The following is a 57,671-nucleotide window of genomic DNA, read 5'->3' as shown; positions in this document are numbered from 1 at the left end:
GGTGACGATGATGTCGCCATCTTCGATGTGGTACACGGCGCGCATGCGCACCGAACCCTTGCCGGTTTCGTACATTTTCAGCAGATCGGCGCGAGGCGTGATGATTTCCGCTTCGGTCGGGTAATCCGGGCCCTGGATGTGCTCGCAGAGCTGCTCGACAGTGGCTTTGGGTTCATCGAGCAAGCGCACGCAGGCTGTCGCGACTTCGCGCAGGTTGTGCGGCGGTACGTCGGTGGCCATGCCCACGGCGATGCCGGTGGTGCCGTTGAGCAAGATGTTCGGCAAGCGTGCCGGCAACACCAGCGGCTCGTCGAGTGTACCGTCGAAGTTCGGCCCCCAGTCCGCCGTGCCCTGGCCCAGCTCGCTGAGCAGGACTTCGGAATAACGCGACAGCCGCGCCTCGGTGTAACGCATGGCGGCGAAGGACTTGGGATCATCCGGCGCACCCCAGTTACCCTGGCCGTCGACCAGCGTGTAGCGGTAGCTGAACGGCTGAGCCATCAGGACCATGGCTTCGTAGCAGGCCGAATCGCCGTGCGGGTGGAATTTACCGAGCACGTCACCGACGGTACGCGCCGATTTCTTGTGCTTGGAATCGGCGTCCAGCCCCAACTCGCTCATCGCATAGATGATGCGCCGCTGTACCGGTTTCAGGCCGTCGCCGATATGCGGCAAGGCACGGTCCATGATCACGTACATGGAGTAGTTGAGGTAGGCATTTTCGGTGAAGTCAGCCAGTGACCGGCGTTCTACACCGTCCAGGCTGAGATCAAGGGAGTCGCTCATGCGGGCCTCATCGGTTCGTTGTCTGGCGCAGCAGCATGGTGCCACCGCGCTGGGTAAATTCAAGTTTGTTCAGCGCGCTCATACCGAGCAGCACTTGCTTGCCATCCAGGCCTGGCACGACGATGGCGCGCACATCACGCAGCACAATGTCGCCCAGTTGCAGCCGGTCGACGCGGGTTCGATAACCCTCGGTACGCCCGTTGGCGGTGCTCAGGGTCACCCCGAAGCCTTGTTCCAGTTTCAACTGTCCGGCCATTTGCGCCGGGATCGCCACATCGGTTGCCCCGGTATCAAGCATGAAATCCACCGGCTGGCCGTTGATCTGGCCGCTGGCGACGAAGTGCCCCTGGGTGTTGCTGGCCAGTTTCACCTCAATAAAACCTTCGCCCTGCTCCGAGGTGACGACCACATTGGGATTTTGCTGCCGATCCTCCCACTGGCCGAAAAACCGCGTCGCCAGGAACAGCGCCGCGCACCAGGCCAGCACCATAAACACCCGGCCGGCGCGCTTTCCCGGCGTTTGCTGGCTCACGGCTTGGCACTCCAGCCACCCTCAGGCGCGGCGAAACGCCAGACAACGGGGCGAACCTCGCCATCGGCGCGGGCATCGTTGTTGTTGTCAGTGCCGACCCAGGCGCCCTCGGCGTCGACGATCAGCGCTTCGGTCAGACCAAACGGATTTTGATAGCGGCGGTGTTCCTGCAAGGCTTCATCGGCAAACGACCAGCAGCGCTCGACCTTGGCCGTCACCGGGTCGCGGCGGCAGATCTGGTAAGCGTTGCGTTCCAGGGTAAACAGCTTGCCGTTGAACAGCGACAGATCGGCAAAGTCCCGAGTGACGGCTTTGGCCCGTGGAAACGGTGCCGGCTGCATTTCTTTCCCCGCCTCGCTCAGCAGCACGCAACCGCCGTCGCAATCCCACACCGTCTGTTTGCGCTTGATCAGCAACAAGCCACGGCTTTGACGCTCGGCGGCGAGCCACAACTGATCGCCCGCCGGATTGATCGCCAGCCCCTCGAACAGCGCATTGAACTGCAACAGCATGCCACTGGCCCGAGCTTCGCGAACCAGCATCGGCGAGATCTTCAGCCAGGACGACGGCCCAACAGGCGGCACTTGCAGGATCGCGGCATGGGACTCGCTGACGATGTAGCGATTACCGGCGCTGTCGCAAGTGATGCCTTCAAAATCCAGGTCCCCGCCCCGTACAAACGCCGCGCCCCAGGCCCGCGAACGCAAGCCCCAGGGCAAACCGCTGTCCGGCACCGCAGGCACGCCGATGCCCACGGTTTCGGCCTGCCAGACCGTGTCGCGGGTATCGAGGCGGTAGATCTGGTCATCGTCGCGATCGGAGATCGTCCACAGGTCCTTGCCACACTGGGCCAGCCCCGACAGATTGCCGCCGCGCATGCCGTCGACGGGATGCTCAGACAACAGGCGCAACTCCGGTGCCAGTTCGGCAAACGCCGTAACCGAGGTCAGAAGTAACGCACACGCCAGGGCAAAGCCAACCCGCATCAGCCAAGAACCTCGGCGAGGTTGCCTTTGGATTCCAGCCAGGATTTGCGGTCACCGGCGCGTTTTTTCGCCAGCAACATGTCCATCATTTCCGAAGTCGCTTCGAAATCGTCCAGCGTCAACTGCACCAGACGCCGAGTGTTCGGGTCCATGGTGGTTTCGCGCAGCTGCGGCGGGTTCATTTCACCCAGGCCTTTGAATCGGGTGACCTGCGGCTTGCCGCGCTTCTTCTCGGCCACCAGACGATCGAGAATGCCATCGCGTTCGGCTTCGTCGAGGGCGTAGTAAATTTCTTTGCCCAAGTCGATGCGGTACAGCGGCGGCATCGCGACGTAAACGTGACCGGCATCCACCAACGGGCGGAAATGCTGGACGAACAAGGCGCAAAGCAAAGTGGCGATGTGCAGGCCGTCGGAGTCGGCGTCGGCGAGGATGCAGATCTTGCCGTAACGCAGCTGGGCGATGTCCGCCGAGCCTGGATCGACACCGATGGCCACGGCGATGTTGTGCACTTCCTGGCTGGCCAGCACTTCGCTGCCGTCGACTTCCCAGGTGTTCAGAATCTTGCCGCGCAACGGCAGGATCGCTTGAAACTCTTTATCCCGCGCTTGCTTGGCGGAACCGCCGGCGGAATCACCTTCCACCAGGAACAGCTCGGAACGCATCGGGTCCTGCCCGGCGCAGTCGGCCAGCTTGCCCGGCAGTGCCGGCCCCGCGGTGATGCGCTTGCGCTCGACCTTCTTGCTGGCCTTGAGACGTCGGCCGGCGTTGTTGATCGCCAGTTCCGCCAACAGCATGCCGGTTTCCGGGTGGGCGTTGAGCCACAGGCTGAACGCGTCCTTGACCACACCGGAAACGAACGCGGCCGCTTCACGGGATGACAGACGCTCTTTGGTCTGACCGGAGAATTGCGGTTCCTGCATTTTCATCGACAGCACGAAAGCGATGCGTTCCCAGACGTCTTCCGGCGCCAGTTTCACACCGCGCGGCAGCAGGCTGCGGAATTCGCAGAATTCGCGCATCGCATCGAGCAAGCCCTGACGCAGACCGTTGACGTGGGTACCGCCCTGCGCCGTCGGGATCAGGTTGACGTAGCTTTCCTGAACGCTGTCGCCACCTTCCGGCAACCACAGCAGGGCCCAATCGACCGCTTCTTTGTTACCGGCCAGGCTGCCGCAGAACGGCTCGTCCGGCAGGCGTTCGAATCCGTTGACCGCGTCGACCAGGTAGGAACGCAGGCCGTCTTCGTAATGCCATTCGACTTTCTCGCCGGTGGCCTTGTCTTCAAAACTGACCAGCAACCCCGGGCACAGAACGGCCTTGGCCTTGAGCACGTGCTTGAGGCGGCTGATAGAGAATTTCGGCGAATCGAAGTATTTCGGGTCCGGCGCGAAGAACACGCTGGTACCCGTGTTGCGCTTGCCGACGGTACCAATGATTTCCAGCTCGGTTTTCTTGTAACCGTCAGCGAAGGTCATCTGGTATTCGTTGCCGTCACGCTTTACGCGCACCCGGACTTCGTTCGACAAGGCGTTGACCACGGAAATACCCACCCCGTGCAGACCGCCGGAGAACTGGTAGTTCTTGTTGGAGAACTTGCCGCCCGCGTGGAGTTTGGTGAGGATCAGCTCGACGCCCGACACGCCTTCTTCGGCGTGGATATCCACCGGCATGCCGCGGCCGTCATCGCTGACTTCCAGGGAGTGATCGGCGTGCAGGATGACCTGCACCGACGTTGCGTGCCCGGCCAAGGCTTCATCGACGCTGTTATCGATGACTTCCTGGGCGAGGTGGTTCGGCCGACTGGTGTCGGTATACATGCCGGGGCGTTTGCGCACCGGGTCGAGGCCCGAGAGGACTTCGATGGCGTCTGCGTTATAAGAGCTAGCGCTGGGAGTGGCCATGGGGTCTCGTCGTCCGCCTGTAAAAAAACTGTTCTGTGAAAAAGAGGCGACGACTCACAGTGCTGTGAAATCGATCGCCTGATACAAATCTGCGCCGATACCGGCAAAACTCAGCATTGCCGGCAGTTGCGCGGCAAAACCCTGGAAACTATGGTCGCCGCCGGCCTGGATGCGCAAGGCACAGGCGCGGTAATACTGCTGGGCGAGGCGATAGTCCAGCGTTTCGTCGCCGGTCTGCAACCACACCTGATACCGCTGCGGATCCCGGGGCGCCGGCACTTCCAGCTCGGCCAGGGCCGTCACGTGGTCGTGGGTCAATTCCCAGGCCTCATCGGTATACAGGTTTTTCTGCGTCCCCAGGAACCCGTCGAACATCCGATGCGGACTGACGGCAGGGTTGATCAACAGGGCCTTGAGGCCATGGCGTTCAGCCAAGTGAGTCGCATAGTAGCCGCCGAGTGAGCTGCCGACCAGCAGTGGCCGCCCCAGCTGTTCAATCGCCTTGTCCAGCTGACCGATGGCTTCACGCGGATGGTGATGCAAGGCGGGAACGCGCAACTGATCACTCAAACCCAGACGGTCCATCACTTGCATCAACTGCGTGGCCTTTTTTGACGACGGCGCGCTGTTGAAACCGTGGATATAAAGGATCGAACCGGACATTTGAGCTCCCTGTGCGTCGGTAAAGAAGGCGGAGTTTACAGGGAGTCGGGGGGATCGGGATATGCATGGCGGGCATGGGGGTCTGAGTAGACGCATTCGCGAGCAGGCTCACTCCCGCAGTGGAATGATGTGTACCTGCAAGAGATTGGTCGGCTGTCAGGCCGCCATCGCTGGCAGGCCAGCTCCCACAATTGGAATGGGTGTATCAGCAAAATGTTGGTCGGCTGTCAGGCCGCCTTCGCAGCGATGCGACGACCCGACAAGCCAGCTCCCACCGGGTTTGGTGTCCACCTGCAAGAGATTGGTCGGCTGTCAGGCCGCCATCGCTGGCAGGCCAGCTCCCACAATTGGAATGGGTGTATCAGCAAAATGTTGGTCGGCTGTCAGGCCGCCATCGCTGGCAGTCCAGCTCCCACAATTGGATTGGGTGTATCAGCAAAATGCTGGTCGGCTTTCAGGCCGCCATCGCGAGCAGGCTCACTCCTACAAGGGTTCGGTGTACACGCATCGCTCCTCACCACTCATCAGGCCGAGCGTTAGCTCGCCTGCAGCTCTTGATCTTGATCCACCCGCCCCGTCGGGAGGCTGAGTGGAGGTGTTCATCCGGGGAGTGGCGCGCAGCGCCGTTCGACGCAGTCGAACACGCTGCATGTAGGTCGTCGCGAAGCAGACCGGAGGGCAGTGTCCCCGGATGGATACCGAAGCGAAGGTACGCCGAGCCTTAGCGAGGGGCCGGACGCTTGGGGCGAGCGTTTTTTTGCTTACTTTTTTTAGGCGTTTGAAAAAAAAGTGAGTCGCCGTAAGGGCGAAACCGCCAGCAGCCGTTACCGCAGAAATGGATATGTACCCAATCAACCACAACATGGTCGGCCCGAAGGCCGCCAAGTTCGCAACCGTCAGTAACCGTTCGAGCCGTAATCAACCTGAAAATCAAACCCGGTAACCCGCTCAACGCCAGTTTCAATCCGCCCATCCGGCAACAACCGCAACCAGCGATACCCCGGCGCCTGCTCCCCGACCTTGAAATCATCACTCCCAGGCTCGAACTGAATGCACGTCGATGGCGAAGCAATCAGCCGCACCCCATTGCGCTCCTGATCAACCTCCTGATGCACATGCCCCCACAAAATCGCACGCACCTGCGGAAAGCGATCCAGCACAGCAAACAAGGCCTCAGGATTACGCAACCCGATCGGCTCCATCCACGCACAGCCAATCGACACCGGATGATGGTGAAAGCACACCAGATGATGCCGTTCAGGCGCCTCACTCAGCGAACGAGCCAGCAACTGCAACTGCTCATCCTGCAAATACCCCGGCACCGACCCCGGCACCGCCGAATCCAGCAAAGTGACCCGCCAGTTGCCGACATCCACCACCGGCTCGAGCAACGCGCTCTGCACGGCCGCCTCAGCCATGATCTGCGGTTCATCATGATTGCCGGGGATCCAGCGCGCCGGCGCATCGAGCTGTCGGGTCAGGTCGCGAAACAGCTGATAAGACTCCAGCGTCCCGTCCTGAGACAGATCACCACTGGCAACGATCAGATCAATCTGCGGCTGCTGGAGGCGCACCAGCTCAATGACCTTTTGCAGGCTGTCCCGGGTATTCATGCCCAGCAGCGTCCCGTCCGCTTCGGCAAACAGATGACTGTCGGACAGTTGCACCAGCAACGCCGGATCGGCGGTGGTCAATGTGGATACGCTCGGCAAGGCGTTCTCCCAGGCTGAATCACGGGATTAAATGAGTGCCGCAATTATGCTGGGGGACGATCAAAAGGGGAAACCTGTGAACCTGACGCAGTTCACACTCAGCGCACAACGGCGTACTCATGTCCACACGCCAGACAATGACTCAGCCATTCACCCAGGAACATATTCAACTGGGCCTTTTCATCCGGCTGATGCATTGAGGCATTCGGGTAAGGATAGATGCCGCGAAAGCGTCGTGCATGCTCGGCGCTGACGACTTCGGCCATGCACGCGTCGTGATAGACCTGCACTTCCAGTTGTGGCACCGGCAGCCACGGCAGGCTGTGTTCCTGGCGCACTTGCAGGGTCGTGGTGTATGGGCAGACCTGCAGCACTTCGAGGGCCAGCACGCCGAGCATCTGGTCGCCGTGGGTCACGGCAATGCGCCGCGCCTCGGGTTCGTTGCGCATGTCCGGCAGCAGTCGCATGAGGCGCGCGTAGTTGGCCTCGCACGAGGCTTGCAGCCCCACGAGGTCCACCCTGTAACGATCGCGCAGCTTGTTTACGACCATAGCCCCCTCACTTCAGCGCGGTTCAAAGCTAACCATTGCAAGGCAATGATGCTGGCCGCGTTGGCAATTCGTCCGTCGCGGACGGCCTGCAGGGCATCTTCGAACGCCCAGACCGTGACGCGGATATCTTCTGCTTCTTCCTCCAGCCCATGCAGGCCGCCGACTCCGGTGCTGTCGCAACGCCCCAGGTACAAGTGCACAAATTCGTTGCTGCCGCCCGGCGATGGAAAGTATTTGGTCATCGGCCAGAGCGCCCCGAACACAAGCCCAGCTTCCTCCTGCGCCTCGCGGTGAGCAACTTCTTCCGGTACTTCATCCTTGTCGATCAGACCGGCGACCAGCTCGATCAGCCACGGATTGTCGGTCTTGCCCATGGCGCCAACGCGAAACTGCTCGATCAGCACCACTTCATCGCGCTGCGGGTCGTATGGCAACACGCACACCGCATCATGGCGAACAAACACTTCACGATTGATCTCGCGACTCATGCCACCGGCAAACAACTCATGGCGCAAGTGCACACGATCGAGCTTGTAGAAGCCCTCGTAGCACTTTTCGCGCCGAACGATATCAACGGCGGTCGGAATGGCGTTGGCAAAATCAGTCATGACAATCCTCGTTTACTGCAAATCCATGAAGAGGCTCCCAACCTCGACTTCGCGCCATCCTAACGCGCCCGCGCCGTTTGATGCAGCCCCTTTCCCGTCAGCGAGATAGACGGTGAGGGCGAAACCAACTCTAATTAGCTTAGTGGCGAACTGACTGCTTCGTTGAGAGTCGAAGCGGATAACTTTTTGCCTTTCCCTGTTTTATGAAGGACGCCCATGTCGCTTTTTAAAATCGCCTCCATGGCCGCAATCGCCCTGACCCTGGGCGCCTGCCAGAGCTTGTTCCAACCCAACTATCGGGCACCGCTGGAAACCACCCGCGACGCCACCGAAACGCTGAAACCGGGTTGCACGACACCTGACTGCCCGCTGGTGAACATCGATACGCTGCGCTTTCCGGCCGAGCCTCAACTTGATGGCATTGTCGAAAAGCGCCTGCTGCAAATGACCCGCACCTCGCCCGATGCCCCTGCGGCACCGACGCTGACGGCCTATCGCGATGAGTTTTTGCGCACCGCCGGCCCGCGCTACAGCAGCTACCTGCAAGCCAAGGTACGGGAGCAGCATGACGGCTTGGTGATCGTCGAGTTTTCCAGCTACCTGGACACCGGCGGCGCGCATGGCACACCGGGCCGCAGCTTCATCAACTATTCGCGCCAGCAGCATAAAGTGCTGAGCCTGTCGGACATGTTGGTGCCGGGGCAGGAAGAGGCGTTCTGGAAAGCCGCGCAGGTTGCGCACAACAGCTGGCTGATCAGCACCAAGCTCGATCAGGAACCGGAGTTCGTGAAGAGCTGGCCGTTCCAGAAAACCCAGAACGTGGCGCTGACCTACGGCGGGGTGATCCTCAAGTACGAAACCAGCACCATCGCGCCTTACGCGCTGGGTCACGTCGAACTGAAGATCCCCTACCCTCGCCTGAACGGCATTCTCAAGCCCGAGCTGTTTCCCGGCCGTAACTGAAGGCCCGACCGAGCACCAGTTGCAGCAGCCCTGCCAGAATCAACGACGGCAGGGTTGCGCCGATGTCCGGATACAGATTAGCCAGCAAATGATAGGTGCTCACCCCGCCCAACCAGGCGAGCAGCGCCGGCCAGCGCAACGCGGCTGATGCGACTTGAGCACTGCGTTTGCGCAGGATGAAGTGATCCACCAGCACCACGCCGAACAGCGGCGCAAACACCGAGCCGATCAACAGCAGGAAATTCTGGTACTGGGCCAACGGCGCCAGGCACGCGATCAGCGTGCAGATCACGCCGATCGCCAATGCCAGATGTTCGACCTTCAAGCGCAACAGAATCCCGCTGGAAACGGCCGCCGAGTGAATGTCGGCGAAGGCGTTTTCCGACTCGTCCAGCAGAATCAGCAACAGCGGAATCCCCAAGCCAGCACCGGCCAATGCCAGCAGCAAGGCATTCACTTCACCGCTCGGCGCGAACGCCAGGGTGTAGGCGACGCCGAGGCTCATCAACCAGAAGTTACCGATAAAGAAGCCAATCGCTGTACCGCCGAACACGTTTTTCGCACGTTTGCCGAAACGCGAATAGTCGGCAATCAGCGGCAACCACGACAGCGGCATCGCAATGGCAATGTCGAAGCCGACGGCGAACGGCATCGAACCGTCACCGGCCTGTGCCCACAATGCGGCCAGATCGGCTTTGGCGAACAGGTTCCAGGTCAGCCAGATGCACGCGGCCAGCAGCAGCCAGATACCCCACTTGCGCAGGATCTGACGGACGAAAGTCAGCGGACCGCTGACGGCTAGCAAGGTCGCCAAACCACCAAAGAACACGGTCCAGAGCAGCGGATTCGACAGTAGGCTGCCTTCGCTGAACGCCCGCGCGCCGAGCAGGCTGGCGGCGTCGCGCATTACGATGATTTCGAACGAACCCCAACCGATCAGTTGCAGCAGGTTCAGCACCGCCGGCAGGCTCGCGCCATGTTTGCCGAGGCTGAGTTTGAGCGCGGCCATCGACGACAGGCCAGTGTCGCTGCCGATCACGCCGACCGCAGCCAGCAGCAGAACGCCGACCAGCGTGCCGAGGAAGATGGCCAGCAGCGAGCCGGACAGGCCCAGACCTGGTGCGAGCAATGCGCCGGTCTGCAAAACCATCAGGCCGATGCCGAGGGAGAACCACAGGGAAAACAGATCGCGACCGCCGAAGACACGTTTGTCGATTGGCACCGCGATGTCGGGGGAATAAGTGCTGGGTTGAATGCTCAAGGGTGTTATCTCAGAGGGACATTTGTTGTTCTTTTGATCTCAATCGCCAGCAGGCTGGCTCCCACAGGGGACTTGTGAACACCACAAATCCAGTGTGGGAGCCAGCCTGCTGGCGATGGGGCCTGTGCAGGCCCACCTTACTCAGGTCAGATCAAACCTTCTTGTACAGCTGACTGCCTTCCTGCTTGAACCGCTCAGCCTGGTCCGCCAATCCCTGGGCGACTTCGGCGTCGACGGTTTCGATCCGTTGGTTGGCCGCGTATTCGCGGACTTCCTGGGTGATTTTCATCGAGCAGAATTTCGGCCCGCACATGGAGCAGAAATGCGCGACCTTGGCCGAATCCTTCGGCAGGGTCTCATCGTGATACGAACGCGCGGTGTCCGGATCAAGGCCCAGGTTGAACTGGTCTTCCCAACGGAATTCGAAACGCGCCTTGCTCAAGGCATTGTCGCGAATCTGCGCGCCCGGATGCCCTTTGGCCAGATCGGCGGCATGTGCGGCGATCTTGTAGGTGATGATCCCGGTCTTCACGTCATCCTTGTTCGGCAGGCCCAAGTGCTCCTTCGGCGTGACGTAGCAAAGCATCGCGCAACCAAACCAGCCGATCATCGCCGCACCGATACCCGAAGTGATGTGGTCGTAGCCCGGCGCGATGTCAGTGGTCAGTGGTCCGAGGGTGTAGAACGGCGCCTCGTCGCAGCATTCCAGCTGCTTGTCCATGTTCTCTTTGATCAACTGCATCGGCACGTGGCCCGGGCCTTCGATCATGCATTGCACGTCGTGCTTCCAGGCGATCTTGGTCAACTCGCCGAGGGTTTCCAGCTCACCGAATTGTGCGGCGTCGTTGGCGTCGGCAATCGAGCCCGGACGCAGGCCATCGCCCAGCGAGAAGCTGACGTCGTAGGCCTTCATGATTTCGCAGATGTCTTCGAAATGGGTGTAGAGGAAGTTCTCTTTGTGGTGCGCCAGGCACCACTTGGCCATGATCGAACCACCACGGGAAACAATGCCGGTCACTCGTTTGGCGGTCAGCGGCACGTAGCGCAGCAGCACACCAGCGTGGATGGTGAAGTAGTCGACGCCCTGCTCGGCCTGTTCGATCAGCGTGTCGCGGAACAGCTCCCAGGTCAGGTCTTCAGCGGCGCCGCCGACTTTTTCCAGGGCCTGATAAATCGGTACGGTACCGATCGGCACCGGCGAGTTGCGGATGATCCACTCGCGGGTTTCGTGAATGTGCTTGCCGGTGGACAGGTCCATGACCGTGTCCGAGCCCCAGCGAATGCCCCAGGTCAGTTTCGCCACTTCTTCTTCGATGGACGAACCCAGTGCGCTGTTGCCGATGTTGCCGTTGATCTTCACCAGGAAGTTACGGCCGATGATCATCGGTTCCAGTTCGGTGTGGTTGATGTTGGCCGGAATAATCGCGCGACCGCGGGCGATCTCGTCGCGGACAAATTCGGGGGTGATGATTTTCGGCACGCTGGCGCCGAAGCTGTGACCGGCGTGTTGCTGGTCCAGCAAGCCAGCGGCGCGAGCCACTTCAAGCTTCATGTTTTCGCGGATGGCGACGTATTCCATCTCGGCGGTGATGATGCCTTTGCGGGCGTAGTGCATCTGACTGACGTTGGCCCCGGCCTTGGCGCGGCGCGGGTTGTTCACGTGGGCGAAACGCAACTTGGTCAGCTCGGCATCGGCGAGGCGTTCCTGGCCGAAGTTGGAGCTGAGGCCCGGCAGACGCTCGGTGTCGCCACGGGATTCGATCCACGGCGAACGCACATCGCCGAGGCCTTTGCGCACGTCGATGATGACATTGGGGTCGGTGTACGGACCCGAGGTGTCATACACAACCACGGGCGCGTTGATCTCGCCGCCGAAGTCGGTAGGGGTCACATCAAGGCTGATTTCGCGCATCGGCACGAGGATGTCCGGGCGAGAGCCCTGAACATAGATTTTTTGCGAGCGAGTAAAAGGCTGAACTGATTGCTGATCGACCTTGGCCGAGTCACTCAGGTTCGTCGTATTTTTTAGTTTTATCGTCATCACGGGCTCTCCAACACATCCAGGCAGTGGATTTTTGTCGGAGTGAACCTGTAACGAATGGACGCGACCAATCAGCCATAACGAAGCCGTTGGTGCTGTGCTCAGTGCTCGAGGGGTGTTCGATTGTCGAACAACATCCCGGACGAAGCACAAGAGGACTCGCCGGGTGACGAGAAATCTTGTTCCCTACGCAGGCGCTAACCTGATCAGGTTCAACGGGATCCGAAATTATTCGATCTCAGCCTCATAGCAAGGCACCCCGACAAGAACCCGGCCAGTCTAGACACAACCGGCAAAGAACGCCAACACCGCGGTAAACACCATGATGAATGGCGCAATTACAGGATTGTTGCCACCGTTACGCACAACTACACTCGCTACGCCGTGCCGCGCCTTGACGCTGTATGTGCCGCGCCGTAGCCTTGGCGCTCAAATTATCAGCGTAATTTTTTAGGGATCGCCAAATGCTGCGCAAACTCTCACTGGCCCTTGCCGTGTCTTGTGCGTCCAATGGAATGGCATGGGCAGCAGAAGCGCCCTTATCGACCAAGACCGATCTGGTCAGCGTCTACCAGGAAGCGGTGGACAACAACGCCGACCTCGCTGCAGCCATCGCTCAATATGGCGCCCAGAAAGAAGTCGTGCCCCAGGCCCGCGCCGGGCTGTTGCCCAATCTCTCAGGCGGCGCTGAACTGGCCGCTGTGCGCACCGCCATCGACCAGCCATCGGCGACTGCCAACCGTAACGCTCATTCCTATCAAGCGACCCTGGCTCAACCGCTGTTCCGTGCTGATCGCTGGTTCCAGTTCCAGGCCGCCAAAGACGTTAACGAACAGGCTGCGTTGCTGCTCTCGGCAACCCAGCAAAACCTGATCCTGCAAACTGCCGTCAGCTACTTCAATGTCTTGCGAACCCAGGACAACCTGGCGTCAACCAAGGCCGAAGAAGCCGCGTTCAAACGCCAGCTCGATCAGTCCAACGAACGCTTCGACGTCGGTCTCTCGGACAAGACTGACGTGCTGCAATCGCAAGCCAGCTACGACACCGCTCGCGCCAACCGAATCGTCGCGCAGCGCCAGGTGGATGATGCATTCGAAGCCCTGATCACCCTGACCAACCGTCAGTACAACTCGATCTGGGGCATTTCCCATACCTTGCCGATCCTGCCGCCATCACCGAACGACGCCAAGTCCTGGGTCGATACGGCAGCCAAACAGAACCTCAATCTGCTCGCGAGCAACTACGCTGTCAGCGCCGCCGAAGAAACCCTCAAGCAGCGCAAGGCCGGCCACGCGCCCACCGTGGATGCCGTGGCGAAATACGAGAAAGGTGACAACGACGCTCTGGGCTTCAGCAACCCGAACGCCTTCGGCCAGCCATACAGTGGCAACGTCGAGCAAACGACAGTGGGCTTGCAACTGAATATCCCGATCTACAGCGGCGGCCTGATCAACTCCCAGGTGCGCCAGTCGTATGCACAGCTGGATCAGTCCGAGCAGCAGCGTGAATCCCTGCGCCGGCAAGTGGTGGAAAGCACCCGCAACCTGCATCGCGCAGTGAACACCGACGTTGAGCAGGTGCAAGCGCGCAAGCAGTCGATCATCTCCAACCAGAGCGCGGTGGAAGCGACTGAAATCGGCTACCAGGTCGGCACGCGAAATATCGTTGACGTGCTGGATGCCCAGCGTCAGCTGTACACCTCCGTGCGCAACTACAACAACACTCGCTACGACTACATACTCGATAACCTGCGTTTGAAGCAGGCCGCCGGCACGTTGAGCCCGGGGGATTTGCAGGACCTGGCGCGATATCTCAAGGCCGACTACAACCCGGACAAGGACTTCCTGCCTCCAGATCTGGCCAAAGCTGCGGCGGCGCAGTTGAAGGCAAATCCAACGCAGTAAAGGTAAACCTTTGGCGAGGGGGCCCCTCGCCACAATGGATCAGCAACAGATTCAAGACTGTTTGATCAACCGCCCCAACCCATCCAGCAACCGCTGCAACGCGCCCTGATTGCGGCGCATCACTTTCAATCCTGCCTCCGCCATTAGCTGCGCATCGCGCGGCAATTCGAACAGCCGCTGCACCGCCAGCGCCAGGCCTTCGGCATCCTCCACTTCCTGCAACGCCCCGGCGCTGCGCAATTGCGCGGCGATTTCGAGGAAGTTGAACAGGTGCGGGCCGCTCAGCACCGGTTTGGCCAGGGCCGCCGGTTCCAACAGGTTATGCCCGCCGTTCGGCACCAGGCTGCCGCCGACAAACGCGCTGTCCGCCAAGGCATAAAGAAACAGCAACTCGCCCATGGTGTCGCCCAGCAACACCGACGTATTCGCCGCGACCGACTCGCCGGAAGATCGACGAACCGTGGCGAACCCTAGCTGCTGGCACAACGCGAACACCGAGTTGAATCGCTCTGGATGCCGCGGCACCAGAATCAGTAACGCATCGGGATGATGGGCGAGCAATTGGCGATGGGCCGCCAGCACCACTTCATCTTCGCCTTCGTGCGTACTCGCGGCGATCCACACCGGGCGTTCCTGCGCCTGCCACTGCGCGCGCAATTCGGTGGCGCGCAGAAGCAGTTGCGGATCGATGGTCAGGTCAAACTTGATCGAGCCGGTCACTTCGACAGTGTCCGCACGCGCACCCAAGTCACGAAAGCGCTGAGCCTCGGCTTCGGTCTGCACCGCGAACAGGCTCATTTCCGCCAGCATCGGCTGGGTCAGTTTGCGGAAGCGGCCATAACCCTTGGCCGAACGCTCGGACAGTCGCGCATTGGCCAACGCCACCGGAATCCCGCGTTTGGCGCACTGATGGATGTGGTTCGGCCACAGTTCGGTTTCCATGATCACCGCCAGTTTCGGCTGGACCCGATCAAGGAATCGCTTTGCTGCGCACGGCAAGTCGTAAGGCAAATAGCAGTGCTGGATGCGCGGCTCGTTGGCAAACAGGGCATGGATGCGCTCCGAACCGGTCGGGGTCATGCAGGTCACGGTCATCGGCAGCTGTGGATAACGTTGCAGCAAGGCGCGAATCATCGGCGCTGCGGCAATACTCTCGCCCACGGACACCGCGTGCACCCAGATGCCGCCTGGCTTCATCGTCGGCAGACCGAGGGAGAAGCGCTCGCCGATGCGCTTGGCATACGCCGGCGCCTTGCGCGAACGCAGCCACAGCCGAATCGCTACCAATGGCAGCCCCAGGTAAAACAGCGCGGTGTAGAGAGTTCTATTCATGGCGGCGGAGTCTATCGGTTTTTTCGCCGATCGCCTGCAAGTGCACGGCAAAACGTTCAGCCAACCAGCGGGCCGCCGGGCCAAGCGGTTCGTCGCGGCGCCAGACCAGTTCCACAACCAGCGCCGGCGGGGTCCATTCGCTGTCCAGTTCGACCATCAGGCCCTGATACGCCGGGTACTGCACCACATGCCTGGGCAGCCAGGCCCAACCGAGGCCGCGCACCAGCCATTCCGCCATCACGTAGAAACTGTCGGCACGCCAGACCTGCGGGCTGGCCGGTTCGCTGCCGGGGTAGACGCTGGACTGCGTGGACATCAGCAACTGGCGATGCTGCGCCAGTTGCTGACAATCAACCTGCGCCTGTTTCGCCAGTGGATGGCCCACGCCGCAGACGGTGACCATCTCAACGCTGCCGAGCACCCGACGCTCAAGCGCCTCGGGAATCTGATCGTGATAGAACAGCAGCCCCAGATCGGCTCGACGCTCCACCAGTTTGCGCGCCACATCACCTTGGGCGGCGCTGGTCAGTTGCACTTCAAGGCTGGGAAATTGCTCTGCCAGGGCCTCGAAGCTTTCGATGATCGGCTGATAGGGCATCGCCTCATCCTGGGCCACACGCAAACGAGCCTCCTGTCCGCGCATCATCGCCAGCGCCCGACCGTTCAGGCGTTCGCACTGACGCAGGACTTCCCGCGCCTCTTCCAGCAAGGCATTGCCGGCCTCGGTGAGTTTCGGCTGACGGCCGCTGCTGCGGTCGAACAGACTGACGCCGAGGTCCTCCTCCAACAGCGCAATCGAACTGCTGACCGCCGACTGCGCCTTGCGCTGATCCCGCGCTACCGCGGAAAACGAACGCTGCTCCGCTACGCTGACAAACAAGCGCAGCTGTTCCAGATTCCATTGTGTGCTCATGCAACAACCCATCTTCAGAACAGATAGGTAATGACTTTACCGCATCTGGAGAATCTCTAAAATGCCGACCTCAAACCGCAACACTTCACACGAGGACGCACCTATGACCGCTTACTACTACCTGGCCATTGCCATCTGCGCCGAAGTGATCGCGACCGTTTCGATGAAAGCCGTCAAAGGCTTCAGCACCCCGCTGCCGCTGATTCTGGTGATTGTCGGCTACGGCATTGCCTTCTGGATGCTGACCCTCGTAGTGCGCAGCGTTCCGGTGGGCGTGGCCTACGCGGTATGGGCGGGCATGGGGATTGTGATGGTCAGCGTCGCGGCGCTGTTTATCTATGGGCAGAAACTGGATGTGCCTGCGATGCTCGGAATGGCCCTCATCGTGTTGGGCGTCGTCGTCATCCAGCTCTTCTCCAAAACCGCGGGCCACTAACTGGCACCACCAATCCCCTGTGGCGAGGGAGCTTGCTCCCGCTCGGCTGCGAAGCAGTCGTAAATAGCCTGATGCGGTTTATCTGAATAACCGCATCGTTAGATTTTGGGGCCGCTTCGCGACCCAACGGGAGCAAGCTCCCTCGCCACAGGTCCTGCGTATAGCCTCTGTTGATCAGCAGTAAAACCTCCAATCTTCGAGTCTGTATACTGCGCCCTCGTCTTGAACACTGAGGTCGCTGCATGCCATCCGTTATTTCCACCGACGTTCTGATCGTCGGCGCTGGTGTCGCCGGCCTCTGGCTGAATGCGCGCCTGCGCCGCCAGGGTTTTTCGACCGTGCTGGTGGAAAGCGCCAGCCTCGGCGGCGGGCAGAGTGTGAAGTCCCAGGGCATCATCCACGGTGGCGCCAAGTACGCGCTGCATGGCGCCCTGACCGGCGCCTCGGAAGCCATCGCCGACATGCCGCGTCGCTGGCGTGAAGCCTTGGCCGGCGACGGCGAGCTGGATTTGTCCGGTGTGCGCCTGCTGTCCGAAGCCCATTACCTCTGGTCCCCCGGCACCCTCGCCGGCAACCTCACCAGCTTCTTCGCCAGCAAAGCGGTGCGCGGACGTGTCGATCAGGTCAAAGGCGAGCAACTGCCACCGGCCCTGCAAGACAAACGCTTCAAGGGCAAGGTTTACCGATTGGCGGAATTGGTGATCGACGTGCCGAGCCTGATTCAGCGCCTGGCCGATCTGGCCGGTGATGGCCTGCTCGCCGGCCAGAAGATCGAACCGTTGCTGGAGGCTGGCGTTCTGGTGGGTCTGAAGGTCGACGAGCGCGAGATCCGCGCCCAGCGCATCGTACTCAGTGCCGGTGCCGGCACAGCGGCGTTGCTCGAAGCCCTGGGGCTGAGCCAGCCCGCCATGCAGCGCCGACCGTTGCACATGATCATCGCCAAAGGCCCAAGCCTCAAACCGCTGTACGCCCACTGCCTGGGCGGCGGCACCAAACCACGCCTGACCGTGACCACCCACCCTGCCGCCGATGGCCAATGGGTCTGGTACATGGGCGGCGACATTGCTGAAGCCGAAGGGGTCGCCCGCGAACCCGCCGAGCAAATCGCCACCGCGCAGAAAGAACTCGGCCAGTTGCTGCCATGGATCGACCTGAGCACCGCGCAATGGGCCACCTTGCGCGTGGATCGCGCCGAGCCGCTGCAATCGGGACTGACTCGCCCTGACAATGCCTTCCTTGCCGAGGAAGGCCGGCTGCTGGTTGGTTGGCCGACCAAGCTGGCGCTGGCGCCGGACTTCGCCGACCGGGTCATCGCATCTTTGCAGCGCGACGACATCCAGCCAAGCCATCCGGCGCCGCTGCCCGACCTGCCAAAACCACCGATTTGCGTTCCAGCCTGGGAGCAACTGCTGCCATGAGCCAACCGACCCTGCACGACCTGCTTCGCCCCCTCGGCAGCACCGGCCTGCTGGTTTCACCGCTGGGCCTGGGCACCGTCAAACTTGGCCGCGATCAGGGCGTGAAATACCCCAGCGGTTTCCAGATTCCCGGCGATGACGAAGCGCGCATGCTGCTCAAACTCGCGCGCGACATGGGCATCAACCTGATCGACACCGCCCCGGCTTATGGCCGTAGCGAAGAGCGCCTCGGCCCGCTGTTGCGTGGTCAGCGTCAGGACTGGGTGATTGTCAGCAAGGTCGGCGAAGAATTTTCCGACGGCCAGTCGAGTCACGACTTCAGCGCCGCCCACACTCGACGTTCAGTGGAGCGCAGCCTGCAACGCCTGGAAACGGATGTTATCGATCTGGTGCTGGTGCACTCCGACGGCAACGACCTGGCGATTCTCAATGACAGCGAGGTCTACGCGACCCTCGCCGCGCTCAAGGCCGAAGGCAAGATTCGCGGCTTCGGGTTTTCCGGAAAAACCGTTGAAGGTGGCTTGAAGGCTCTGGAACAAGGTGATTGCGCCATGGTCACCTACAATCTGAACGAACGGAACGAGAAGCCAGTCATTGACTATGCTGCTGCTCACGGCAAAGCCATTCTGGTCAAAAAAGCCCTCGCCAGCGGTCACGTCTGCCTGAGTCCGGGCGTGGACCCGGTGCGAGCCAGCTTTGAGTTGTTGTTCGAACATCCGGGTGTTGCCAGTGCTATTGTCGGGACCATCAATCCGCTGCACCTCGCCCACAACGTCGCGACCGTTGCCCAGGTCCTACGTAGAAACTGATGCCGCCCTCGCGGCCTTAAGCAGGAGCCGACATGCCGCGCACGCTCATAAGAAAGAACCCGAGCAACTTCAAGACCCTGCCGTTGTACGTCGAAGCGACTCCCGAAGGCTTGAGCTATCAGAGCGTCGGGATGCCGCTCAATTTCTCCCAGACCCTGCAACGTCGCCGTCCGGTGACGGTGCCCGACACTGAGCGCTTCGCGCTGGAACTGGCCAACCTTGGGGTTTCGGTGCGCCTGACCCTGCATTGGCAGAATCGCGATTACTGGGTCTTGGTGCGCCAGCGCCGGCAAGACCGCGGCGATGTGGTGCTCAAGTTGATCTCCGGTTACGTGCCGGCCCACGAGCTGAACCTGCCGCTGCATACGGCGATCCAGGAGATCGCCGAAGAGTGCCTGCTGGAAACCCCGGAAGGTTGGCTCGGCGGACGGTTCAATGACACCTGGCTGCCGGCGCCCTACTCCTGCGCGCTGCATTATCGCGAGGCGCTGCCCTTTCGCCTGACGCCGTTGTCCGGCTCCGCGCGACCCGTGCGTTGCGCCAAGATGCAGTTAATCGAACGTCCACGGGCTTACGTGCATTTGCCAACGGCCTCGCTGCAATTGATCTATGACTTGCGCCTGGACGTAGCCAAGGAAGCCAAGTCCCTGAGCCTGTTTCATGTCGATGAGCGACTGGAGGGCGATCAACTGGTGGCCCGACTCGACCGCAAGCGCCCCGATTTGTATTTGATGCCGCTGCAGGACGGCCAGCCGATGGCCGAGCTGTATACCTTGAAAAAGGATCAGTTGTACCCGGCGAGTACCCGCGGGTTGTATTTGGCGGAGAGCTTTGCCCAGCAGGAAGGCTGGCTGGTGCGGGATGAGCGGATACGCTGGAAGGATTGGGTACGGCAGCAGGGGTTGAGCCCGCCGGGGAAGGATTCCGGTTTAGCGCGGTTGCGTGGGAAGGCAAAGCTACTGCTGAAGAAAATTGTGCCACGCAAGAAAGTCAGCTCTTAGAAGCAAGAAATCGCAGCCTCGTTTCACTCGACAGCTCCTACATGAGATCCGATTCCCTGTAGGAGCTGTCGAGTGAAACGAGGCTGCGATCTTTTATGGCATCACTCAGACTTGCGGATTTTCTCGACAATCGCGGTGGTCGAGCTGTTTGCCACCAGCCCCAGCACTTTCACGGTTCCGCCGTAAGCGGTCACGATGTCCGCGCCGACCACCTGGTCGATTCCGTAATCCCCGCCCTTGACCAACACATCCGGCTTGACCTCGCGCAGCAGATTTTCCGGGGTGCCTTCAGGGAAGCTGATCACCCAATCCACTGCGCCCAGTCCGGCCAGTACGGCCATGCGACGGTCGACGCTGTTGATCGGACGACCCGGCCCTTTCAGGCGGCTGACCGAGGCATCGTCGTTAACCGCAACGATCAGACGATCACCTTGGGCGCGCGCCTGCTCGAGGTACGTCACATGGCCGGCGTGCAGGATGTCGAAGCAGCCATTGGTGAAAACGATCTTCTCTTTATGCGCACGCGCATCGTCGACCGCCAGCAACAACTGCTCAAGGCCCAGCACACCGCGCTCGGAACCTTCTTCGCGCTGGATGGCACGACGCAGTTCCGGGGCACTGATCGCCGCCGTACCGAGTTTGCCGACGACGATGCCCGCCGCCAGGTTGGCCAGAGCCACCGCGTGGGGGAGCTCTTCGCCCGCGGCAATCGCGGCCGCCAGCGTGGAAATCACCGTGTCGCCGGCACCGGTCACGTCGAACACTTCACGCGCACGGGCCGGCAGGTGCAGCGCCGGATGGTCCGGGCGCAGCAGCGTCATGCCGTGTTCGCCACGGGTCACCAGCAACGCGCCGAGGTCCAGGTCGTGCATTAACTGCGCGCCCTTGCTCACCAGCTCATGCTCATCGGCGCAACCGCCGACGATGGTTTCGAATTCGCTGAGGTTCGGCGTGATCAGGCTCGCACCACGATAAATCGAGAAATCCTTGCCCTTGGGATCGGCCAGCACCGGAATGCCACGGGCACGAGCGGCCTGGATCAGCACCTGATGGTTTTTCAGCGCGCCTTTGCCGTAATCGGACAGCACCAGCACCTTGATGCCTTCGAGCAGCTCATCGACTTGCTCACCCAGCGCCAGGGCATCGGTGGCGAAGGGTTCTTCGAAGTCGATACGCAGCAGTTGCTGGTGACGGCTCATGACCCGCAGCTTGACGATGGTCGGCTGGTGCGCGATGCGCTGGAACAACGCCCGTACGCCAGCGCCCTTGAGGCTGTTGGCCAGACTGTCGGCCGCTTCGTCATCGCCGGTCACGCCGACCAGCGAGGCCGGTGCGCCGAGGGCGGCAATGTTCAACGCAACGTTGGCGGCACCGCCCGGGCGGTCCTCGATTTGCTCGACCTTGACTACCGGCACCGGCGCCTCAGGGGAAATCCGTGAGGTACCACCATGCCAGTAACGGTCGAGCATGACATCGCCGACCACCAAGACAGGGGCTTGATCGAATCGCGGCATGGACAACTTCATGGAGCAACCCACATACAAAATGAACAGGGGCGCGATATTACCACAGGGTTGGCACTGGCTTGCGCGACGGCTGCAACGGGATGATTCGACACGTAAATCTGATCATTTATTGAGCAAAAATACTGATAACTGATACAAATCACCGGGCGCATTGCACGCCCGGTGAACAAGGGTCAGGCGATGTCTTCGGCCGGGGCGTCGAGGCCCATGGCGTTCAGTCGAGCGTAGTAACCGTTGTGCGCGAGGAGTTCGGCATGGGTGCCGCGCTCGACGATCCGGCCCTGATCCATGACCAGAATCAGGTCCGCCTTCTCGATGGTCGACAACCGGTGAGCGATCACCAGGGTGGTCCGGCCTTTCATGACTTGATCGAGTGCCGCCTGAATATGCCGCTCGGATTCAGTATCGAGGGCCGAGGTGGCTTCGTCGAGAATCAGCAACGGTGCGTTCTTCAACAGGGCCCGGGCAATCGCCAGGCGCTGGCGCTGACCGCCGGACAGCAACACGCCGTTCTCGCCGACCTGAGTGTCCAGGCCTTCGGGCAACTGTGCGATGAAGTCCATCGCATAGGCGTCTCTCGCCGCTTTTTCGATGTCTTCACGAGGCGCGCCGGCCAGATCGCCATAAGCAATGTTGTTGGCCACAGTGTCGCTGAACAGCGTCACGTGCTGGGTGACCTGGGCGATGTGCTTGCGCAGGTTCAGCAGTTTGTACTGTTCCACTTCAACGCCATCGATCAGGATCTCGCCCTTGTCGTGGTGATAGAAACGCGGAATCAGGTTCGCCAACGTCGACTTGCCGCTGCCCGAACGCCCGACCAGCGCCACCATTTGCCCCGGTTCGACCGAGAAACTGATGTCGTCGAGTACCTGGCGATCGGTGTCCGGGTAGGTGAAGCTCAAGTGGCGCACGTCCAGACGACCGCTAACGGCGTCACGCTCGACCGTGCCGGTATCGACTTCCGGGGCGACGTCCAGCTGCTCGAAGATGCTCTCGGCACCAGCCACACCTTTCTGGATAGTCGAGCTGACTTCGGACAATTGGCGGATCGGCTTGGGCAGCAGGCCGGCCAGGGTGATGTAGGCGACCATATCACCGGCCGACGCATCGCCGCGCAGGTACAGCACCAGGAACATCAGCACCGCCATGGCGCTGTAGATCACCAGTTGCAACAACGGCGTATAGATGGCGCCGGTACGGGTCATTCGCAGTTGTTTGTCGGTGTTGCCCTGACTGGCCTCGTAAAAGCGCTTTTCTTCGTAGACTTCGCCGCCGAAGCTGCGCACCACGCGATAGCCCTGGATGGTTTCCGAAGCCACGTGCGTCACGTCACCCATGGCCAACTGGATTTTTTTGCTCTGCTTGCGGAATTTCTTGCTCGCGGTGCGCACCATCACAGCGATCAACGGCAGGATCGCAACCATCACCAGCGTCAGCTTCCAGTTCATGAACAGCAGCGAGGCGAACAGGAAGATGACCGTCATGCCTTCTCGGATTACGACCTTGATCGCATCTGTGGCCGCCCCGGTGACCATCGTCACGTTGAAGGTGATGCGTGAAATCAGATGACCCGAGTTATGCTTGTCGAAATACCGATTGGGCAAAACCAGCAGGTTATTAAACAACTGAACACGCAAATCATGGACGAGCCCGAGGGAAACCTTGGCCAGAAAGTAGTTGCCCAGATAAGATCCCAGCCCCTGCCACGCGGCGATCAGGATGATCAGCAACGGCACCGCCTGCAGCAGTTGCAGGTCACGCAGGTAAGGCACGGTTGGAAACAGCACTGCCTCGGGGTTGGACAGGCCGTCGACAAAGTACTTGAGGATGTAGCCGAGCATTGGCTGCGTCGAAGCGAAAATCAGAAAACCGACGATGCTGATCAGAAACAGACTGATATACGGCCGGACATAGCCGAGCAGACGGAAGTAGATTTTCAAGCTCGAAGGGCTTGCGGAGAGACTGGAGTCGGTCATATCACGCGAATGTCGATAAAAAGGACGCTGACTTTAGCACAGCTTCCTCAGGGTTCTGGCAATCGCATAAAGGCTGTTATTGTTAGGCGTCAGATTAAGCGTCAAATAGCCATCACCCCAAAATGGCCGATCAACTTCAGGATTGAATCTCTCAGCATGCAACTCAGCGGTTTCAATAACGTTTCCAATCGAGTCTTCGATTTCATTTGCCTCTGGATTCTTCCGGTCGGCTATTTCCTGCTCCTTTGTGCGCTGTTTTTCCTGCCGGGACGAAGTTTGCACCACAAGCTTTTTTATGGGTTGTTCAGCATTCCAGCGCTGATTGCCCTTTGTTTGCGGCCTCGTGAATTCAAGGAATTACTCCGAGAGCCGATCTTTATTGCGGTGTTTCTGTTTGCCGCCTGGGCGTTGATCAGTTTGTGCTGGGGGCCAGGCAGCGAACGCATCGCCGCCCAGTTCAAACCCCCGCTGCATACCTTGCTGCTGTTCGCGGGTTGCTACCTGTTGGTGCGTTACCGCAGCGAAATCCTCCAGCCGCTGCTGTTCAGCGCCGCACTAGTGGGTCTGATCGGCACAGTTTACGATTTGTTCATGTTCACCCGAGTCTACGAGCCCGGATTGCGACTGGTCGGCGGTGGCGCCTTCGACAATCCATTGCTCAGCTCTCACATGTTTGGCTTTTTCTGCGCGTACTGGCTGAGCTATAGCATGACCTGCAAACGTCGGCAGATGCTCTGGCTGAGCATCCCGGCGATGGCCGTGATGTTCGCCGCAGTAATTGCGACCGGCTCCAGAACCCCGCTGGTTGCGCTGACCATGGCCTCGCTGTGGTTAAGCGTCATCTGCTGGGGCCGTCGTTCCCTGGTCCTGCTGGGCGCCCTGGCCGTCGCCGGGGCGCTGGTAATACTCGTGTTTTCGCAGATGATCATTCTGCGAGGCGACTCCTATCGTTTCGAAATCTGGCAGATGGTGCTCGGTAAAATCGCCGATCATCCGTGGATTGGTCATGGTTACAACGCCAGCCTGACCGTGGATCCCGGTGTTGGTTATAGCTTGCAGGAACCTCACAGCTTCGCCTTGGGCGTGCTCTATTACGTGGGTATTCTCGGTCTTCTGCCGTGGTTGTTTTTCCAGGCCTGGGGGCTGTTGAGCAGCTGGCGGCAACGGGTGCAACCGCTGCTGATCATCGCCTCGACCTGGCTGGTATTCGGCATTGGCGCGGGTTTGACCGAAGGTGGCGGGATCATTTCCCGACCGAAGGAGCACTGGTTCCTGCTGTGGATTCCGTTGGCGCTGATCGCTGCGCTGAGCATCAACCAGCGCGCCAGACGCCTGCTGGCAATACCTGTCAAGACGCTGACGCCCACCGCTCAACAGCAGTTGATCAGCGACGCACAAATCATTGAAGAAGATGGCCTGGGCCCCAAAGTCCTGCGCCTGGTCGATGGCAGCTTTCTCAAGCTGTTCCGCCGCCGTCGCTGGTACACCTCGGGCAGCTTCAACCCCTATTCCGAACGCTTTGCGGTCAACAGCGAGCAATTGCGCAACCTGGGTATTCCCACCCCGAAAATCCTTGACCTGTATCGGCTCGACGATGGCAGCAGCGCCGTGCACTACTCTCCACTGCCGGGCAATACGCTGCGTCAGGTGCTGCAAGGCATTACCGCACCGGCGGTACGTCAGGCGCTGGTAGAGCGGTTCGGCAAATTCATGGCGCAACTGCATGAACAGGGTGTCTATTTCCGCTCGCTGCATCTGGGTAACGTGCTGGTGCTGGAAGATGGCGAGTTCGGCCTGATTGATGTGGCCGACATGCGTATTTATCCTTCGTCGCTGAGCCTGTCCCTGCGTCAGCGTAATCTGCGCCATATGCAGCGCTACACGGTGGATAAGCGCTGGTTGTTCGAAGACCATTTCGAAGCGCTGCTCCAGGGATACGCCATGATGGCGTCGAAATCCGCTGTTGATAACCTGCACAGGCAGGTGCTGGCCGGGAGTTCCCCGGCCCGGGTTCATTGATGACTGAAACCAACCCGCTCATTGCGCTGGCGGCCTATCTGCTCGCCATCTTGACTGCCGCCCTGTTGTGGCGCGCCGTTCCGAAAATCGCCCGTCACCTGGAGCATTCAGGTGAAAGCCGCTCTGCCAGCATTGATGGGCTACGCGGCTATCTGGCGTTTGGTGTGTTCGTGCACCATTCGGTTATCACCTGGATCTTCCTGCGCACCGGTGTTATCGAATTTCCGCCGAGCAACTTCTACTCGCAGCTTGGCCAGGCCAGCGTCGCGTTGTTTTTCATGATCACCGGTTTTCTGTTCTGGAACCGATTGCTCACTCAGGGACGTCAACACGACTGGCTGGCCTTCGCAGTCTCTCGGGTGTTTCGCCTCTACCCGTTGTACCTGCCGTTGATGCTGATTGTATTTGTCACGGTGTTCTACATGCAGAACTGGGAACTCAGGGACCCCGGCATCCAACTGGCGGGGCAGATACTGGCCTGGCTGACGTTCGACCGACCGGACGTCAACCAGTACCACCAAACCGGCATGCTGATCTCCAACGTCACCTGGACCCTGGGCTACGAGGTGTTTTTCTATCTCGCCCTGCCCCTCGCCGCCATGGTGTTCATCTACCGTGGCAGCTGGTTGCAAGTGGTGCTGTGCCTGATCGGAATTTATGCCCTTTACCAGTTGGTCGGCTGGGAGCATTCGCTGAAAAAACACTTCCTGGCGAGCTTCCTCGGCGGCATCGGCGCCGCGTACTGGATTCGCCGGCCACAACTGGTGGCCTGGAGTCAGACGCGCATGGCGGGGATTATCGCGTTGCTGGCGTTGGCGATTGCCTTTACGGCATTCAACCGCGCGTTCAGCCCGAAGCCGCTGCTGCTCATGTCACTGTTTTTCGTGATCGTGGCATCCGGCAACAGCCTGTTCGGCGCTCTCAAACCGCGCAGCATCCGCTGGCTCGGGGAAATCAGCTACAGCACCTATTTGCTGCACGGGTTCGTGCTGTGGGTGATGGTGCAACGCCTGCCGCTGGTGCTGCACCTGGACGCTCGTGACACCTGGACCTATCTGTCGCTGTTGGCCGTATGCACTTGCCTGCTGATCGTCATCAGCAGCTTGACGTTCCTGTATGTAGAGAAGCCGGGCATGGCGGCCGGCAAGAAGGTCTTGCAGTGGCTGCGCCAAGGCAAAAAGGCCGACAAGAGCCTGGCGGAGAAGATCGCTCGCTGAAGCTTTCAACGCGCCCTTTCTGAAGCAGGCAACGCTTTCTAGGTAGCAGCCTGCGTCCGGCTGCTACATCGCGTCACGACCTCAGTCTTTTTCCAGCGGCGAGAAATACAGTCGCCCCAGACCGCGCCAGGTCTTCTTGTTCCAGGCCCTGAACGGGATCTGCGCCAGCAGCTCGCGGGCGAGCTTGCGATCACGGTTGGCGGTCTTGAGGAACATCGAACTCAGGAATTTGTAACGCACCTCGTCGTACAGCGGATGATCGCTGAACAGCGCGTAGGAGCGCAGGATGTTGTCGACCATGAAGCGATGGTTCTTGTAGGAGTTGGTGGCGTGCTTGCGATAGCGCGCCATCAGCACATTCAGGCCATCGATAAAGTAACCCGCACGGGTCACCTTCAGCTCGATCAGCAAGTCTTCCAGGCGAATGTTCGGATCGAACCCACCCACCTTGTCCAGCGCTTCCCGGCGGATCATCAGGGTTGGCGCGGGGGGATAGGGTTTGCGCTCCAGGAACATGTCATCGAAATCCAGACGACGGAACGGCACATCACGGCGCTGGCGCTTCTCGGGATACAGATTGCCGTCGGCATCGATCAGCTCGATGTTGCCGGCGCAGATACCGACCTCGGGCTTGCCATCCATGTACGCCACCTGAGTCGCGATGCGCTCCGGCAGCATGATGTCGTCGGAGCCGAATGGTACGATCAGGCTGCCCTTTGAACGGGCAATGGCGGCATTGAGGGTGTTGGTCAACCCCTGGTTCTGTTGAACCCGGAAATCGAAACCGTGCTTCTCCTGCAATGCCTTGATCCGCTCGACGCTGTCATCCTTGGAACCGTCATCGACCACCAGCAGCTCGATGTTCTTATAGGTCTGGTTGAGGACGCTGAGAATGCTTTCCTCGATATAGGGAGCGTGGTTGTACGACGCAATGATGACAGATACGAGGGGTTGGGCGTCGCTCATGGTTGTTCCTTGCGGGCCTGTTCCAGGCCAGAGTCGATCAGGTTCAGGTATTCCTGACGGAACACCTCGATGTCATGTTGTTCCTGGAGATAACGGTAGGACTGCTCGCCCTTGGCCTTGAGCTCGTCATCCGACAGCCCGAGGTAGTTATCCAGCGCCGCGACCAGGCTCGGCACGTCCTTCGGTGTAATCGTCAGCCCACCCGCGCCTTCAATCAGCGGCAGCATGGCCGGCACGCTGGAGGCAATCACCGGCAGATGTCCGCTCATGCCTTCGAGCAGCGCCAGCCCCAGACCTTCAGCCAGGGACGGCATGGTCCAGATGTCGAACGCGCGGATGTACTGCAAGGCGATTTCCTTGAAGCCCAGCAGGTGTGCGCGACCGGTCAGGCCCAGGCTTTCGATTTCGGCTTTCAGGCGCGACTCTTCGCGGCCGGCACCGATGATCGCCAACTGGGTGTTCGGGTATTTGTCTTTGAGGGCAGCAAACGCCTGCAACAGATAGGTGTGACCCTTGACCGGCACCAGGCGACCCAACGCCCCGATCAAACGCACCGACGGATCGATGCCCAACAATTCGCGGGCGCGCTCGCGGCTGTGCTGCAAGCCTTCGGCCTGTTCGATGTCGATGGCGTTGGTGATGGCGTAAGTATTCTGGTCGGTGAAACCGCAGTCACAGTCCAGCAGGTACTGTTTGACCGCCGGCGACACACCGACAAAGCGCCAGTGACGATCGATCAGGCGCTGGGTCTGGCGGCGCCGGTAAAACCGGTCGTACTCGCCAAAACCGTGGGAAATGCCGATGCACAGCGGGACTTTCAACCAGCGGTTGAGCGTCAGCATCATGTTCACCGGCTTGAAGCGGTTACAAATCACCACGTCGAATTTTTCTGCGCGGCAAAACTTGTACAGCGCCCACATCGCCCGCAGGCGCATGCCCTTGAGGGACTTGTCGGAAAATTCGAAATACACCGAACGGTCAGCCCGGCTCACAGCCTCGCCTGGCCCGGGCTTGCCACGCAGGAATGCCGCAGTGACTTCATAGCGATCACTCGGCAGCGCCTTGACGATCTGCTCCGCGAGGTCGGCAAAATCATGGGCTTTGACGTTGTAGTCAGGCTGCAATTGCAGAACCTTTGACCGTTGACTCATAACTCTCCCCGGTGAAAACCAGTCGCATCGATGACCCAGGCCGGTTCGGCGGCAATACGCCTGACCTCAGCTGGATCGGGTGGAGGCAACCGTGACCACTCGTTGCGTTTCCAGCAAACGAAGTGGAAATACGGAAACCGGCGATCGCCATCGCGATCATTACTCAAACAGCCATTTCGCCAATACCAGTGATGCGGAAAATCATCCGTACCGTCGTGCCACTTGATGCAGCCACCCGGGGTGCTGAACGCCTCGGTGAATTCGCTGCGCCGACGCCACGGATTGAACTTGCCCACCAAGGTGAACAATGGCTCGGGGAAATTCTTGCGCCAGAGGAAGATCCGACTGAATGCGCCCTCGTCCAGCGCATGATGCTCCTGATCGGTGAAGCGCTTTCGCCAGTCCTTCATCTGCATGAACAACTCACGCTTGCGGGCGTTGTTGCGCATCAGGCAAAGATGCCCTGCCACCCGTCGCTCGTGAGTCGAGAACAGGTCATAAGCGGCCAGCCGATCCAGGGTGAAGTAACTTCGCAGGTCACCATACACCAGATCAATATCGCCGAACCCCCAGAAATCATAGCCTTGCAGCCGGTCGGCATGAATATGCCCCAGCGCCGGCTTGATGTCGCAGAGCTTGTAAGCCGCAGCCGGTGCAAAGTCGATATCCAGTCGTTGCGACACCAGCCCACAGTATTCCCTGAACGTCATGCACTCGACAGTGACGTTGGGTGGCAGATTCTCGGGCGTGCCGCAGTCGCTGAACAGCAACCAGTCGATGTCGGCATTGCGACGGCAACTCTCCAGAAAAAACGGCATCCAGAACGGCCATTGGCCGAAATACGGAATCAGAAAAACAATGCGCGGGAGTGAGTTGGTCACAGAAGATTCACTGCAGTTGTTTAAGACGCGGCCATGCTAGACAGCGAAGTACATCATTTCTGCTGTCGAGATGTTTCACCATGTTTCAAAAGCCATAACAACTCATGGCGTCTGACCGCCTTGCGAAAAAATTCGTTCTCGCCATAAAGGGGCGGCACTCTACGGGCCAACAAGCGCTGTATCAACCGACGCAAACGTCGCTTGAACGGCATGGGCGGTTGCAGGTCGTGCATCATGCTCAGCGCCATGGCTTTATCACGCTGAAGGTCCAGCGACAGCGGCAGGCAGCAAGGCTGCATCGGTGTGGTGGAGTCGAAGGCCGGCGGCAAGGCGATGCCATGCCCCGCATCGCCCATCGGCCAGCGGTCGTTGTCGTGCAGATGATTGGCGTAGCCCAGTAACGTGGTCGGCTGCCACTCCAGACCCTTCAGCGCTTCGAGGACCGCTTGCTGAGCGCAGATATGATCGGGATGAGGGTCGAGGGTCGGGTGCGGCAGCACGATCACTTCAGGTCGAGCCCGCAACAGCAATTCGCGTAAATCAGCCAGCAGGTTGTTCCAGGTCGGTGCGCCGTCGATGTCGCCCGGCAGGGCAAACGGATTCAACTTGCGATACACGCGGGTGTCGCTCAACTCGGCTTCACGCGAACCCATCGGCTGCGCTGGCGCGGCTTGCATCGCCGCCAGTTGCAGGCAGAAATAACCCAGCTGCACGCAATTCGCTTCAGGCACACCCGCCCAACGCGGCACCGCGATGCTGTCCCAGGCGCGCAAACGGCCCTTGAGTCGGGCGGCCTCGACTTTGTTCAGGCCCAGCTGTTGATAGTGTTCGGCTTCGATTTCACCGGCGGTTAGGGTGACGATCCAGGCTTCATCGGCCTGGCTGTACAAACCATAGGCAGCCAGTTCGGCGTCGTCGGCGTGAGGCGCGATCACCATCACCCGCTGACGGCGGTAATCCGGTTGCTCCAGCGCCCACAGCACCGGCTCTCCGAGCAGGCGGCAGAAGCGTCCGTGCAGGCGCAACTCGCCCCGCGACAACACTTGCGCCTGACCGCTGAGGTTCAGGTAGCGCAGGCCATTCACACCGCGTTCAAAGGTTTGCCGGTCTGGGTTATCGCCACCCAGCAACTCGACCACCGGGTCGATAAATCGCCCCAGCCATGTACTTTTTAAACGCAGCGCCAACACCAGCGTTGCTTCGTCGACCAGCATCACGCCTTCGTCCAGGCGCAGACGCTCACCGTCCAGATGCACCTTGGGCTGCGGGGTGTACGGCGGAAAACTGTATTGGTAATCGTCTTTTGGCGAATAGAACAAATGGTCGGCGAACCACGCCTCGTGGGCAATCCAGCCCAGTACCCCGAGTACCAGCGGCAACCACCACGCTACCAGCACGCCGATGGCAATCAACAGCACCAGCGCGATCAACAGGCCGATGCGTTTGTTGCGCCGATGGCGCTTGAGCAGTTGCTGTTTGCGACTCATGGGTTCACTCACACGGTGAAGACCGGCACAGGATTGCACCAGCGGTCCTTGTATTCCCGGTCGGCGCGACCGAAGGAAAACCGCAAGGGTTTATCCAGGGCGCGTGCGTGTTCCCAGGCACTTTGGGTGTTGAGGAAACTCAGCACGCTACCGGGGCTGAACTCGCGCGTTTCGGGGTCGACGCCGCCATTGATGTACTCGACGCTGATCCACTCCGGCGCTTCGACGCGGTACACCAGTTGAATCGCGATCGGTGCATCGTTGAGAAAAATCACCGAGCCGATCAGCAAGTCGCGCAGCAGCTCGATCACCTCGCCCATACGTTCCGCGCCAGTGGCCGGGAAGCCCCAGCGGCGCTGGAACAGGTCGCAGTAGATCGCGGCCAGCTCAGTACTGGAGAATTCGGCGACCGGCCGCACCACCCCGCCCGCCTCTTCCAGCAGACGCAATTCACGGCGCTGGTTATAGCGGAATTTTTTCGACAGTTCTTCGGGCGTGCGGGCCATGGCCAGTTGTTCGGCCTGCAACTTGATGTCGGTGAAACGGCCTTCGTTCAGCGCCGACAAATAACGTCCGCGATGGCGCAGCGGTGCTTGCGCATCAGCGGCGGCCGGCAGGATCAACTCGGCATTGCCGAGGTCGAACAACCCTTTTTTACCGCGGCGTTTGAGCACGTCTTTGGACAGCGCCAGGTCGCGGCCCCAGGTCGGGATGGCGGCTTTCACTTCACCGTTTTGCTCCCAGGCCAGGTAACGCACCGGGATGTCGGCCAACTGTGCCAGACGTTCAACCACCAGAGGGTGAGTCGCGACGCTGCCGCCAAAACGTTGCCAGGCCTGTGCATAAGTCGAGGCGTCGACCACCGCCCAGCCTCGTTCGCGCCAGCCTTGAAATCGGTTGAGCATCAGCCCCTCGGTGCCAGTTCTGTGACGTGTGGCAAATGCCAGAAAGCATCGCGTACCGCGCGGTCGGAGAATCGTTCACGCAGGCGATCGAGCATCAGCTCGGCGCACTGGTGACGTTGCTGGTCGTCCATCGCGGCCAGATGTTGCAGACCTTGGGCCAAGTGTTCGGCATCGCCCAGCGGGAACAGAATGCCCACGCCTTCAACGACTTCCTTGGCCCCACCGCACGCGGTGGCAAGCAACGGGACGCCGGCGGCCATGGCTTCGAGCAGCACCATGCCGAAGGGTTCGTGATCAGAACTCAGGGCAAACACATCAAAGGCACGGAAGTAGCGACGGGCATCCGGCACCTGGCCGAGGAACAGCACGCGGTCGCCGATTCCCAGTTCACGGGCCAGGGCCTTGAGGTCCTGTTCCAGTCGACCGCTGCCGAGGATCACCAGTTGGCTGTTGCCCGGCAAGCCCGGCAATGCCTCGGCAAATCCGTGCAGCAGCGTGGCTTGGTCTTTGTCCGGATGCAGCCGCCCGACGTTACCGACAATCCAGGCATCCGCCGACAGACCGAGGGTTTCCCGGGCCTCTCGGACCGACACCTGACTGGTCTGCAACGCCGGCACATCCACACGGTTATAGAGCGTCTGAATCCGCCCGGCCGGCCATTTCGGCAGGCAACGGCGCATGTTGTCACGCACCGCATCGGAGACCCCGAGCAGGCTCAGGCGCTTGCGGAATATATGCGCGAAGAGTTTGCGGGTGCCGCGTTTGTAATCGTCAAACGCGTGATGCACACCAATCACCGGCAGCGAGGTGCCGAGCAAGGCGATGTAGATCGGCTTGAAGCGGTGAGCAATGCAGAAACTGAAATTGCGCGAGGCGGCGATCTTGCGCAGATCGCCGATGGCGCCCAGCTTCAGGCCACGAATGGCCTTGGAGCTGTATTCCATGAATAGCACTTCATCGGAAGCGCAGTTCGCGGCGACTTCGCTATCGGCGACCCCGGTCAAAAAAACCGTGGTCACCCGATAACCCGTCCCCGCGAACAGGCTGGCGTACTGCCGGGCACAGTCCAGGAACGGCCCGTCATAGCCGTGGCAGAACTGCAACACATGGCGTTCAGCCGAGCGTGTCATAAGCGTTGGCGCCCTCTTTGACCACCAGGATGTCTTCCATGATCAGATACTGTAGATCGGAACCGAAGAACATGTTCAGCGCGTCGGTCGGCGAGCAGATCATCGGCTCGCCACGACGGTTGAGCGAGGTGTTCAGCGACACGCCGTTGCCGGTCAGTACTTCCAGCGCCTTCATCATGTCGTAGTAGCGCGGGTTGTATTCGCGCTTGAGCACCTGGGCCCGGGAAGTGCCGTCTTCGTGGACGACTTCTGGCACGCGGGCCTTCCACTCTTCCGCCACTTCGAAGGTGAAGGTCATGAATGGCGCCGGGTGATCGATCTTGATCATCTGCGGGGCGACGGTGTCGAGCATCGACGGGCAGAAAGGCCTCCAGCGCTCGCGGAACTTGATCTGGTGGTTGATCCGGTCAGCCACGCCGGTTGCACTCGGGCAACCGATGATCGAACGACCGCCCAACGCGCGCGGACCGAACTCCATGCGGCCCTGGAACCAGGCCACAGGGTTGCCATCGACCATGATCTTGGCGATGTTTTCCGGCATGTTCTCAAGCTTGCGCCAGGTCGGCTTGCTCGCGTGACGAGCGCACGCGGCGATCACGTCTTCGTTGCTGTACGACGGGCCGAGGTAGACGTGTTCCATCTTCTCGACCGGGACGCCACGGGCGTGAGATACATAGGCTGCTGCGCCGACCGCCGTACCGGCATCGCCGGACGCCGGCTGCACGAACAACTCGGTGACGTCGTCACGGGCGATGATTTTCTGGTTGAGCTTGACGTTCAACGCACAGCCACCGGCGAAGGCCAGTTTGCCGGTTTCCTTGAGCACGTCGCCCAGGTAGTGGTCGATCATCTGCAGCGAGATTTTTTCAAACAGCGCTTGCATGCTCGCCGCGTAGTGAATGTAAGGTTCGTCGGCGATGTCGCCTTCACGCTTCGGCCCCAGCCACTCGATCAGCTTCGGCGAGAAGTAGAAGCCTTTGCCCTTCTCTTTATAGCGACGCAGGCCGATGACGTTGGCGTAGTCGGTGTTGATCACCAGTTCGCCGTTTTCAAACGAGGCCAGGCGCGAGAAATCATATTTGCTCGGGTCGCCATAAGGCGCCATGCCCATGACCTTGAATTCGCCATCGAGCATCTCGAAACCGAGGAACTCGGTGATCGCGCCATACAAGCCGCCGAGGGAGTCCGGATCGAAGAATTCCTTGATCTTGTGGATCTTGCCGTTCTCGCCGTAACCGAAGAAGGTCGTGGCGTACTCACCCTTGCCGTCGATCCCGAGGATCGCGGTTTTCTCTTTGAAACCGGAGCAGTGGTAAGCGCTGGAGGCGTGAGCCAAGTGGTGCTCGACAGGTTCGATCTTGATTTTCTTCGGGTCAAAACCCAACTGCTCGAGGCAGAACACGATCTTGTTGCGATAGCGCTTGTAGCGACGATTGCCCATCAGGATCGCGTCGAGTGCGCGGTCCGGGGCGTACCAGTAACGCTTGGCGTAGTGCCAGCGCGCCTTGCCGAACAGGCTGATCGGGGCGAACGGGATCGCGACCACGTCTACGTCGGACGGTTTGATGCCCGCCTGCTCGAGGCAGAACTTCGCCGATTCGTAAGGCATGCGGTTCTTTGCATGTTTATCGCGTACGAAGCGCTCTTCTTCCGCCGCCGCGACCAGCTTGCCGTCGATGTACAACGCTGCGGAAGGATCATGGCTAAGGGCGCCGGACAGGCCAAGAATCGTCAATGCCACAGGGGTCTAGCCTCTTTAGTCTGCATGCAGGCGACAAGCGCCTCAAAAATTAATGTGCCCCTCGCAAGGGGCGAGAGACAGCTAAAGGGCGGGATTATAGCGTAAACATGGCGGGAATGACCCAGCGCTTATTGCCCTCCTGGACGAAAGCGTGGCATCCCGCTTATCCGCGACCTGCCCGCCAGTAAATACCGAGATTGCCGTCGGTGGCCTGGCGATAAATCGTATAGGGCAAGGAAACGGTGTCCATGACCCCCGACAGGGCCAGGTCCAGCAACACAAAGGGGACAAGGAAGCCGGTGGGATCAGGCGGGGCATTCAAGATGCAGAAGTCGTAGGCCAGGCCGCTGTACATGCGGGGGATGGACTGGCAGTAGGTTTTTTGTTTTCGCAGGCCGCGAGTGGCGTCTTCGTCATCTTGCAGCACCGTCAGTGCGGTCCCGCAACCTGATAAAGCCAGTGAGATAGTACCGATCGCAACAGCCGTTTTTATGGTCAAAATTTGCCCTCCGTGAACATCAGGCAAACTAGCATCGCGGCTATTCAGGGCACAGTTCATGGGGTCTGGGGATCATGTAGGACAGTTCGCAAGAACTTGTCTCCTCAATCTCGGTTGACTGTTCCGACGATAGGGTCGAAGACCCGATTCAGGCAGCGCCCGAGATGTCCTTGGGCAGACGCTGATCGATGACCTGATACAGCGCGCTGCTCTCGGGCCAGTTACGCATGAACCGCGCCCGGTCCCGCGCATACGCCGGGGCAAAGCTCCCCACAGAGCCATGCTGACACATCGAATCCAGATCGATCAGCGCCCAGCGATCCTGCTGCCAGAACAGGTTATGTCCCTTGAAATCCCCATGACTGATGCGCTCACGGATCAGCTCGGCAAACAAATGATCCAGCGCCAGCAATTCAACTTCGGGCGCAGCACCACTGTCGACATACGGCGCAAAGCGCTCAATGATGTCCGGCCCCGGCAGATACTCGGTCACCAGGTACGCCCGGCTGCGCAACCAGAGAAAACGCTTTTCCAGCAACGCCAACGGTTTGGGCGTGGCGATGCCGAGGAACGCGAGGCGATTGCCTTCGCGCCACGAGTGCCAGGCACGGCTCGGGCGCCAGAAGCGTTTGAGCCAGTGTGCAAAGCCTTTGATGTTGTAGCGCTTGATCACCAGCGTCCGACCATCAACCTCGACTTTTCCTACGCTCGCCGCGCCGCCGGTCTTGTACAAATGACCCTGATCGAGCAACGCATCGGCCTGCTCCAGCACCGGCAGCATGGCTGCTGCTTCTTCGCGACGAATGGCCCGCAGGCCGAACGCGCCGCGCTGAACGCTGAACAACGAGCACTCGCGGCCCACCTTGATCAGATAGTCCTTCAAACGCCAACTGCGAACCTTGTCGATCTGCTTCTGCAACGCTTCCATCGGCAACGCGTGTTCGCCGTTACTCAGCAGGTAATACACCAGCAATTCTTCGGTGAACGGTTCCAGCGACTTGGGCAACTGGGCGAAGAACACGCCGAGGTTTTCCAGGACCTTTTGCCGTGACAGCGGCTGGCCCGGCGTTTCAGCACAGACGCCGCCGCCATCGATCAGGTACAACCGACCTCGCTGACGCAAAAGGTTGTCCAGGTGCAGGTCTTCCTGCCAGAGCCCCTTGCGATGCATTTGGCCAATGGCGCCCAACGCCTCGGCCAGCACGGCCCCTTGCATATCCGCCAGCACTGGCAAGTGTTCGACTTTTTTCCAGGTCTCCCCCAGGCTTTCGGCACCCTCAAGGAAATCGAACAGCAACCAGCCGCCCTCGCCTTCTTTCAGGCCGTCCACCAGCAACTGTGGCGTGGTCAGCCCTTGATCGGCGAGCAAACGCACGCCGTCCAGTTCACGCTGAAAATGCCGCGCCGCCTTGCTGCCGACCAACAACTTGGCCAGTACCGGCCGACCGCGCCACACGCCGGCGCCGACGTAACGCTGCCCCGGCAATACGCGCAACAAGCTCAGCAACTGCAGCTCGGCGGGCCCGGCAGCGTCGGCCAGTGAAATACTCATCGGCAAGCTCGGGCTGCGACCGGCGCCTTTCAATTCGGACAAGCGCATCAGCGCGCCTCCTTGTGACTGCGTCGCGCGGTCAGGCGCGAAACCCAACTGTCCACCAGCGAACTGTCCCGTGGCTGATCCACGTAAACCGACAACAACTCGCGCAACTGCGCTTCAGTCCATTCCGGGGCGCGGCGCAGCAGCGGCTCCAGGTCCTTGACCCGGTCACGCTGGCCGAACAGCAACGGCCGGGTTTTTTCCAGGTCGATCAACTGCGCCTGATAACCGTCGCCCGTGGCCTGCAGAAAAATGTGTTTGGGGTAGAAGCAACCGTGGACCTGGCGCACGCCGTGCAGGCGCCGCGCCAGTTCGCCACAGGCTTTCATAATGGCCGAGTGTTGCGCCTCGCTCAGGTCCGACCAGCGCTGCAACAGCGAATCCAGATCGTCCCAACCGTCCAGCGCGCGCGTCAGCAGAACCGCCCGCACTTCCCCGTCGACTTTGCGCTCACCAAAAAACGCCGCTTTCAGCGCCGGAATACCCAACTTCTGATAACGACTGATGTTGCGAAACTCGCGGGCAAAACTCGGTTCGCCGAACGGCGCATGGAAGGTGCGCGTCAGGTAGTTGCTCTGGCGCTTGAGGTAGAAGCCATGACCTTCCAGATCCAGCCGAAACACGCTGCTCCAGCCGCCACCGACGGTGTTGGGTTCATCCACCGCGTCGAGCTGCCGAGCCCACAGTGCGTCAAAAGTGCCGAGGCCGTGACGCTCAAGCAGCGCACGGTCTTCAGCGGCCAGAAAATCAGTCATTCGCGTCCCTCGAAAAATCTCACCACGTGCCGGATGCGTTTTTTGTCGTCGGCGTTCAGCCGGTCACGCTGGCGGTATTGCAGGTAAAAGCGCAAGCGCTGGGTGGCCGAAAGGTGATATTTGGCCACCTTGTCGAGACAGGCCAGGTCCTTGGTGATCCGGTACTTGAGCCAGAAGCCGCGCCAGAAATCGCCGTTGGGGCAATCGATCAGGAACAGCTTGGCCTCGTCGTCGATCAACAGGTTGCGCCACTTCAAATCGTTATGGGTGAAACGGTTGTCGTGCATGGTCCGGGTGTAACCAGCCAACTGACGACTGACCGTATCGACCCAGGCGCGGTCCGCCAACTTGGGATCGTGCCGGTCTGCGAGGGCCGACAAGTCTTCGGTGTTGGGCAGTTCGCGGGTGATCATCGCGCCACGGGCATACGCCGCACCGCGCCGTTCCAGCCCCCAGGCAACCACTTCAGCGGTCGGAATGCCCCACTTGGCGAAACGCTTGAGGTTCTGCCATTCGGCCTTGACCCGAGGCTTGCCCAAATAACGGCGCAGGCCTTTGCCGGCACCTACGTAACGTTTGACGTAATAATTGACGCCGTTGCGATTGACGCGGATGACCTCGGACAACGGGTCGCGGGTCAAGCGTTCGCCCTGCAGCTCGAACACCGCTTCCAGGCTGCCAAAATCTTCCGCCAGGTCGCTGTATTCAGGTTCCAGTTTCCAACCCGGCATCAGAGCGCATCCCCGTATCGCTGTTTACGGTCGTAGAGTTTGTTGGCCTTGCCTTCGAGCCAGGCGAGCAATCCGGCTTCCTCGCCCAGAATCTGGCGCAAGGGCTGTTGGAAGTAGCCTTTGAGGAAGCGCAGCTTGTCGCGTCTGGTCAGACCGATGTCCAGGGCCGAAAAGTACAGCGCCGCCAGATCCTTGTTGCGCCAGCGCTGGGTGATCGCCGGGCGGGTCTGGGCGCGGTGCAGGTCGATCACCGAGAGCTTGAAGTCGTCGGCCGTCACCGGTTTATCGGTGTGCAGCAGGAAGTGACAGATGTAGCAGTCGCGGTGGTTGACCCCGGCTCGGTGCATCATGCCGGTCATGCGCGCGACCTCGGCGATCAGCGCGCGCTTGAGTTTGGGCTCGGGCGGGTTCTTGATCCAGTCGATGCTGAAGTCTTCGAGGCTGACGGTGGGCGCCAGCTCTTCGGTGACGATAAACGAGTGCTGATCCGCCGGGTTGCTGCCCTTCTCGCCGTAAGCGACGGCGGTCATGGTCGGCACGCCGACTTCTTTCAGGCGCTGAATGGCCTTCCACTCCTGGCCCGCGCCGAGTACCGGCAGCTTGGCCGTCAGCAGATTCTTGAAAATCTCGCCCCAACCGATGCCACGGTGGATCTTGACGAAAAAGCCATTGCCGTTCACTTCAGTGCGCAAGGTCCGGCGCGCTTCCAGTTCACGGTAAACCTCGCCCTGCAAGCCTTCGACTTCGGTGAACGCATCGCGTCCGGCCCAAAGGCTCTTGAACGGTTCAGCCAGCATCAACTTCATTAAGCGTGCTCCGCCAGAATCACATCGGCCGCGTGCTGCGGCATGCTGTAGAGGTCGGCCGTCTCAGCGAAGGCCAGACCGTTGCGGCTCCAGGCCGCCCGTGCTTGAGCGTCGTTCAACATGCCGGTCAGGTACTGGGTCAGTTGCGCCTGATCGAACGGTTCGTCCAACACCAGGCCAGCGTCGGCCTCGGCGATGTAATGGGCGTAACCACAGACCGCACTCACCAATACCGGCAATCCGGCCACCAAGGCTTCGAGCAACACAGTCCCGGTGTTTTCGTTATACGCCGGATGAATCAGCAGGTCGGCACCCAGCAGGAAACGCGGGATATCGCTGCGGCCCTTGAGGAACGTCACATTGTCGCCGAGCCCCAAGGTGGCGCTCTGCATCTGGAATAATTTGGGGTCATCCTGGCCAATTACAAACAGCCGGGTGCGTTTCTTCAGATCAGCGGGCAACGCAGCCAGCGCCTTGAGGCTGCGATCCACGCCCTTGGTCTTGAACCCGGAGCCGATCTGCACCAGCAGCAGCTCATCGTCCTTGAGGTTGAATTCACGACGGAAATCGGCACGGATTTCAGCGGCATTCGCCGGCGCGCGACGGTCCTGGGAAATACCCGGTGGCAGCAAATGGAAGCGTTCCAGCGGTGTGTCGTAATGCTTGATGAACAGCGGCTGCTGGACTTCGGAAATCATCAGCACTTCAGTCTTGGCGTCCTTGGCGAACACCGCGCGCTCGTACTCGGCGAAGTGCCGGTAGCGGCCCCAACGGCGGTACAGCGAGTTGCGCAGGTTCTGCGCCTTGTCTTCGAAACAGCCGTCGGCGGCGTAGTAAACGTCCAGCCCCGGCATTTTGTTGAAGCCGATCAGACGGTCCACGGGACGCTTGGCCAGGTCCGCTTCCATCCACTCGCTGAGCTTTTCATTACGGCGATGGTTGAAGAAGGCTTTGACCGGTGCCACCAGCACTTCGAAACCCGGCGGGACATCGCCTTCCCAGATCAGCGTGTAGACGCGAATCTGATGGCCGCGCTGTTGGCACTCCAGGGCGATGCGCATGAAGTCGCGCTGCAAGCCCCCGAACGGAAAGTACTTGTACAAGACGAATGCCAATTGCATCAGCGCAGCTCCTCAGCCAGTAACAACGTGCTCAGTCGGGTCGCGACACGCTCGGGATTCAGACGCGTGAAGCACAGGGGCCACTCGCGTTTCAGGTCGAACTGACGGGCATCTTCGGCCGTCGGTTGATACGTACATTTCTTTTGCAGGCACGGCGCGCAGGGGAAGTCGCTGGCGATGTGAATCTGTGCCTTGCCGTAGGCGCCGGTCAGCCCCGGGTTGGTCGGGCCGAACAGCGACAGGGTCGGTACGTCGAGTGCGGCGGCCAAGTGGCCGAGGCCGGTGTCCACAGCCACGCAGGCCTGAGCGCTGGCGAGTACTTTGCCGACACCCGCCAGGTTCAGTTTGGGCAGCACTTCGACATGTCGAAACCCTGCGGCAATCCGTTCGGCCCGGGCTTTTTCAATGGGATTGCCCCACGGTAGTTTCACGGCGACACCCAGATAACCCACGCGCTCGGCCAGTTCACGCCAATAGGCTTCCGGCCAGTGCTTGGTGTCCCAGGTGGTGCCGTGCAGAAACAGCACGTACGGATTCTTGCGCGGCAGTTCCACCAGGCGTTCGACGTTCAGGCCGTAATCGCCCAGGCCTTTGGGCAAGTCGTAGCCCAGTGCCAGGGCGAACAATTGACGCACCCGCTCTACCGCGTGTTGTCCACGGCCCACCGCCAGGCGACGGGAATAAAAACGTGCGGCGATGGGCTCGCGCGCCGAGTCCTTGTCGAGCCCGGCGACCGGTGCTTTGACATAGCGCGTCAACCAGGCGCTTTTCAGCAGGCCCTGGGCATCAATCACCAGATCGTATTGGGTCGCGCGAACGCTTTGCTTGAAGCGCTTCCACTCGCCACTTTTTAGGGTTTGCCAGAGGTTCTTGCGCCAGCGACGGATCGCCACCGGAATCACCTTGCCCACGGCCGGGTGCCAGGTCGGGATTTCGGCGAAGCCTTCTTCCACAACCCAGTCGAACGTGATGCCGGGGATCGCCCGCGCCGCGTCGGTCAACGCTGGCAACGCGTGAATCACGTCGCCCAGCGAAGAAGTCTTGATCAGCAGAACGCGCAAACTATTTGACCTCGACCACAGTGCCTTGCAACCGCTGCAAGGCTTCGTTCACCGCTTGCGGCATGAGTTGGCGCAGGCAGTTGTAATGACCGAAGCGGCAGGTGCGATCGAAGCACGGGCTGCATTCGAGGCCCAGACGCACGATCTCGACGTGCTCGGCCAAGGGTGGCGTGAAGCCCGGCGACGTCGAACCGTAGACCGCCACCAGCGGACGGTTCAGCGCTGCGGCGACGTGCATCAGGCCGGAGTCGTTGGACACCACCGAATCGGCGCAGGACATCAAGTCAATGGCCTCGGCCAGGGAGGTGCCGCCACTGAGGTTGACCGACTCTTCGCGCAGACCGGGAATCAGCCGCGCGCGGATATCTTCGCCGACCGCGTGATCGTTTTTCGAACCGAACAACCAGACCTGCCAGCCTTCGCGGATCTTCGCTTCGGCGACCTTGGCGTAGTGCTCGGACGGCCAGCGCTTTGATTCGCCGAACTCGGCGCCGGGGCACAGGGCCAACACCGGACGGTCGAGGGCCAGACCGAACTTGGCCAGCGCCGCCTCGCGGGTGACCGGGTCGATCTGCAGGCTCGGCCGTGGATACGGTGTCGGCAGTTCGGCACCGCGCTCATAAGCCAGCGCCATGAAGCGCTCGATCATCAGCGGATAACGTTCTTTATCCAGCGTACGCACGTCATTAAGCAGGCCGTAGCGGAATTCGCCGCGCCAGCCGGTGCGTTTCGGGATGCCGGCGAAGAACGGCACCAGCGCCGACTTCAAGGAGTTTGGCAGCAGGATCGCCTGGTCGTACTGGCCGGCCAGGGATTTGCCGATGCGCCGACGCGTCGCCAGCTCCAAGGCGCCGTGGCCGAGTGGAAAGCTCAAGGCCTGACGAACTTCGGGCATGCGCTCCAGGATCGGCCGGCTCCATTCGGGGGCCAGGACGTCGATTTCGCATTGCGGGTGGCGTTGCTTGAGACACTGAAAAAGTGTCTGCGCCATCACCATGTCACCGACCCAACTGGGCCCAACGATCAGAATTTTCATGTGGTTTCCATAAACGAGCCGGGGAGGCATACGCCTCCCCGCCTCGAGAATCACTGCGGGAGCCTGTCGGCTTGCGATGGGTCATCACCTTCAACATTGCTGTCGACTGTCACTCCGCTATCGCGAGCAGGCTCGCTCCCACATTGGGATTTGGTGTACATCGATCTGCGATACAAAGCAGATCTACTGTGGGAGCGGGCTTGCTCGCGAAGGGGCCATCACATCCAGCATCGATGTCGACTGACACTTTGTCTTCGCGAGCAAGCCCGCTCCCACACTTGAATCTATTGGCATGAACAATCCTGTTTCAGCTTAACCCCAGCTCACGCCAAATCCGCAATACCTGCCGGCGCTCATCGACAAACTGGTCGCCGGGTATCACCCCGGCGTCCTTCTGCAAGGCCTGCCGGTGCGCGGCGGAGCGGTAGGCTTTGTAGGCCTCGCGCAACAGGCTGGCGTCTTCGGCGGGCATCAGCCCTTCGTGCTCCAGCTCTTCCAGAATGCGGATGTTATCCGTCCAGCGCAGCAATGGCGGGTGTGTTTCGGACCACGCCAGGGCCGCGTATTGCACCATAAATTCAATATCGACGATACCTCCGGCGTCCTGCTTGAGATCGAACGGCGCCGTGGCCTCGAAGGCGTTTGCCGCAGTGCCGGCCGCGGTGCTCTTGCTGCCGAGGTTATCGCGCATCTTGGCGCGCATTTCGCTGACCTCCTGACGCAAGGTCGTCAGGTCCCGTGGCTTGCCCAATATCGCCGCGCGCACCTTCTCGAATGCCTGGCCGACATCCTGGCTGCCCACCAGCACCCGCGCCCGCACCAGCGCCTGATGTTCCCAGGTCCAGGCTTCGTTTTCCTGATACCGGGCAAACGCCCCGACCGAACTCACCAGCAACCCAGAGGCGCCGGAAGGCCGCAGCCGCATATCGACTTCATACAGCTGGCCGGAGTTGGTCTGAGCCGTGAGCAAGTGAATGATCCGCTGCCCCAGGCGGGTGAAGAATTGCGCGCCGTCGATGGGTTTCGGCCCATCGGTTTCCGCCTGCGGATCACCGTCGTGGATGAACACCAGGTCCAGGTCCGAACCATGCCCCAGTTCCAGGCCGCCGACTTTCCCATAACCGACAATGATGAAGCCCGGATCGCACAACGTGCCATCGGTGCGCAAAGGCGTGCCGTATTTGGCCACGGTCTGGCGCCAGGCCAGGGCCAGCACTTGCTCGAGGATCGCTTCAGCGAGCCAGGTCAGGTAATCGCTGACTTTCATCAACGGCAGGCTGCCGGCAATTTCCGAAGCGGCGACCCGTAAACGGTGCGCCAGTTTGAAATGCCGCAAGGCTTCCATTTGCTGTTCGAGGTCGTCTTCGGGAATCCGGGTCAGACGCTCACGCAATTCGGCGGCCAGTTCCGGCGCCAGGGGCGGTTTGAACAATCGCCCTTCATTGAGCAACTCGTCGAGCAGCAGCGGGAAGCGGGTGATCTGCTCGGCGATCCACGGGCTCGCAGCGCACAAGGTCAGCAAACGTCGCAACGCGCCGGGGTTCTCGGTCAGCAACACCAGATACGCCGAACGGCGGGCCACCGCCTCAACCAGCGGCAGCACACGCTCCAGCACCAGATCCGGATTGGCATGCTCGACCGCCTGAGCCAGCAACCTCGGAATAAACGCATCGAGGCGTTCGCGCCCCAAGCGTTGCATCGCGCGCAGTTGCGGGCTGCCGCGCAGACCGACCAACGCTTTCAGGGCCTTGGTGGCGTCGGCAAAACCGCCCTCTTCCAACTGGCGGCAGGCGGCTTCTTCATCCTGGGCTTCTTCCCACAGCGGCAGCCATTCGCCGCCGACCACCACTTCGCTTACCGTGCCTTCCTCTTCATCGGGATCGGCAATCACCTGACCGAAGTGCCACGCCACGCGGCCCCGCCAGTACATCAATTGCTCATGGAAAGCCTCCCAGTCGGCAAATCCCAACATAAAGGCAATGCGCGCCTGATCCTGCGCGCCGTCCGGCAGCATCTGGGTCTGGCGGTCGGCAATCGCCTGGATCGCGTGCTCGGTGTACCGCAAGAACTCGTAGCCTTCGCGCAGTTCGCTGATCACGGCCGGTGGCAGGTAACCCTGACCTTCCAGGGTACTCAGTACTTTTAATAGAGGACGTTGCTGCAGGCTCAGGTCGCGACCGCCGTGAATCAGCTGGAACGCCTGGGCGATAAACTCCACTTCGCGGATGCCGCCGGAGCCGAGCTTGATGTTGTCGGCCATGCCCTTGCGCCGCACTTCCTGCTGGATCAGCTGCTTCATGGTGCGCAGCGCTTCGATCGCCGAGAAGTCGAGGTAACGCCGGTAAACGAACGGGCGCAGCATCTCTTGCAGTTGCGCGCCGGCCACTTGATCGCCAGCCACCACCCGCGACTTGATCATCGCGTAGCGTTCCCAGTCGCGGCCCTGGTCCTGGTAATACTGCTCCAGCGCGTTGAAGCTCAGCACCAGCGCACCGGCCGAACCGTAGGGCCGCAGACGCATGTCGACGCGGAATACAAAACCATCGACGGTCATCGGGTCCAGCGCCTTGATCAAGCGCTGGCCGAGACGAATGAAGAATTCCTGGTTATCCAGCGAGCGTTTCACACCAACGGTTTCGCCGCCCTCGGGGTAGGCGAAGATCAGGTCGATGTCCGACGACAGATTGAGCTCCACTGCCCCGAGCTTGCCCATGCCGAGAATGACCATCTGCTGCGGCTCGCCACTGCGCCGTCCGGTGGGCACGCCGAACTGCTGGCAATGCCGCGAGTACAACCACTGATAGGCCTGATCGATGCTCGCATCGGCCATGTCCGAGAGGTCGCGGCAGGTCTGGACCAGGTCGGCCTGGCGAGTCAGGTCGCGCCAGATGATCCGCACTTGCTGAAGGGTGCGCTGACGGCGCAAGGCACGACCTAGCTCGTCGTCGGTTTCGGCCGCATTCACCGCCGCCGCGATCTGCCCGCACAACTCGCCGGGCGCGAAACTGCGGTCCAGTTCGCCGGACTGCACCAGCGCCAGCAACATCAAGGGGTCACGCACGCTCTGTTCGGTCACGAAGTCGCTGGCGGCGGTGACGCGGGCGAATTGCGCCCAGCGTTCAGGCGTCCAGGCAGACAGGCCATGGTCGTCGTCGAGTTCGGCAACGGCGGTGCGGAACGACTGCTCGGCGCGGGTGACAAACGGCAGGAGAATGCCGGGCAGTTCGGCAAGCGGAGGGAGGCTCATGGTCTATCCTTGATCGGCGTGTAGAGGGCGGCATGTAGTGAATTTTCAAAATGCACTACGTGATCGACTGTCGAACAAAGGTTAGAAATAGCTGAAATTTCTTTATTTTTGGCAGACCGCATCAAGCTTTCACCTTTTTCGGTTGGCAAAAGACCAACCTTAACGATTATTCTCACAACGCAGCCGGAGGCCACAAGCCGCTCATCTGTAGTTTTACTACTCGTATATACATCCAGATAGCTGAAATGCCCGATGATTTGTAGTAAAACTACACGCCGCCGGAACCTACCACTCGGCAATCCAAGAATTTATATCGTCTGCCCACAAGGCCAGTCGCAAACTCAGGCAACCGATTCTGGAAGCCTTTCCGCCCTGGAGCAAGCCATGCAAGACCTCGATCCCGTCGAAACCCAGGAATGGCTGGACGCCCTGGAATCGGTTCTCGACAAAGAAGGCGAAGACCGCGCTCACTATCTGATGACCCGTATGGGCGAACTCGCAACCCGCAGCGGTTCGCAGTTGCCTTACGCCATCACCACGCCATACCGCAACACCATTCCCGTTACCCACGAAGCACGCATGCCTGGCGACCTGTTCATGGAACGCCGCATTCGCTCGCTGGTACGCTGGAACGCGATGGCCATGGTGATGCGCACGAACCTGAAAGATTCGGATCTGGGCGGTCACATCTCCAGCTTCGCCTCCAGCGCCACCCTGTATGACATCGGCTTCAACTATTTCTTCCAGGCCCCGACCGACGAACACGGCGGCGACCTGATCTACTTCCAGGGCCACACCTCGCCAGGCGTTTACGCCCGTGCGTTCATGGAAGGCCGCATCACCGAAGACCAGATGAACAACTTCCGCCAGGAAGTCGACGGTCAGGGCCTCTCGTCCTATCCGCACCCTTGGCTGATGCCTGATTTCTGGCAGTTCCCGACGGTTTCCATGGGTCTGGGCCCGATCCAGGCGATCTACCAGGCACGTTTCATGAAGTACCTGGAAGCCCGTGGCTTCATTCCTGAAGGCAAGCAGAAAGTCTGGTGCTTCCTGGGCGACGGCGAGTGCGACGAGCCGGAATCCCTGGGCGCAATCTCGCTGGCTGGCCGCGAGAAGCTCGACAACCTGATCTTCGTCATCAACTGCAACCTGCAGCGCCTCGACGGCCCGGTTCGCGGCAACGGCAAGATCATTCAGGAACTCGAAGGCGTGTTCCGCGGTGCTCAGTGGAACGTGACCAAAGTTATCTGGGGCCGTTTCTGGGACCCACTGCTGGCCAAAGACGTCGACGGTATCCTGCAACGCCGCATGGACGAAGTCATCGACGGCGAGTACCAGAACTACAAAGCCAAAGACGGCGCGTTCGTGCGTGAACACTTCTTCAACACGCCGGAACTCAAGGCGATGGTTGCTGATCTGTCCGACGACGAGATCTGGAAACTCAACCGTGGCGGCCACGACCCGTACAAGGTCTACGCGGCGTACCACGAAGCGGTCAACCACAAAGAACAACCGACCGTCATCCTGGCCAAGACCATCAAGGGTTATGGCACTGGTGCCGGCGAAGCGAAAAACACCGCGCACAACACCAAGAAGGTTGATGTTGAAAGCCTGAAGCTGTTCCGCGATCGCTTCGACATCCCTGTGCGCGACGAAGAGCTGGAAAACCTGCCGTTCTTCAAGCCAGAGCCAAACAGCGCCGAAGCCCGCTACCTGAGCGAACGCCGCACGGCACTGGGCGGTTTTGTGCCACAGCGCCGCGCCAAGAGCTTCGATATCCCGACACCGCCACTCAATACCCTCAAGGCTATCCTGGACGGCTCGGGCGACCGTGAAATTTCCACCACCATGGCCTTCGTGCGGATCCTCGCGCAACTGGTCAAGGACAAGGAAATCGGCTCGCGCATCGTCCCGATCATCCCGGACGAAGCCCGTACCTTCGGTATGGAAGGCATGTTCCGTCAGTTGGGCATCTACTCGTCCGTCGGCCAGCTCTACGAGCCAGTCGATAAAGACCAGGTGATGTTCTACAAGGAAGACAAGAAGGGCCAGATCCTCGAAGAAGGCATCAACGAAGCGGGCGCCATGAGCTCCTTCATCGCTGCCGGTACTTCGTACTCCAGCCACAACCAGCCAATGCTGCCGTTCTACATCTTCTATTCGATGTTCGGCTTCCAGCGTATCGGCGACCTCGCCTGGGCCGCTGGCGACAGCCGCACCCGTGGCTTCCTGATCGGCGGCACCGCCGGCCGGACCACGCTGAACGGCGAAGGCCTGCAACACGAAGACGGTCACAGCCACATCCTGGCTGGCACCATCCCGAACTGCCGCACCTTTGATCCAACCTACGGCTACGAGCTGGCGGTGATCATCCAGGACGGCATGAAGAAGATGACCGAAGAGCAGCAGGACGTTTTCTACTACATCACCGTGATGAACGAGTCCTATCAGCAGCCAGCCATGCCGGCCGGTGTCGAGGAAGGCATCATCAAGGGCATGTACCTGCTCGAAGAAGACACCCGCGAAGCGGCGCACCACGTTCAGCTGATGGGCTCCGGCACCATCCTGCGTGAAGTCCGTGAAGCAGCGAAGATTCTGCGTGAAGAGTTCAACGTTGCCGCAGACGTCTGGAGCGTTACCAGCTTCAACGAACTGCGTCGCGATGGCTTGGCCGTCGAGCGCAGCAACCGTCTGCACCCGGGCCAGAAGCCTAAACTGAGCTATGTCGAAGAGTGCCTGAACGGCCGTAAAGGTCCGGTCATCGCGTCTACCGACTACATGAAGCTGTTCGCTGAGCAAATTCGTCAGTGGGTCCCGTCCAAGGAATTCAAAGTCCTGGGCACCGACGGTTTCGGCCGCAGTGATAGCCGCAAGAAGCTGCGTCACTTCTTCGAAGTCGATCGTCAATTCGTGGTGTTGGCAGCCCTGGAAGCACTGGCTGACCGTGGCGATATCGAACCTAAAGTGGTGGCTGAAGCCATCGCCAAGTTCGGGATCAACCCGGAAAAACGCAACCCACTGGACTGCTGAGGAGACACTCTGTGAGCGAACTCATTCGCGTACCTGACATCGGCAGCGGTGAAGGTGAAGTAATTGAACTGTTTGTGAAGGTCGGCGACCGAGTCGAAGCTGACCAGAGCATTCTGACGCTGGAATCGGACAAGGCGAGCATGGAAATTCCTGCGCCGAAGGCCGGTATCGTCAAAGCGATCAAAGTGAAGCTGGGCGACCGCCTGAAAGAAGGCGACGAACTGCTGGAGCTGGAAGTCGAAGGTGCCGCTGCTGCGGCCCCTGCGGCTGCGGCTGCACCCGCTGCAAAAGCTGAAGAGAAACCGGCTGCTGCGCCTGCCGCCGCCGCTGCTCCAGCTCCAGCAGCCGCGCCTGCTGCCGCTTCGGTTCAGCAAGTGCACGTGCCGGACATCGGTTCGGCGGGCAAGGCCCAGATCATCGAGATCCAGGTCAAGGTCGGCGACACCGTCGAGGCTGATCAATCGCTGATCACCCTGGAATCCGACAAGGCCAGCATGGAAATCCCATCGCCTGCCGCTGGCGTAGTCAAGAGCATCAGCGTCAAGCTCAACGACGAAGTCGGCACTGGCGACCTGATTCTGGAACTGGAAGTGGCAGGTGCTGCGGCCCCGGCTGCTGCCGCGCCAGCTCAGGCTGCTGCACCGGCTGCCGCTGCTCCGGCGCCAGCCGCTGCGGCCCCAACTGCACCAGTTGCCGACAGCGTTCAGGACATTCATGTCCCGGATATCGGTTCGTCGGGCAAGGCCAAGATCATCGAAGTACTGGTCAAGGCGGGCGACACCGTCACCGCCGACCAGTCGCTGATTACCCTGGAATCCGACAAGGCGAGCATGGAAATTCCATCGCCTGCCGCTGGCGTGGTGGAAAGCATTTCCATCAAGCTGGATGACGAAGTCGGTACTGGCGACCTGATTCTGAAGCTGAAAGTCAAAGGCGCTGCACCTGCTGCTGCCCCGGCGACCGCCGCTGCTGCACCGAGCGCTCCTGCCCCGACCGCAGCGACGCCTGCTGCTGCGGCACCTGTCGCACCCGCGGCTGCACCGGCCAAGCCAGGCGCCAAGGTTCACGCTGGCCCGGCGGTACGCCAACTGGCCCGTGAATTCGGCGTCGAGCTGAGCGCGGTCGGCGCAAGCGGCCCGCACGGTCGTGTGCTGAAAGAAGACGTGCAGGTTTACGTCAAAGCCATGATGCAGAAGGCCAAGGAAGCACCGGCCGCTGCCGCTGGCGCAACCGGTGGCGCGGGCATCCCGCCAATTCCGGTCGTGGACTTCAGCCGCTTCGGCGAAACCGAAGAAGTGCCGATGACCCGCCTGATGCAAATCGGCGCGTCGAGCCTGCACCGCAGCTGGCTGAACATTCCGCACGTGACTCAGTTCGATTCGGCTGATATCACCGACCTGGAAGCGTTCCGCATCGCTCAGAAAGCCGTCGCAGAGAAGGCCGGCGTCAAGCTGACCATCTTGCCGCTGCTGCTCAAATCCTGCGCGCATTTGCTTAAGGAACTGCCGGACTTCAACAGTTCGTTGGCGCCAAGTGGCAAAGCGATCATCCGCAAGAAGTACGTGAACATCGGCTTCGCAGTCGACACGCCTGAAGGCCTGCTGGTACCGGTCATCAAGAACGTCGATCAGAAGAGCCTGTTGCAACTGGCAGCCGAGGCCGCTGTGCTGGCCGCCAAAGCCCGCGACAAGAAGCTCACCGCTGACGACATGCAAGGCGCCTGCTTCACCATTTCCAGCCTCGGCCACATTGGCGGCACCGGCTTCACGCCGATCGTCAACGCGCCGGAAGTGGCGATCCTCGGTGTTTCCAAGGCAACCATCCAGCCAGTCTGGGACGGCAAAGCCTTCCAGCCGAAACTGATGCTGCCACTGTCGCTGTCCTACGATCACCGTGTGATCAACGGCGCCGCTGCTGCACGCTTCACCAAGCGTCTGAGCGACCTGCTGGCGGACATCCGCACCATCTTGCTGTAACACCGACGGCCCTCCTTCACCGGAGGGCCTGTCGCGTTCCACGTTTTCCGAGCGCCACGCTCGTACCTCAACCCCGCCAATTTGGCGGGGCTTTTTTTGCCTTGAATAAAGCATCTTCCTACAGTCGTGGTTTACATCGCCCACAACTCACGGCGACTTTCGCTCGATATTTTTTGCTGTTTAATAACTAGGCTTAGTTCGACAGAATTTTCTTATAAATACTGAAAACCTCACTTGCTTAGTTAACGTTATTTCGAACGGACTCGAACATGCTCAAACCAACTGTCGGCCCTATTATTGGCCATACTACAACTAACCACGTACGTATTTTTTTGCGCGGAGAACTTCAGGGTAACTCACTGGTATTTGCCGGCATTCGTTATCGGCGCGCGGGAGAAGAGCGTTGGTCGCAAGGTGTCTTCGCCAAACTGTCGATCTTGCGCGATATGTCCGATGTGATTGCACTCAACAACCTCGCCACCGACACCGAGTACGAATACCAGGCTGGATGGTTCAGCCCCATGAGTCCGGTGCACACCGTGGAGACCGTTCAGGAACTGCCGCTGCAATGGCCACGGGAGATTTATCGCTTTCGCACCCTGCCCAGCAAGGCCAGCACACCGCGGGCGTACATCGTCGGCTCATGCCGCTACCTGCGCATGACCGCAGGAATCCCTTCGGCACCTCGTCTGGGCGACCGGATTTTTGCCTCGATCACCGAACTTGCGCAGCAGGCCGAGCCGCCCATCAGCGCGATGTTGATGACGGGTGATCAAATTTACGTCGATGACCTGAACGTTATTGCACCCGACCGGGAATACAAGGAAATACTCAGCAAGTATCGCGCGGCGTTTTCCCAGCCGAATATCGCCAGGTTAATGTCCAACATCTCGACTTATATGATCCTCGACGATCATGAAATAGAAGACAACTGGCCCGCCAACGAAAGCAAGGCCGACGCTTATTTATATAAGAATGCCATGGCAGCCTATGAGATATACCAAGCCAGCCACAGTCCGGCACATGACTTATTGGCTAACGGTCAAGTAAGCCGAAAACTGGAACAGTATTGGTATCAGTTCGCCGACGGCGATATTGAATGGTTTGTCACCGACAGCCGAACCCGTCGCAACTTGTCGGCCGATGATCGCCGCATCCTCGACGATGAGCAGGAACAGGCGCTGTGCAAATGGCTGATTCACAGCCCGGCCCGGGTCAAGTTCGTGGTCACCAGCGTGATGTTCTACCCCGACCGCACACTCAACGGTGATGACGCCTGGAAAGCCTTCCCGGAACAACGCCTGCGGTTGCTGGAGACGATTCGCACGCATCGCATCAAGAACGTCATCTTCGTTTCCGGTGATGTCCACGGATCCCTGACCAGTCGCTTGACCCACAGCGAGGATCCCGACTTCGACGTGCACACCATCGTCTCGTCACCGCTGTGCAACAGCAAATTGCTGCCGTATGCCTCCGCGTCCACCTTCATTCTCGATCAGGCGCTGGCGCGTACCGCAGCAGGAGATTATCGGCATGAATTGACCAGCAAAGTGGTTAGCGAAGACAACTTTGCCCATCTGGTGGTGGATCGGAAGCAGATTCAGGTCAATTACCACGACCGGAACGGCAAGCGCCTGCAATCGATCAACATTCCGTTGCGATAAGGAAATGAAGGCCAAATGCATTAGTTTTCGGCTCAGGCTGGAGAAATCTTCGCCCCTGCCGACATATTCTTATAGCACTTGGCCTTCATGTCTCTTGTCAGTCAGTGTCGCAATGATGCAACCTTGCCGCAGACAACAGTAAAGAGGGCGAGAGCCCGGCGCGATCAGCACATTCGAAGCGAGTTTCCCTCCATATGAAGAGCCAACCCGATGCCGCCAGCCGTATGGTGGCCGAGGTAGTGACGCAGTTGCCAGTGCCCTCGCGGCTCGGCATGCTGCGTTTCGAACGGCTGAATGAAGCTAGCTGGGCGCTACTGTTTCTCGATCCCAATTGCGAACGACAGTTTGGTCTGCCGGCCGTGGAGCTTTGTGCCCTGGTCGACTCACCGTATGCCAGCCTGATGGAGCCCGAAGCGCGCTATCAGCTGCACGACGCGATTCAGCAGCAACTCAGCGACAGCCCGCATTACCTGATCCGCTACAACCTGCACACCGCCAAAGGCTCCCTGAGCCTGCTCGAGTTGGGCGAAGCCTACCGACAACACAATCGACACCTGCTGCGCGGTTACCTGATGGTCGTGGACGGTTTGTTCGAGGGTGCCCCCCTGCTGCCGTCGCTGGACCTGGAAACCCAGAACTCGCGCCTGCAAATCGCCCTGGAACTCAATCAGCGCGCCCAGCTGGAACAACTGCAGCATCTGGATCGGGTCCGCGCCCAGCAAGACTTGATCCTGCTGCTGACCCGCCAGCGCTACAGCACCAACAATTCCCTGCAAGAAGCCGCCGAACTGATCACCCGCTGCGCCTGCGATATCTACGAAATCGACTGCGCCAGCCTGTGGAACCTCGACGGCTCGATGCTGGTGCCGATCTCGGCCTATCACCGTGCCTCCGGGGTTTACCAACTGCCGGATCCGATCGACGTCAGCGGCTTCCCGGATTACCTCGACGCCTTGCACAGCAGCCGCGCCATCGATGCGCACAACGCCATGCGCGACCCGCGCACCCGGGAAATGGCCGAGAGCCTGCGCCCACGCGATGTGAACGCGATGCTCGACGCCAGTATCCGCGTCGACGGCCAGGTGGTCGGCGTGCTGTGCCTGGAACAGACCGGCGCGACCCGCGCCTGGCAGTCGGACGAAATCGCCTTCGCCGGCGAGCTGGCCGATCAGTTCGCCCAAGTCATCAACAACCACAACCGCCGTACCGCCACGAGTGCCTTGCACCTGTTCCAGCGTGCGGTCGAGCAAAGCGCCAACGCCTTTTTGCTGGTCAATTGCGATGGCGTGGTGGAATACGTCAACCCAAGCTTCACGGCGATCACCCAGTACACCACCGAAGAAGTCCACGGCCAGCGGCTGTCGGAACTGCCGGCCCTGGAAAACCTCAGCGAACTGCTGTTCGACGCGCCCTCGGCGCTGGCCAAGAGCAACAGCTGGCAGGGCGAGTTCAAGAGCCGCCGTAAAAACCTCGAACCCTACTGGGGCCAATTGTCGATTTCCAAGGTCTACGGCGACAACCGTGAGCTGACGCATTACATCGGCATCTACGAAGACATCACCCAGACCAAGCTCGCCCAGCAGCGCATCGAGCGCCTGGCCTACACCGACAACCTGACCAATCTCGGTAACCGCCCGGCGTTCATCCGCAACCTCGACGAACGCTTCGCCCGAGACACCGATACACCGATCAGCCTGCTGCTGGTGGACATCGACAACTTCAAGCGGATCAACGACAGCCTCGGCCACCAGACCGGCGACAAACTGCTGATCAGCCTGGCCCGGCGCCTGCGCAACAGCCTGAGCCCGAGCGGCAGTCTGGCGCGCTTCGCCAGTAACGAATTCGCCGTGCTGCTGGACAACACCGACATGCGTGCCGGCCAACAGATCGCCAATCAATTGCTGGCGACACTCGACAAGCCGATGTTCGTCGACAACCAGCTGATCAGCGTCACCGGCTCCGTGGGCCTGGCTTGCGCGCCGCTGCATGGCCGCGATCCACAGACATTGATGCGCAACGCCGGCCTGGCGCTGCACAAGGCCAAGGCCAACGGCAAACATCAGGTCCAGGTGTTCACCGAAGCACTGAACGCCGAGGCCAGCTACAAGCTGTTCGTCGAGAACAACCTGCGCCGCGCCCTGACCCAGAACGAGCTGGACGTGTTCTATCAGCCTAAATTGTGCCTGCGCAGCGGTCGCCTGCTGGGCATGGAAGCGCTGCTGCGCTGGAACCACCCGGAAAAAGGCATGATCCGCCCGGATCAGTTCATCAGTGTCGCCGAAGAAACCGGCTTGATCATCCCCATCGGCAAATGGATCGCCCGCCAGGCCTGCCGCATGAGCAAAGACCTGACCGCCGCCGGCCTGGGCAATCTTCAAGTGGCGATCAACTTGTCGCCCAAGCAGTTCTCGGACCCGGACCTGGTGGCGTCCATCGCCAACATCCTCAAGGAAGAAGCGCTGCCAGCGAACCTGCTGGAGCTTGAGCTGACCGAAGGCCTGCTGCTGGAAGCCACCGAAGACACCCACTTGCAGCTCGATCAGCTCAAGCGCCTGGGCCTGACCCTGGCCATGGACGACTTCGGCACCGGTTATTCGTCACTCAGCTACCTGAAAAAATTCCCGATCGACATCATCAAGATCGATCGAAGCTTCATCCACGAAATCCCGGACAACCAGGACGACATGGAAATCACCTCCGCCGTGATCGCCATGGCCCACAACCTGAAACTCAAGGTCGTGGCGGAAGGTATCGAGACCGCCGAGCAGCTTGCGTTTTTGCGGCGTCACCGTTGCGATGTCGGCCAGGGCTACCTGTTCGACCGCCCCATCCCGGGCGCCGAGCTGATCGAAAAGCTCAAGCGCTACCCGCGCGGCCCCATCGCCTGAAACTGGCTGAATGCTCTTTCTGCCTAGACATAAAACCCTGTGGGAGCGGGCTTGCTCGCGAAAGCGGCGTGGCAGTCGACATCGTTGTTGCCTGACACACCGCCTTCGCGAGCAAGCCCGCTCCCACAGGGGTAGTGATTAACTTGGCATCATTGGGCAAACTGCGTGTCTGACAATTTACATTCAACCTGACTGAGGGGACTGATGATGGTCTTGCGCTCGGAAATCCTGGTGAACAAAAACGTGCTCCCTACCAAAGAACAAGCTCTGCCTGGCCGCGAAACCCCAATGAACCTGCCGGAAAAACACTTCGTCCACGACGCCCCGCTGCTGGGCCCGTTCGCGATGGACGTGGATTTCGCGATCTTCGGCCTGGGCTGCTTCTGGGGCGCGGAACGCAAGTTCTGGCAACGCGAAGGCGTGGTCAGCACGGTGGTGGGCTACGCCGGCGGCTTTACGCCGAACCCGACGTATGAAGAAGTCTGCTCGGGCCTGACCGGGCACAGCGAAGTGGTGCTGGTGGTCTATGAGCCGGCAAAAGTCAGCTACGAAGCGCTGCTGAAAATGTTCTGGGAATTGCACAACCCGACGCAAGGCATGCGCCAGGGCAATGACATCGGCACTCAGTATCGCTCGGTGATCTATGCGACCAACCCGACTCAACTGGCAGCCGCCAATCACAGCAAGGACGTGTTCCAGGCTGAGTTAACCAAGGCAGGCAAAGGCGAAATCACCACTGAGATCGACGAAGCGCCGACGGTCTACTTCGCCGAGGCGTATCACCAGCAATACCTGGCGAAAAACCCTGAAGGGTATTGCGGGATTGGCGGTACGGGCGTGACCTGCCCGATATAAATCTCGGGCCCTGAAAAGCTTCGCGGGCAAGCCTCGCTCCTACAGGGATCGATGTCTGAGCACAATTTTGTGATCGACATAAACTCCTGTAGGAGCGAGGCTTGCCCGCGAATGCGTCCTGTCAGACACCATCAAGGCATCTGATCAGCTATCAACTCTCAGCAATCAACCAATCCATCTGCCACCCACCCTGGGTCTGCCCAAGCTTCTTGGACAACCACGGCAGCAGTTCACGTAATTCCTCTTCCAGCCCCCACGGTGGATTCGCAATCGCCAACCCGGACCCGTTCAAACTGTTCGGCGTATCCAGCGGATGCACCAGCAACTCCACGCGCAACAACTTCGGCGCGCCGCTACCTGCCAAATCCTGATAAAAACGACGCAACAGGCGCTGGTCCTTTACCGGATACCAGATCGCCGCCACCGTTTGACGCATCCGGCCAATCGCCTCTTTCAGCGACGCCGCACACCGCTGCATCTCATCGAGCTGCTCGAACGGCGGATCAATCAACATCACCGCCCGCTTCTCCTGCACCGGCAACATCGCACGCGGCACATGCCAGCCTTCGCCCAGATGCACCTTCACCCGACGGTCGCCGGCCATGTTGTCCTTGAGCAACACGCCATCCTCGGGGTGCTTCTCGTTAAGCATCACCCGATCCTGCGGCCGCGTCAGACGCCGCGCCAACTCCGGCGAACCCGGGTAATAGCGCAACTGGCCATCCGGGTTCATGTCGTGCAGCACCTTCATGTAATCGGCGGTCAGTTCCGGCAGATCCGGCTGATCCCACAACCGCGCGATGCCTTCCAGGTACTCACCGGTACGGCTCGCCTGATCGCCCTGCAAGTCATACAGACCAATGCCGGCGTGAGTGTCGAGATAGGCAAACGGCTGCTCCTTGCGCGACATCAGGGCGATGAGGCGGGTCAAAGTCAGGTGTTTGAACACATCGGCGTGATTGCCGGCATGGAAGGCGTGACGATAATTCATGATTGCTCCTGCGAAGGCCGGGAAGTTTACCTTGTACGGCGCCGAACGTCAGGGGTTCGCGGCTGAGCGGGCAGTTGCCGCCCACAATCCCTGTCCAGACACATCCCCTGTGGAATAGGGCTTGCCTCACTAATCTGCAAAGCAACCCAAGAATATCCCAGCCACCCACAAACCCTGTGGCGAGGGGGCTTGCCCCCGTTGGGCTGCGAAGCAGCCCCAAAACATCCCAGCCAACCACAAACCCTGTGGCGAGGGAGCTTGCTCCCGCTGGGCTGCGAAGCAGCCCCAAACCCAGCACCACTGGTTTGTCAGACACACCGCAGCGCGTGGCTTGGCGACTGCTCCGCAGCCGAACGGGAGCAAGCTCCCTCGCCACAAAAGCCATCCAGCCCTTATTCCGAAGGCCGAGCCCGCAATCGCCGTCCAATCACATCCAGCACATCACACCCATCCCGCAACGGAATGGCACACAGCAGCGCAAAATCGCTAAGAATGAACGACTCACACTCGACCGAACCGCGCATCGACAGGTTCTCCAGCACTTGCGTGACGGCGCGAATTCGATAGTTGGCAGCGTCGTATAAAACATCGAGTG

General features: G+C 60.3%; 45 protein-coding genes and 1 riboswitch (2 of these 46 cut by a window edge). Of the genes, 13 read left to right on the top strand and 32 right to left on the bottom strand.

From position 1 onward, the window contains the following. The 8 genes from parC to ACA068_RS02625 form a co-directional block, all read right to left on the bottom strand. Positions 1 to 786, bottom strand: the beginning of a protein-coding gene (parC, locus tag ACA068_RS02660) for a DNA topoisomerase IV subunit A (RefSeq protein ID WP_497307394.1). Its footprint begins 1,482 nt before the window's first position; 786 of the gene's 2,268 nt are visible here — the first part of the coding sequence; it begins with the start codon at positions 784 to 786; the stop codon falls past the left edge of the window. A 7-nt stretch (positions 787 to 793) separates the two neighbouring features. Next, on the bottom strand, positions 794 to 1,318 hold the full coding sequence (locus ACA068_RS02655) for a retropepsin-like aspartic protease family protein (RefSeq protein WP_497307392.1): 525 nt from the start codon (positions 1,316 to 1,318) through the stop codon (positions 794 to 796). Further along, positions 1,315 to 2,304, bottom strand: coding sequence for an esterase-like activity of phytase family protein (locus tag ACA068_RS02650; RefSeq protein WP_497307390.1), 990 nt, complete (start codon positions 2,302 to 2,304; stop codon positions 1,315 to 1,317). Before ACA068_RS02650 ends, ACA068_RS02655 begins: the two co-directional genes overlap by 4 nt. After that, positions 2,304 to 4,208 (bottom strand): DNA topoisomerase IV subunit B, encoded by a 1,905-nt coding sequence (gene parE, locus ACA068_RS02645; protein ID WP_309675704.1) that lies wholly within the window; start codon positions 4,206 to 4,208, stop codon positions 2,304 to 2,306. The genes ACA068_RS02650 and parE overlap by 1 nt, the downstream gene beginning before the upstream one ends. 54 nt (positions 4,209 to 4,262) lie before the next feature. Continuing rightward, positions 4,263 to 4,871 (bottom strand): YqiA/YcfP family alpha/beta fold hydrolase, encoded by a 609-nt coding sequence (locus ACA068_RS02640; protein WP_497307388.1) that lies wholly within the window; start codon positions 4,869 to 4,871, stop codon positions 4,263 to 4,265. 896 nt (positions 4,872 to 5,767) lie between these two features. Then, positions 5,768 to 6,583 (bottom strand): 3',5'-cyclic-AMP phosphodiesterase, encoded by an 816-nt coding sequence (cpdA, locus tag ACA068_RS02635; RefSeq protein ID WP_497307386.1) that lies wholly within the window; start codon positions 6,581 to 6,583, stop codon positions 5,768 to 5,770. A gap of 98 nt (positions 6,584 to 6,681) precedes the next feature. Next, positions 6,682 to 7,134, bottom strand: coding sequence for a DUF1249 domain-containing protein (locus ACA068_RS02630; protein WP_008153350.1), 453 nt, complete (start codon positions 7,132 to 7,134; stop codon positions 6,682 to 6,684). Further along, positions 7,125 to 7,742 (bottom strand): NUDIX domain-containing protein, encoded by a 618-nt coding sequence (locus ACA068_RS02625; RefSeq protein ID WP_131058782.1) that lies wholly within the window; start codon positions 7,740 to 7,742, stop codon positions 7,125 to 7,127. Before ACA068_RS02625 ends, ACA068_RS02630 begins: the two co-directional genes overlap by 10 nt. 216 nt (positions 7,743 to 7,958) lie before the next feature. Here ACA068_RS02625 and ACA068_RS02620 point away from each other — a divergent pair, with 216 nt between their 5' ends. Next, positions 7,959 to 8,705 (top strand): RsiV family protein, encoded by a 747-nt coding sequence (locus tag ACA068_RS02620; RefSeq protein ID WP_497307384.1) that lies wholly within the window; start codon positions 7,959 to 7,961, stop codon positions 8,703 to 8,705. On the opposite strand, the gene cytX is transcribed toward ACA068_RS02620, so the two are convergent. After that, on the bottom strand, positions 8,674 to 9,966 hold the full coding sequence (gene cytX / locus ACA068_RS02615) for a putative hydroxymethylpyrimidine transporter CytX (protein WP_497307382.1): 1,293 nt from the start codon (positions 9,964 to 9,966) through the stop codon (positions 8,674 to 8,676). The genes ACA068_RS02620 and cytX overlap by 32 nt on opposite strands. 151 nt (positions 9,967 to 10,117) lie before the next feature. Then, entirely contained in the window at positions 10,118 to 12,007 is a 1,890-nt protein-coding gene (gene thiC, locus ACA068_RS02610; RefSeq protein WP_497307380.1) for a phosphomethylpyrimidine synthase ThiC, read from the bottom strand. Between the two features lie 166 nt (positions 12,008 to 12,173). Next, positions 12,174 to 12,279: riboswitch (TPP riboswitch) on the bottom strand. A 192-nt stretch (positions 12,280 to 12,471) separates the two neighbouring features. On the opposite strand from thiC, the gene ACA068_RS02605 reads away from it, so the two are divergent. Continuing rightward, a complete protein-coding gene (locus ACA068_RS02605; protein ID WP_497307378.1) occupies positions 12,472 to 13,911 on the top strand; it encodes a TolC family outer membrane protein in 1,440 nt (479 codons plus the stop codon). 51 nt (positions 13,912 to 13,962) lie between these two features. Here the strand turns inward: ACA068_RS02605 and waaA are convergent, their stop codons facing one another. Both waaA and ACA068_RS02595 read right to left on the bottom strand, forming a co-directional pair. Continuing rightward, positions 13,963 to 15,243 (bottom strand): lipid IV(A) 3-deoxy-D-manno-octulosonic acid transferase, encoded by a 1,281-nt coding sequence (waaA, locus tag ACA068_RS02600; RefSeq protein WP_497307376.1) that lies wholly within the window; start codon positions 15,241 to 15,243, stop codon positions 13,963 to 13,965. Next, entirely contained in the window at positions 15,236 to 16,156 is a 921-nt protein-coding gene (locus ACA068_RS02595; protein WP_497307375.1) for a LysR family transcriptional regulator, read from the bottom strand. Before ACA068_RS02595 ends, waaA begins: the two co-directional genes overlap by 8 nt. A gap of 103 nt (positions 16,157 to 16,259) precedes the next feature. Here ACA068_RS02595 and ACA068_RS02590 point away from each other — a divergent pair, with 103 nt between their 5' ends. From ACA068_RS02590 to ACA068_RS02575, 4 genes are all read left to right on the top strand, one after another. Then, complete coding sequence (locus ACA068_RS02590) at positions 16,260 to 16,592, top strand: DMT family transporter (protein WP_008027887.1); 333 nt, start codon at positions 16,260 to 16,262, stop codon at positions 16,590 to 16,592. A gap of 242 nt (positions 16,593 to 16,834) precedes the next feature. Next, on the top strand, positions 16,835 to 18,010 hold the full coding sequence (locus ACA068_RS02585; protein WP_497307373.1) for an NAD(P)/FAD-dependent oxidoreductase: 1,176 nt from the start codon (positions 16,835 to 16,837) through the stop codon (positions 18,008 to 18,010). Beyond that, complete coding sequence (locus ACA068_RS02580; RefSeq protein WP_497307371.1) at positions 18,007 to 18,819, top strand: aldo/keto reductase; 813 nt, start codon at positions 18,007 to 18,009, stop codon at positions 18,817 to 18,819. The genes ACA068_RS02585 and ACA068_RS02580 overlap by 4 nt, the downstream gene beginning before the upstream one ends. A 32-nt stretch (positions 18,820 to 18,851) precedes the next feature. Further along, positions 18,852 to 19,820: a metal ABC transporter ATPase gene (locus ACA068_RS02575; RefSeq protein WP_497307369.1), complete on the top strand. Its 969-nt coding sequence runs from the start codon at positions 18,852 to 18,854 to the stop codon at positions 19,818 to 19,820. Between the two features lie 101 nt (positions 19,821 to 19,921). Here the strand turns inward: ACA068_RS02575 and hldE are convergent, their stop codons facing one another. Together hldE and msbA are read right to left on the bottom strand one after the other, a co-directional pair. Next, positions 19,922 to 21,346: a bifunctional D-glycero-beta-D-manno-heptose-7-phosphate kinase/D-glycero-beta-D-manno-heptose 1-phosphate adenylyltransferase HldE gene (gene hldE / locus ACA068_RS02570; protein ID WP_131058771.1), complete on the bottom strand. Its 1,425-nt coding sequence runs from the start codon at positions 21,344 to 21,346 to the stop codon at positions 19,922 to 19,924. 173 nt (positions 21,347 to 21,519) lie between these two features. After that, positions 21,520 to 23,322 carry a lipid A export permease/ATP-binding protein MsbA gene (gene msbA, locus ACA068_RS02565; RefSeq protein WP_497307367.1) on the bottom strand — a complete coding sequence of 601 codons (1,803 nt, stop codon included), beginning with the start codon at positions 23,320 to 23,322 and terminating at the stop codon, positions 21,520 to 21,522. A 156-nt stretch (positions 23,323 to 23,478) separates the two neighbouring features. On the opposite strand from msbA, the gene ACA068_RS02560 reads away from it, so the two are divergent. Both ACA068_RS02560 and ACA068_RS02555 read left to right on the top strand, forming a co-directional pair. Then, a complete protein-coding gene (locus ACA068_RS02560; RefSeq protein ID WP_497307365.1) occupies positions 23,479 to 25,341 on the top strand; it encodes an O-antigen ligase family protein in 1,863 nt (620 codons plus the stop codon). Next, complete coding sequence (locus ACA068_RS02555) at positions 25,341 to 26,558, top strand: acyltransferase family protein (protein ID WP_497307363.1); 1,218 nt, start codon at positions 25,341 to 25,343, stop codon at positions 26,556 to 26,558. Before ACA068_RS02560 ends, ACA068_RS02555 begins: the two co-directional genes overlap by 1 nt. A gap of 81 nt (positions 26,559 to 26,639) precedes the next feature. Here ACA068_RS02555 and ACA068_RS02550 read toward each other — a convergent pair whose 3' ends face one another. The 16 genes from ACA068_RS02550 to glnE form a co-directional block, all read right to left on the bottom strand. Beyond that, positions 26,640 to 27,524: a glycosyltransferase gene (locus ACA068_RS02550; RefSeq protein WP_497307361.1), complete on the bottom strand. Its 885-nt coding sequence runs from the start codon at positions 27,522 to 27,524 to the stop codon at positions 26,640 to 26,642. Beyond that, the gene (locus ACA068_RS02545) at positions 27,521 to 28,675 is read right to left on the bottom strand and encodes a glycosyltransferase family 4 protein (protein ID WP_497307359.1); all 1,155 of its coding nucleotides are present in this window, start codon (positions 28,673 to 28,675) and stop codon (positions 27,521 to 27,523) included. Before ACA068_RS02545 ends, ACA068_RS02550 begins: the two co-directional genes overlap by 4 nt. Next, positions 28,672 to 29,556: a DUF6625 family protein gene (locus ACA068_RS02540; protein ID WP_497307358.1), complete on the bottom strand. Its 885-nt coding sequence runs from the start codon at positions 29,554 to 29,556 to the stop codon at positions 28,672 to 28,674. Before ACA068_RS02540 ends, ACA068_RS02545 begins: the two co-directional genes overlap by 4 nt. A gap of 53 nt (positions 29,557 to 29,609) precedes the next feature. After that, positions 29,610 to 31,043, bottom strand: coding sequence for a PIG-L deacetylase family protein (locus ACA068_RS02535; RefSeq protein WP_497307356.1), 1,434 nt, complete (start codon positions 31,041 to 31,043; stop codon positions 29,610 to 29,612). A gap of 8 nt (positions 31,044 to 31,051) precedes the next feature. Continuing rightward, entirely contained in the window at positions 31,052 to 31,948 is an 897-nt protein-coding gene (locus ACA068_RS02530) for an antimicrobial resistance protein Mig-14 (RefSeq protein ID WP_497307355.1), read from the bottom strand. Further along, the gene (locus tag ACA068_RS02525) at positions 31,948 to 33,078 is read right to left on the bottom strand and encodes a glycosyltransferase (protein ID WP_497307353.1); all 1,131 of its coding nucleotides are present in this window, start codon (positions 33,076 to 33,078) and stop codon (positions 31,948 to 31,950) included. The genes ACA068_RS02530 and ACA068_RS02525 overlap by 1 nt, the downstream gene beginning before the upstream one ends. Further along, the gene (locus tag ACA068_RS02520; protein WP_497307351.1) at positions 33,062 to 34,819 is read right to left on the bottom strand and encodes a carbamoyltransferase family protein; all 1,758 of its coding nucleotides are present in this window, start codon (positions 34,817 to 34,819) and stop codon (positions 33,062 to 33,064) included. The genes ACA068_RS02525 and ACA068_RS02520 overlap by 17 nt, the downstream gene beginning before the upstream one ends. A gap of 163 nt (positions 34,820 to 34,982) precedes the next feature. Then, a complete protein-coding gene (locus ACA068_RS02515; RefSeq protein ID WP_497307349.1) occupies positions 34,983 to 35,318 on the bottom strand; it encodes a YceK/YidQ family lipoprotein in 336 nt (111 codons plus the stop codon). 148 nt (positions 35,319 to 35,466) lie between these two features. Beyond that, positions 35,467 to 36,918: a lipopolysaccharide kinase InaA family protein gene (locus tag ACA068_RS02510; RefSeq protein ID WP_497307348.1), complete on the bottom strand. Its 1,452-nt coding sequence runs from the start codon at positions 36,916 to 36,918 to the stop codon at positions 35,467 to 35,469. Continuing rightward, positions 36,918 to 37,670 carry a lipopolysaccharide kinase InaA family protein gene (locus ACA068_RS02505; protein ID WP_497307346.1) on the bottom strand — a complete coding sequence of 251 codons (753 nt, stop codon included), beginning with the start codon at positions 37,668 to 37,670 and terminating at the stop codon, positions 36,918 to 36,920. Before ACA068_RS02505 ends, ACA068_RS02510 begins: the two co-directional genes overlap by 1 nt. Continuing rightward, positions 37,667 to 38,401, bottom strand: a complete 735-nt coding sequence (locus ACA068_RS02500; protein WP_497307344.1) for a lipopolysaccharide kinase InaA family protein — start codon at positions 38,399 to 38,401, stop codon at positions 37,667 to 37,669. Before ACA068_RS02500 ends, ACA068_RS02505 begins: the two co-directional genes overlap by 4 nt. Then, complete coding sequence (gene rfaP / locus ACA068_RS02495; RefSeq protein WP_497307343.1) at positions 38,401 to 39,207, bottom strand: lipopolysaccharide core heptose(I) kinase RfaP; 807 nt, start codon at positions 39,205 to 39,207, stop codon at positions 38,401 to 38,403. The genes ACA068_RS02500 and rfaP overlap by 1 nt, the downstream gene beginning before the upstream one ends. After that, positions 39,207 to 40,328 (bottom strand): glycosyltransferase family 4 protein, encoded by a 1,122-nt coding sequence (locus ACA068_RS02490; RefSeq protein WP_077747649.1) that lies wholly within the window; start codon positions 40,326 to 40,328, stop codon positions 39,207 to 39,209. The genes rfaP and ACA068_RS02490 overlap by 1 nt, the downstream gene beginning before the upstream one ends. Then, complete coding sequence (gene waaC, locus ACA068_RS02485; protein ID WP_497307341.1) at positions 40,328 to 41,389, bottom strand: lipopolysaccharide heptosyltransferase I; 1,062 nt, start codon at positions 41,387 to 41,389, stop codon at positions 40,328 to 40,330. The genes ACA068_RS02490 and waaC overlap by 1 nt, the downstream gene beginning before the upstream one ends. A 1-nt stretch (position 41,390) precedes the next feature. Next, complete coding sequence (gene waaF, locus ACA068_RS02480) at positions 41,391 to 42,425, bottom strand: lipopolysaccharide heptosyltransferase II (RefSeq protein ID WP_497307339.1); 1,035 nt, start codon at positions 42,423 to 42,425, stop codon at positions 41,391 to 41,393. Between the two features lie 307 nt (positions 42,426 to 42,732). Further along, entirely contained in the window at positions 42,733 to 45,672 is a 2,940-nt protein-coding gene (gene glnE, locus ACA068_RS02475) for a bifunctional [glutamate--ammonia ligase]-adenylyl-L-tyrosine phosphorylase/[glutamate--ammonia-ligase] adenylyltransferase (protein WP_497307337.1), read from the bottom strand. A gap of 384 nt (positions 45,673 to 46,056) precedes the next feature. Here glnE and aceE point away from each other — a divergent pair, with 384 nt between their 5' ends. From aceE to msrA, 5 genes are all read left to right on the top strand, one after another. Continuing rightward, on the top strand, positions 46,057 to 48,702 hold the full coding sequence (gene aceE, locus ACA068_RS02470) for a pyruvate dehydrogenase (acetyl-transferring), homodimeric type (RefSeq protein ID WP_497307336.1): 2,646 nt from the start codon (positions 46,057 to 46,059) through the stop codon (positions 48,700 to 48,702). 11 nt (positions 48,703 to 48,713) lie between these two features. Next, positions 48,714 to 50,678, top strand: coding sequence for a dihydrolipoyllysine-residue acetyltransferase (gene aceF / locus ACA068_RS02465; protein ID WP_497307334.1), 1,965 nt, complete (start codon positions 48,714 to 48,716; stop codon positions 50,676 to 50,678). Positions 50,679 to 50,947: 269 nt separating this feature from the next. Continuing rightward, positions 50,948 to 52,342: an alkaline phosphatase D family protein gene (locus ACA068_RS02460; RefSeq protein WP_497307332.1), complete on the top strand. Its 1,395-nt coding sequence runs from the start codon at positions 50,948 to 50,950 to the stop codon at positions 52,340 to 52,342. A gap of 194 nt (positions 52,343 to 52,536) precedes the next feature. After that, a complete protein-coding gene (locus tag ACA068_RS02455; protein WP_497307330.1) occupies positions 52,537 to 55,230 on the top strand; it encodes a putative bifunctional diguanylate cyclase/phosphodiesterase in 2,694 nt (897 codons plus the stop codon). A 207-nt stretch (positions 55,231 to 55,437) separates the two neighbouring features. Beyond that, positions 55,438 to 56,085, top strand: coding sequence for a peptide-methionine (S)-S-oxide reductase MsrA (msrA, locus tag ACA068_RS02450; protein ID WP_497310528.1), 648 nt, complete (start codon positions 55,438 to 55,440; stop codon positions 56,083 to 56,085). Between the two features lie 151 nt (positions 56,086 to 56,236). Here the strand turns inward: msrA and ACA068_RS02445 are convergent, their stop codons facing one another. Together ACA068_RS02445 and ACA068_RS02440 are read right to left on the bottom strand one after the other, a co-directional pair. Further along, positions 56,237 to 57,076: a 23S rRNA (adenine(2030)-N(6))-methyltransferase RlmJ gene (locus ACA068_RS02445; RefSeq protein WP_497307328.1), complete on the bottom strand. Its 840-nt coding sequence runs from the start codon at positions 57,074 to 57,076 to the stop codon at positions 56,237 to 56,239. Between the two features lie 392 nt (positions 57,077 to 57,468). Next, positions 57,469 to 57,671: the 3' portion of a hypothetical protein gene (locus ACA068_RS02440; protein WP_497307326.1), read on the bottom strand. Its footprint extends 121 nt past the window's final position; 203 of the gene's 324 nt are visible here — the last part of the coding sequence; its start codon lies beyond the right edge, outside the window — the gene reads right to left on this strand; its stop codon occupies positions 57,469 to 57,471.

Source organism: Pseudomonas sp. LBUM1660, assembly GCF_059695935.1.
Note: the sequence above shows the minus strand (reverse complement) of the source record. Positions and strands in the feature narration are given on the sequence as shown.

What these genes read in the sequence shown, in the direction of transcription:
- ACA068_RS02455 (WP_497307330.1), top strand. Translation starts at nt 52,537, where the DNA reads ATGAAGAGCCAACCCGATGCCGCCAGCCGTATGGTGGCCGAGGTAGTG.
- ACA068_RS02620 (WP_497307384.1), top strand. Translation starts at nt 7,959, where the DNA reads ATGTCGCTTTTTAAAATCGCCTCCATGGCCGCAATCGCCCTGACCCTG.
- glnE (WP_497307337.1), bottom strand. Translation starts at nt 45,672, where the DNA reads ATGAGCCTCCCTCCGCTTGCCGAACTGCCCGGCATTCTCCTGCCGTTT.
- ACA068_RS02640 (WP_497307388.1), bottom strand. Translation starts at nt 4,871, where the DNA reads ATGTCCGGTTCGATCCTTTATATCCACGGTTTCAACAGCGCGCCGTCG.
- ACA068_RS02625 (WP_131058782.1), bottom strand. Translation starts at nt 7,742, where the DNA reads ATGACTGATTTTGCCAACGCCATTCCGACCGCCGTTGATATCGTTCGG.
- ACA068_RS02445 (WP_497307328.1), bottom strand. Translation starts at nt 57,076, where the DNA reads ATGAATTATCGTCACGCCTTCCATGCCGGCAATCACGCCGATGTGTTC.
- waaA (WP_497307376.1), bottom strand. Translation starts at nt 15,243, where the DNA reads ATGAATAGAACTCTCTACACCGCGCTGTTTTACCTGGGGCTGCCATTG.
- msrA (WP_497310528.1), top strand. Translation starts at nt 55,438, where the DNA reads ATGGTCTTGCGCTCGGAAATCCTGGTGAACAAAAACGTGCTCCCTACC.
- ACA068_RS02490 (WP_077747649.1), bottom strand. Translation starts at nt 40,328, where the DNA reads ATGCAATTGGCATTCGTCTTGTACAAGTACTTTCCGTTCGGGGGCTTG.
- ACA068_RS02550 (WP_497307361.1), bottom strand. Translation starts at nt 27,524, where the DNA reads ATGAGCGACGCCCAACCCCTCGTATCTGTCATCATTGCGTCGTACAAC.
- ACA068_RS02535 (WP_497307356.1), bottom strand. Translation starts at nt 31,043, where the DNA reads ATGAGTCGCAAACAGCAACTGCTCAAGCGCCATCGGCGCAACAAACGC.
- ACA068_RS02555 (WP_497307363.1), top strand. Translation starts at nt 25,341, where the DNA reads ATGACTGAAACCAACCCGCTCATTGCGCTGGCGGCCTATCTGCTCGCC.
- ACA068_RS02595 (WP_497307375.1), bottom strand. Translation starts at nt 16,156, where the DNA reads ATGAGCACACAATGGAATCTGGAACAGCTGCGCTTGTTTGTCAGCGTA.
- waaF (WP_497307339.1), bottom strand. Translation starts at nt 42,425, where the DNA reads ATGAAAATTCTGATCGTTGGGCCCAGTTGGGTCGGTGACATGGTGATG.
- ACA068_RS02560 (WP_497307365.1), top strand. Translation starts at nt 23,479, where the DNA reads ATGCAACTCAGCGGTTTCAATAACGTTTCCAATCGAGTCTTCGATTTC.
- ACA068_RS02525 (WP_497307353.1), bottom strand. Translation starts at nt 33,078, where the DNA reads ATGACACGCTCGGCTGAACGCCATGTGTTGCAGTTCTGCCACGGCTAT.
- ACA068_RS02605 (WP_497307378.1), top strand. Translation starts at nt 12,472, where the DNA reads ATGCTGCGCAAACTCTCACTGGCCCTTGCCGTGTCTTGTGCGTCCAAT.
- ACA068_RS02510 (WP_497307348.1), bottom strand. Translation starts at nt 36,918, where the DNA reads ATGCGCTTGTCCGAATTGAAAGGCGCCGGTCGCAGCCCGAGCTTGCCG.
- ACA068_RS02500 (WP_497307344.1), bottom strand. Translation starts at nt 38,401, where the DNA reads ATGCCGGGTTGGAAACTGGAACCTGAATACAGCGACCTGGCGGAAGAT.
- aceE (WP_497307336.1), top strand. Translation starts at nt 46,057, where the DNA reads ATGCAAGACCTCGATCCCGTCGAAACCCAGGAATGGCTGGACGCCCTG.
- parE (WP_309675704.1), bottom strand. Translation starts at nt 4,208, where the DNA reads ATGGCCACTCCCAGCGCTAGCTCTTATAACGCAGACGCCATCGAAGTC.
- ACA068_RS02530 (WP_497307355.1), bottom strand. Translation starts at nt 31,948, where the DNA reads ATGCTCAACCGATTTCAAGGCTGGCGCGAACGAGGCTGGGCGGTGGTC.
- ACA068_RS02575 (WP_497307369.1), top strand. Translation starts at nt 18,852, where the DNA reads ATGCCGCGCACGCTCATAAGAAAGAACCCGAGCAACTTCAAGACCCTG.
- msbA (WP_497307367.1), bottom strand. Translation starts at nt 23,322, where the DNA reads ATGACCGACTCCAGTCTCTCCGCAAGCCCTTCGAGCTTGAAAATCTAC.
- ACA068_RS02505 (WP_497307346.1), bottom strand. Translation starts at nt 37,670, where the DNA reads ATGACTGATTTTCTGGCCGCTGAAGACCGTGCGCTGCTTGAGCGTCAC.
- ACA068_RS02545 (WP_497307359.1), bottom strand. Translation starts at nt 28,675, where the DNA reads ATGAGTCAACGGTCAAAGGTTCTGCAATTGCAGCCTGACTACAACGTC.
- hldE (WP_131058771.1), bottom strand. Translation starts at nt 21,346, where the DNA reads ATGAAGTTGTCCATGCCGCGATTCGATCAAGCCCCTGTCTTGGTGGTC.
- ACA068_RS02460 (WP_497307332.1), top strand. Translation starts at nt 50,948, where the DNA reads ATGCTCAAACCAACTGTCGGCCCTATTATTGGCCATACTACAACTAAC.
- ACA068_RS02585 (WP_497307373.1), top strand. Translation starts at nt 16,835, where the DNA reads ATGCCATCCGTTATTTCCACCGACGTTCTGATCGTCGGCGCTGGTGTC.
- ACA068_RS02630 (WP_008153350.1), bottom strand. Translation starts at nt 7,134, where the DNA reads ATGGTCGTAAACAAGCTGCGCGATCGTTACAGGGTGGACCTCGTGGGG.
- ACA068_RS02650 (WP_497307390.1), bottom strand. Translation starts at nt 2,304, where the DNA reads ATGCGGGTTGGCTTTGCCCTGGCGTGTGCGTTACTTCTGACCTCGGTT.
- ACA068_RS02590 (WP_008027887.1), top strand. Translation starts at nt 16,260, where the DNA reads ATGACCGCTTACTACTACCTGGCCATTGCCATCTGCGCCGAAGTGATC.
- thiC (WP_497307380.1), bottom strand. Translation starts at nt 12,007, where the DNA reads ATGACGATAAAACTAAAAAATACGACGAACCTGAGTGACTCGGCCAAG.
- ACA068_RS02580 (WP_497307371.1), top strand. Translation starts at nt 18,007, where the DNA reads ATGAGCCAACCGACCCTGCACGACCTGCTTCGCCCCCTCGGCAGCACC.
- rfaP (WP_497307343.1), bottom strand. Translation starts at nt 39,207, where the DNA reads ATGAAGTTGATGCTGGCTGAACCGTTCAAGAGCCTTTGGGCCGGACGC.